Below are 53,778 nucleotides of genomic sequence, written 5' to 3'. Positions count from 1 at the left end.
GACCGGAAAGGTCGACTCGCCGGGATGCTCGAACACCATGTCGACATCGACGCCCTTGCCGGTGATGTCCCAGATCGCCTTGCCGAACTTGCGCGCTTCCTTGGTCCACGCGTCATATTCGGGCGTATTGACCGCTGGCATCTGGCCCCAGCACTTGAAGTCCTTGCGGTTGATCACGCCCTTGGCGCCGAGCGAGAGCACGAACTCCCGCTTGGTCTCGTCCGAGATGACGCCGATCGCGTTGGCGCCCGACACGGCGCAGAGCTGGATCGCAAAGGAGCCCAATCCGCCGCTCGCGCCCCACACCAGCACATTGTGTCCCGGGCGCAGGATGTGCGGCCGGTGGCCGAAGAACATCCGATAGGTCGTCGCCAGGGTGAGCGTGTAGCAGGCGCTCTCCTCCCAGGTCAGATGGCGCGGCCGTTCCATCAGCTGGCGGTCCTGCACGCGGGCGAATTGCGCGAAGGAGCCGTCGGGCGTCTCATAGCCCCAGATGCGCTGGCTGGGCGAGAACATCGGATCGCCGCCATTGCATTCCTCGTCGTCGCCGTCGTCCTGGTTGCAGTGCACCACGATCTCGTCGCCGACCTTCCAGCGCGTGACCTTGGAGCCCACGGCCCACACGATGCCCGACGCGTCGGAGCCCGCGATGTGATAGGGATTTTTGTGCCCGTCGATCGGCGAGATCGGCGTGCCGAGCCCGGCCCAGACGCCGTTGTAGTTCACGCCCGCCGCCATCACGAGGATCAGCACGTCGTGGGAATCGAGCTCCCAGGTCGGTACGACCTCGATCTGGAAGGATTTCTCGGGTTCGCCATGGCGCTCCTTGCGGATCGTCCAGGCATACATCTTGGCCGGCACATGACCGAGCGGCGGGATTTCGCCGATCTCGTAGAGATCCTTGTAGACTTCCAGCGAGGGCCGCGTCTCGGCCGGTGACAACGCCATCCTACTCTCCCCTGCAGCGCTCACGGCTTACCCCAGCCGCGGCGGGTTTTTTGCACCGCACCATTTAGCCGAAACAATGCCGTTGTGAAAGGCGGACATGCAGCAATTTTGTTACAAAACTTGTTAACGGCAACGCAATGCGGCGTCCATAATCTCCAACGCCCGAACAAGGCCTTGCGATGCTCCGCTTTCCCGTCGTTGCCGATATACGCCTCGCGCGCCTGCCGCTTGTCGTCGCCGTGGCGCTGGCCGCTGCCTACACCTTGATCCTTGCCGTGCTCTTCCTGCGCCATGCCTGGATCGTCGATTCGGCAGGCCATCCGTTCTTCGCCGATTTCGTCGCGATCTGGACCTCGGGCCATCTGGCGCTCCAGGGCACGGCCTTGTCGGCCTATGACGGCCACGCGCTGCACAATGCCGAGCTCGCCACCATCGGCCATGACGCGCCCGGCTATCTCGGCTGGCCCTATCCGCCGATCTACTTCTTCGTCGCGGCCGCCGCGGCATCGCTGGACTTCACCGCCGCCTTCCTGCTGATCGGGCTGGCGACGTTGGCGGCGCATGCGCTGGTTGTCGCGGCGATCGCCCGCGACCGCAGCGCCGCTCTGTTCGCCTGTGCCGCGCCTTGGGCGTTCGCCGCGCTGTACGCCGGACAGAACGGGTTCCTGACCGCGGCGCTGCTTGGCGGGGCGCTGCTGGCCATCCCGCGGCGGCCCATCCTCGCCGGCCTCGCCCTGGGCCTTCTCACCTTCAAGCCGCAATATGGCCTGCTGTTTCCTCTTGCGCTGCTGGCCGATGGACGGTGGCGCGTCATCCTGTCGGCCCTGGCCGCGACCCTTGCGCTGTGGCTGCTCGCCGGCGCGGTGTTCGGCTTCGCGACCTTCGGCGCGTTTTTCCATAGGCTGTCGGAGACCGGCCAGACGCTGGTCGTGGAAGGGGCGGTCGGCTGGCACAAGCTGCAAAGCGTCTATGGCGCGACGCGCTGGCTCGGCGGCTCCACGGCGGTGGCCGGCCTGCTGCAGGCCGCGGCGACGCTCGCGGCGCTTGCCGGCAGCGCCGTGCTCTGGCGCAGCCGGCGGGTCTTCGCGCTGAAAGCCGCGGGCCTCGCCGCGGCGGCGCCGCTCGCGACGCCTTACGTCTTCCTCTACGACTTTCCCGTGCTGGCGGTCGCCGTCGCCTTCCTCTATCGCGAACGCCCCTTCGACCGGATCGAGTTCGCCGCGCTCGCCGCCGCGCTTGCCTGTTCGGTGGCCGCCGCCGCATACGCGATTCCGTCGGGCGCGGTGGCGGTACCGATCGTCCTGGCGCTGGTCGGGCGCCGCGCCGTCAGCCGAAGCGCGATGGCCGTCTCGCCGCGCCGTCTTTTGCCGGACGCTTTGCTTTCTTGACGATTTCCTTGAGCTTGACGGCTTGAAGCAGCGACAGGGACGCACCCGGGCCGCCCTTTTCGGGGTCCCGGAAGGCCCTTCCGTATTTCTCGACCCGCGTCTCGACCGAGCCGAGGAATTCGCCTTCCCAATCGGACAGCGCCACGCCCGCCGTCTCCGCCGCCCGCCGTGCCTTCTTCAGGGCGCGCAGCGCCGCGCGCTTCGCGGCGGCCTTGCGGTCGTCATGCGTCGGCGGCTTGGACCTCATGCTGCGCCCACGCTTGCTGCCCCGCCCGAACTCGTCTGCACTATAAGTCGCACCGCGGGGACATTCGATGGAAATCAACGGCGTCGCGCACACCTTCATCACCACGGGCGACTTCGCGAAGGCGCGCGCGTTCTACGGACAGCTCCTGCCCTTCCTGGGACTGTCGATCGTCATCGACACGCCCGACACCTTCTATTGCGTCGGCGGCCGTACCGGCTTCGGCATCCGCGCGCCTGCCGCCGAACATGCCGGCCAGCGCTTCAAACAGGGCGCCGTGGGCCTGCACCACCATTGCTGGCGCGCCCGCGAACGCGCCGATATCGACGCGGCGCACGCCTTCCTCGAAAGCATCGGCGCGACCATCGTGCACCCGCCGCAGCAGGACGATTTCGTGCCCGGATATTACTCCCTGCTGTTCGAGGATCCCGATGGCACGCGGCTGGAGATCAATCACGTGCCCGGCCGCGGCCTGCTTGCGCCCGGCGGCGCGCCTGTGGACGGGGCGCAAGGCAACCAAGAGGCTTAAGTCGCCCGCCCATTGCCGAAGGTCTTGACCAGCAATCCCTTGTCCTCCAGCGCCGTCACCGCGTCCAGGTCGTGCCCCGGCACGATGTGCAGCTTCGGCTCCGCCGCCTTCAGCGCGTTGAGCGCCGCGAGCTGCGCCAACACCGCATCGCGATCCTCCTTCAGCACCAGCGTGGTCGCGCGCGCCCGCTCCCGCCGCGTATCGATATTGCGCATCGTCCAGGCGACGTCGCCGGTGAAGAGATATTCCTGCCCGTTCGCGAGCTTCACATAGACCATCTGGCTGCCCGGCGTGTGGCCCGGCGCCTTGATCAGCACCACGCCCGGCGCCACCGCGAGATAGCGCGCATATGAGACCGGCTTGTAGGTCGCGAAGCCTTCCTTGCGATAGCTCGGATTGTAGTCGTCGAGATGCGCGACCTGCTCCGTCGTCAGCTTGGCATGCGCCAGCTCCAGCTCCATCCAGGGCGAGGCGAGCAGGCCGCCGATATGGTCGTTGTGCTCATGCGTGACCACGATCACGGCGGCGTATTTCAGCGCCGAGCGCACCCGGCGATAGGCATCCTCATCGATCGTCGCGCCCAGCTCCTGCGCTCCGCGCGGGCTGAGGCCGGTGTCGACGATGACGATATGCGGGCCGTAATCGACCTTGTAGGCGAACACCGCCATCGGCAGCGGGGCCCAGCCATCGCCCGCCAGCACGAGGTTGCGGCGGAAGGCGAAGGTCGCGACATGCTCGTCGTGGATCGCCAGCGCCTTCGGCCCCGGCAGCGAATCGGCCAGCCGCCGCACCTCCTTGATGTCGAGCGCGAAGGTCCCGGACGGCGTGCCGCTCTCCAGGACGAGCCAGTAATACGCACCGCCGCCGAGCACGAGTAAGACCACGAGCGCGATCAGCGCCCGCCTGAGCCATGCGTTCATGAACGTCCCCTGACCGGCGCTTTCTATGATGGCGCAGCGTGGCATTTTTCGCCGGCTTCGATCAATCGCGCCGCCTCAATGCTTTCTGTGCGGATCCTTCTCGCCGGCCTTGACCGCGGTAGCGATGCTGTCGACCGCGACCGGGCAAGTGAAGAAGGCCGAGCGGGCGCAGTTGGGATTGTAGGCATCGTTGAAATCGATGGTCGCGGTCTTCGGCGGGAAGGCGCCGAAATGGTCGATATCGACATAGCGGCCCGCGCCGTAGGCGACGCTGCCGGTCAGGTCGTCCATGAAGAAGGCCGAGAGATCGGTGATCTTCGCCGGATCGTTCTCGCCTGCATAGAAGGGCAGGGTGAAGGTCTTGCCGTTCAGCACGAAGGTCGCGTCGCCGGCATGGAAGAACTGCTTGTCGGTGCCGCGCGAGGTGCGGAAGACGCGCGGCGGCAGCTTCGGATCGGGCTTGAAGGTTGCGGTCACGCGATAGGCGGGATCATAGGGGAAGTACTCGACCCCTTTGAAGTTCACCGCATCGGCGCGCGTCTGGTTGTAGAGCATGACGCGGACGCCCGTCACGCCGGCGCTCACCTGCGTGCTGAAGCCCTGGATGTCGATGCCGTTGTCGATGGCGACGCCTTTGGCGAGGGTGGGTCCGTCGATGGCCTGGCCATGCATCGCCCCGCGGACCTGGTGGTTCTGCACGGTCACGGTCAGGATGCCGTCCTGAACCTTGCCCGGGACCCATTTGTAGCTCGCCGGCCGGCCCTTGCTGCCGGTCAGCGTCGCGCTCTGCCCCTCGCCGAGATAGGCCGCATCCTGGATCTTGAGGATGGCATGCGGGACCTTGGCCCAGTCGCGGTTCGCCTCCACGATCGAAGCCCGCCACGCCGTCTCCACCGGCGACGGTGCCGGCGCGGCGGCGAGCAGGAGGGTCGCCGCAAGGGCGGTACACAAGGTCGGAACGCGCATGCGAGTCTCCGTTCTCATCTGCCATGTCCGCGAAGGCGGGCATCCAGAGCCATACGCTGCAGCATCCGCCTGACGCGGCAATTTTGCGGTGCAGCAAAGTTTCTTATAGGCTCGTCCACCGGCAATTTTACACCGATCGACCCATGACCCGCGACAAGCCCTGGATTTTCCGCACCTATGCCGGCCATTCGAGCGCCAAGGCGTCGAACGCACTCTATCGCGGCAATCTGGCGAAGGGCCAGACCGGCCTCTCGGTCGCCTTCGATCTGCCGACCCAGACGGGCTACGATTCCGACGACGAACTCGCCAAGGGCGAGGTCGGCAAGGTCGGCGTGCCGGTCTCCCATATCGGCGACATGCGCGCGCTGTTCGACGGCATCCCGCTCGACAAGATGAACACCTCGATGACGATCAACGCGCCGGCCGCCTGGCTGCTCGCGCTCTACGTCGCGGTGGCGGACGAGCAGGGGGCGCCGCGCTCCAGCCTCACCGGCACGACGCAGAACGACATCATCAAGGAATATCTCGCGCGCGGGACCTACATCTTCCCGCCCAAGCCCGCGATGCGGCTGACCACGGACACCATCGCCTTCACGACGGCCGAATTGCCGAAATGGAATCCGATCAACCTCTGCTCCTATCACCTCCAGGAAGCCGGCGCCGACGCGGTGGAGGAGGCGGCGTTCGCCCTCGCCACCGCGGTCTCCACCCTCGATGCCTGCAAGGCGCGCGGCGCGATCCCGCCGGCGGAATTCCCCAAGGCCGTCGGGCGCATGAGCTTCTTCGTCAATTCCGGCGTGAAGTTCATCACCGAGATCTGCAAGCTGCGCGCGATGGGCGAATTGTGGGACGAGATCACCCGCGACCGCTACGGCGTCGAAGATCCCAAGCTGCGGCTCTTCCGCTATGGGGTGCAGGTCAATTCGCTCGGCCTCACCGAGCAGCAGCCGGAGAACAACGTCTATCGCGTGTTGTTCGGCATGCTGGGCGTGACGCTCAGCAAGAATGCGCGGGCCCGCGCCGTGCAGCTGCCCGCCTGGAACGAGGCGCTCGGCCTGCCGCGCCCCTGGGACCAGCAGTGGTCGTTGCGGCTGCAGCAGATCGGCGCCTTCGAGACCGACATGCTCGACTATGGCGACATCTTCGACGGCTCCAAGGTGATCGGCGAGAAGGTGGCGCAGCTGAAAGTGCAGATCCGCGAGGAGATGGAACGCATCGCCGCGCTCGGCGGCACCGCCACCCAGGACGCGCTGGAATACATGAAGGAGCGGCTGGTCGCCTCCAACGCCGCGCGGGTCGAGGCGATCGAGCGCGGCGACGAGATCCGCGTCGGCGTCAACGCCTATCGGGAAACCGAGGTCTCGCCGCTCACCTCCGGCAACGGCCATTTCATGACGGTCGACGAAGCGGCGGAAGGCGAACAGATCGCGCAGCTCAAGGCGTGGCGCGCCGCGCGCGACAACACGAAAGTCGCTGCCGCGCTCGCCGCGCTGGAACGCGCGGCGCGGGAAGACGACGTGAACGTGATGCCGGTCTCGATCGACTGCGCCAAGGCCGGCGTCACCACGGGCGAATGGGCTCGCGCGCTGCGCAAGGTGTTCGGCGAATATCGCGCCCCCACCGGCGTCGCCGCGACCGCGCCGGCCCGCAACGACGCGCGCATCATGCAGATCCGCGAAGAGGTCGATGCCGCCTCCAGGACGCTGGGCCGCCGCCTGACCTTTCTGGTCGCCAAGCCCGGCCTCGACGGCCATTCCAACGGCGCCGAGCAGATCGCGATCCGCGCCCGCGACGCCGGCATGGACGTGATCTATCACGGCATCCGCCACTCGCCCGACGACATCGTCGCCGAGGCGAAGGCGTCGCGGCCGCACCTGATCGGCCTGTCGGTGCTGTCGGGCAGCCATGTCAGCCTCGCCCGCGACGTGGTGACGAAGCTCAGGGCGGCGGGTCTCGGCGACATCAAGGTGGTGGCCGGCGGCATCATCCCGGCGGAAGACGAAGCGACCCTCAAGGCCTCGGGCATCGACGCGGTGTTCAGCCCCAAGGACTACGACCTCAACCAGATCATGCACGGGCTCGTCGAGCTGGCGGTGCGGTAGACTTCCCGGCTTGTCATCCCGGCCAAGCGCTGCGTCAGCAGCGCGCAGAGCCGGGACCCATCGCGACAGCTTCTCGATGGGTCCCGGATCGGACGCTGCGCGTCCGTCCGGGATGACACGAGAGTTAGCGCGCCGCGCTCCGTCCCAAATGGGGTCGTTGGTCGCCCGTCCGGCTTCGATCTCCGTCCCGCCGGTTGCGCCTACGGAACTCGCTACCGGCGCCGCCGCTCCGCCAAAGCTCTCGATATTCTGTCTCAATTGTCCGACCTCTCTCCAACGGCCGCCTGTCCCGACTGCGGCAGCTTGCCGTATTCCCGCCCCCTTTGATCGTTAACAGGCTCTTTACCTTGAAGCCGCGCGCCCGCGCGAACCGTACCGCCTGAGGGGGGACATCATGGTCGCCTATATCCAGAAGACGCAGGATCCCATCGCGGTGCCCGCCCGGCGCCAGGCGCTCAGCCATGAGCTTTTCCACGGCCTGACGCCCGAAGAATTCACCAAGGAAGCGCGCTCGCTGGCCGATGCCGAGGCGATGACGCCGTCCGTCCGCGCCCGCCTCGAAGCCCAGCTGCTCGAGCGCCTCAAGACCCCCGTCGACACGCCGAGCTGGGGCCCCGACTGGGTCAAGCGCGGCGAGCGCGTCGCCGCCGCCAACCAGGGCCGCAAGCCGCAGCGCTTCGCGCTGTTCGGCGCCAGGAAGGACGGCGAAGACGCGGCAGGCGACGAGGTCGATCCCGATCCCCTGAGCGCCGCGGAGCGTGACGAATCCACCATCATCATGCGCAACATGGAGAAGAGCCGGCAGGTCGCGCATTACCGGCCGCTCTATTTCATCGCGGTGCTGCTGGCGCTGGGCATCGCGCTGCTTGCGATGTTCGTCGACTATCACATCATCCGCGAGGTCTGGACCCGCGCCCTCGCCAATGAGTTCATGGAGGTGCCCGCCGCGCTGCAAAGCTCGGTGATCTTCAAGAGCCTGCAGGTGATCTTCGCGGTCCTGATCGTCCACGTCTTCCTGCGCATCACCGGCGTCTACGGCCGCAACACGATGATCGTGGCGGCGTTCGTGCTGGCCCTGGTGATGGTCGGCGGCCTCGGCTATCTCGTCGCCTACAACAACATGGCGGGCGCCACTTCCGCGACGCTCGACCAGCCGCGCGACGACGGCGCGAGCGCCTCGGGCGGCGGCAATTCGATCGACGCGCTGTTCACCCCGGCCAAGTCCTCCGACGCGCCGGCCGCTGCGGCGCCGGCCAATGCGGGCGAGGGCGTCTCGCTCGGCTTGCCCAAGCTTTCGACCGCCTCGCTGGCCAATGCGGATTCCTGGTTCTGGCTCGCCTTCGCCAGCGTGATCTTCTTCATCGTCACCACGGTGGCGGCGCTCTACATGCTCACGGTCGAGAACAATGTGCGCAACCTGCACATCGCGAGCGACTACAAGCATCGCCAGCGCCAGTTCGCGCAGCTCCATCTGCTGCAGCTCGCCGACAAGCGCACCGTCTCCATGCCGGCGCCCGCCGAAGCATGAAGCTCCTGCTCGCGGCGACCACGGCGTTCGGCCTGCTCGGCGGCGGCGTTCTCGCCACCCTGGCGTCGCGCGACGCCGATTTCGTCCAGGCTTCGCTGACCGACGAGGTGGCGATCCCGGCGCAGCGCCTCGTCATCGGCCTCGACATCTCCAAGTCCAATCCGCTGGTCGACGACCAGGCCTTCGCGGCCAAGGTGGCGGCACGCGTCGCCAACCTGGTGCGCGGCCTCGGCATGGCGTCCGAGGTGCATGTGCGCACCTTCGGCTCCTATGACGCCTCGTCGAACAATTTCTACTACGACGCGCGCATCTCGGCGCGGAACCGGCCCGAGCATGTCGCGGCCGAGATCCAGAAGCTGATCGCCGGCACGCCCTTCCTCGTGCGCAGCGGCAAGTGGCGGTCGCAGGAGAACACCAACATCCTCGCCTTCCTCGACAATGTCTCGCAGAGCATCGGCTGCGCCGGCCTGCCGACCACGGTGATCCTGGCGTCGGACGGGATCGAGGATTCGGAATATGTCCGGCTGCAGCGCGCCGGCGCGCATCTGCCCGCGCCGGACGGGCGGCCGTTCCGCGGCTGCGCCGCGATGGAGATCCTCGGCATCGGCCAGGGCACCGACAGCCCGATCGTGACGACCCGCCTGCGCAGCGAGTGGACACGCTGGGCCGCACAGGCCGGGTTCAGCCGCTTCGTCGGCCTGAACGACTGGTAGTTAGTTTTCCGCCGCGGTTCGATGGCCCCGCGGTCTCGCGTCAGAATCTCATCCCGACCGACCCCGGCAGCCTTCCAAACCGGCGCCAGAAGACTCGGACAAGTTCGCCCCGTGCCCCTTGAAATAGATAACTCTATAGCATAGAGTTATCTGGTCAGATCAAAGAGGAGGCCTCTTCAACCATGTCCCTGACCCCCGACGAAGCCGCAACCGCGCTGCGCGACATTGAAACCACCGCGCGCCGCAGTGCCTCGGCCTATTCCTATCGTTCGACCTCGCCCTTCCTGATCCTCTGGGGCCTCGCCTGGGCCGTAGGCTATGGCACCACGGAGCTGGCGCCGCAGCTGGCCAACCCCGTCTGGCTCGGCGTGACCGTCGTCGGCTGCCTCGCCAGCACCATCATCGGCATGCGCATGAAGGGTGGCGGCGCTGCGGCGCGAAAGTTCGACTGGCGCATCTTCACCGTCTGGGTCGCCTCGCTCGTCTTCCTGAGCGCGATCTTCACGATCGTCGGTCCCGTCTCTGGTGCGCAGATCGGCGCCGTGATCCCGCTGGTCATCGCCTGGGCCTATGTCGCGCTCGGCGCCTGGGCCGGTCCGCGCATTATGGTCATCGGCGTCGTGCTGGGCGCGCTCACACTGGCCGGTTATTTCGAATGGCCGCAGCATTTCGCGGGCTGGATGGCGGTGGTCGGCGGCGGCACGCTGGTCGGCACCGGCTTCTGGCTGCGGAGGGCGTGATGGAACAGCCCGATCCCACCATCCACCAGCCGGTGCGGCTCAAGATCATGGCGGCGCTCAAAGCGCTCTCGGACAACGAGCCGCTGGAGTTCGTCCGCCTCAAGGAGATCGCCGGCGCCACCGAGGGCAATCTCGGCGCCCACATCACCAGCCTGGAGACGGCCGGCTATGTGACCGTCGCCAAGGACTTCGCCGGCAAGCGTCCGCGCACCCGCGTCACCCTGACCCGCGCCGGCCGTCACGCCTTTGAGAACTATGTCGCCTATCTGCGCAGCATCCTCGATACCGGGAGCCCTACAACACGCTGAAGGGTTGATCTCACCTCCAACCCGTTTGAATCACGACTGTCATCCCGGCTCTCCCCCGGCTCAAGGCCGGGGTCGGCCGGGATGACAGTTTGCGCAAGACGGATCGCAACGTGTTCTAGAAACCCAAACGGGCTCTGACCGTTTCCGCCGTCGTTCCATCTTCCCGCAAACTTCGTAGCGTCACCGCATGATCGCGTTTCGAGAATTTGCGCCCCTGCGCATCCAGGATCAGCCGGTGATGCGCATAGGCCGGTGCCGGCAATCCCAAAAGTGCTTGCAGCAATCGCTGCACATGCGTCGCGGGCAACAGGTCTTCGCCGCGCGTCACCAGCGTCACGCCCTGCTGCGCGTCGTCCACCACCACCGCGAGATGATAGGCCGCCGGCATCGCCTTGCGCGCCAGCACGATGTCGCCGAACAGAAGCGGCTGCACCGCGACCGCCGCGCCATGCTCTTCGAAGCTCAGCGGTCCCGCCAGCGCCGCCGCCCTTGCCGCATCGAGCCGCAGCGCATGGGGCGTGCCCGCCGCGATCCGCGCCGCGCGCGCGTCGGGCGAAAGATGCCGACAAGTGCCCGGATAGATCGGTCCGTCGGGGCCATGCGGCGCCTCGACGGCGCGCGCGATCTCGTCGGCGATCGCCTTGCGCGTGCAGAAACAGGGATAAGTCAGCCCCTTCGCATCCAGCACCGCCAGTGCCGCCGCATAGGCCGCGCCACGCGCCGACTGCCGCGGCACCGGCTCGTCCCAGCGCAGCCCCAGCCAGCGCAGATCCTCGAAGATCGCGTCCACGAATTCCGCGCGGCAGCGTGCGGTGTCGAGGTCGTCGATCCGCAGCAGGAAGCGCTCCCCCGACGCCCGCGCCGTCAGCGCGGCGAACGCATGGCCAAGATGCAGCAACCCGGTCGGACTCGGCGCGAAGCGCGTGACGATCATGAGGTCGAAGATGATATCCACCCTGCCGGACCGCAAGGCGCGCATGCCGTCGCGGAGGTTCGCCGAAGCTTCGCGATCGCGGGCCGCGAAATCCGGGACCTCGCCCATGGCCTGCGCCCGCTTCCCGCGCCGCCGCCGCCGGGCTAGAACGCTGCATGGCTCTCGGTTCGCTCTCCGGTCCCCGCCTGCCGCCCACGCGCGGTGCCGCGACGCATCTCGTCGTGCTCTGTCACGGCTACGGCGCCGACGGCAACGACCTGATCGGTCTGGCGCCGCATTGGCAGCGCCTGCTGCCCACCGCGTCCTTCGTCGCGCCCAACGCGCCCGAGCGCTGCGCCGGCGCGCCCACCGGCTATCAATGGTTCCCCATCACGCGGCTCGATCCGGGCGAGATGCAGCGCGGCGTCGAATCCGCCGCCGGCCAGCTCGATGCCTTCCTGGATGCGGAACTGGCGCGGCTGGAATTGCCGCCCGAGCGCCTCGCGCTGGTCGGCTTCAGCCAGGGCACGATGATGGCGCTGCAGGTCGGCCTGCGCCGTCCGGTGAAGCCCGCGGCGATCGTCGGCTATTCCGGCATGCTGGCGCGCGGCACCGAGATGGAGGCGCTGCCGCCCGACACCCCGCCCATCCTTTTGGCGCATGGCGACGCCGATCAGATGATCCCGCCCGAAGCGATGCTGGCCTCCGCCATGATGCTGGGCCGCGCCGGTGCCGCGGTGCAGTGGCATATCGCGCCGGGGCTCGGCCACGGCATCGACCAGAAGGGCCTCGAGATGGGCGGCGCCTTCCTGACCCAGGCGTTCCGCGGCCTGCTGCGCCGTCCCGCGCCGGAGATCGCCTGCGCGCTTTGAGCGCGAAGAGTCACCTTTCTGTCACGCCGAATCGCTTAAGCTCACCCGCGGTGAACTTGGCAGGGCGCGGGCTTTGCCCTTAAGGTTCGCGCCGATCAGAGGAGTGACTGCCAAAGGGACTTATCCGTGTTAGCCGCGCGCATTCCCGACAATTGTCCGGCGCTGGTGCTGAACGCCGATCACCGGCCGCTGAGCTATTTCCCGCTGTCGCTGTGGTCCTGGCAGGACGCGATCAAGGCGGTCTTCCTCGAACGCGTGAACATCCTCGAGGAATATGACCGCGTCGTGCGCTCGCCCAGCTTCGAGATGAAGCTGCCTTCGGTCGTCTCCCTCAAGACTTATATCCGGCCGGCGCGCAATCCCGCCTTCACGCGCTTCAACCTGTTCCTGCGCGACCGCTTCGAGTGCCAGTATTGCGGCGACCCGGAGGACCTCACCTTCGACCACGTCATCCCGCGCAGCCGCGGCGGCCGCACGACCTGGGAGAATGTCGTGACCGCCTGCGCGCCGTGCAACCTGCTCAAGGGCGGCCGCCTGCCGGCGCAGATCGGCATGCATCCGCGCCAGCGCCCGCATCGCCCGACGATCAACGAGCTGCGCGCCAATGGCCGCAAATTCCCGCCCAACTATCTGCACGACAGCTGGGCGGACTATCTCTACTGGGACAGCGAGCTGGAGCCTTAAGCCCCGTTGTCATCCCCGGCGAGCGCGTCGCGCGAGGGAAGGGGATCCAGGCGGCGATGCGCGCGCGGTCTGAAAGGAAAATCGAGAACACCTGTCGAGGCTTCCCAGGTGTCGACGCCTGGGTCCCCTTCCCTTCGCAGCGCTTCGCGCTGCTCAGCCGGGGATGACAATTAGCGTTTCTCCCGCCACATCGCCAGCAGCGGCGGCGCGCCGGCCGGCGCGATGTTGCGGCGGGCGACGAAGCCCGCGCGCTCGTAGAGCCTGGTGTTCTTGGGATTGGAGTTCTCCAGATAGGCGGGCACGCCCAGCGTGTCGGCGCGCGTCACCGTCGCTTCCAGCAGCGTGCCGCCCAGTCCCAGTCCCTGCAGCCGCGGCGCCACCGCGAGGAAGGCGAGATAGAAATGCTTCTCCGCCGGATGGTTCTTCTCCATCGCATCCGCCATCGCCGAACCGCGCAGCAGCCGCGGGAAGCCGCACAGCCGCACGAACAGCGGCATCAGCTTGAGCTGCTCGAACAACCCGCCCGGGCTTGCCTCGGCGCCGGGCGGCAGCCAGGCCGCGGCGACGCTCGCATCGGGGCTCATCCACACCTCGCCATGGGGAATCGCGCGGATGCGCAGCAGCCAGAGGAAGAACTGCTCGAGTGCCTGGGCCCGCCGCGGTCCGGGCCGCGCGATCCAGTCCATCACCGGATCGGTGGTGAAGGCGGCGGCGAACAAGCGCGCCACGACCGGCGCATCGTCGATGGTGGCGCGGCGCGGCTTGGCGGCCGCCGCCAGCAGCGCGTTGCGGTCTTCGCTCATATCTTCTCGGACAGTTTGATGGCGACGCGGCAGCCCGCCTTGATGGTCTCGCTCAGCAGCCGGTAGGCCGGCGCCTCTTCCGCGCCGTGCGCCAGCGCCGCATCGCGATGCGCGATCTCCTCGGCGCGGAAATCCTCGACGGTGGCTTTCAGCGCGGGATCGCTGTCGCCCAGCCGCGCCACCTGCGCCGCATAATGCTGGTCGATCACCTCTTCCACCGCCGCGGTGCAGGCCATCGCGGCCTTCTCGCCCAGCAGCGCCGTCGCCGCGCCCAGCGCGAAGCCCGCGACGCGCCACACCGGCTCCAGCGCGGTGGGCCGCACGCGCCGTTCGTTGACCAGCGCATCGAAGGTCTTCAGATGCCGCTGCTCCTGCTCGGCCATGTGGCGGATCGCGTCGGCGGCGGGCGAGTTGCTGCGGCCGAGCACGGCAAGCTGGCCTTCATAGATGCGCACCGCGCCGTACTCGCCCGCGTGATCGACGCGGATCATGGACGCGATGTCATCCGCGCTCTGCGTGCCGGGCGCGACGGGACGGGCTTTGCGGCTCATGGCTTGCGGACCAGCTGCACCGCGCCGAACAGCGCGGCGGCGAGCGAGATCAGCGCATTATACCCTGCCAGCGAGATTCCGAAGAGGGTCCAGGCCGGATGATCGCAATGCGGCACCGGCGCATTGATGTCGAGCGGCCCGCCATTGAAGTGAAAGCCGGTCGTGCAGGCCGTCGGTCCCGGCCAGAACTGCCATTCGACGCCCGCATGATAGACGCCGAGCCCGCCGGAGACCGCGACGCCGAGCACCGCCAGCGCGGCGATGGCAAGCGCGCTGCGCGGCGGCAGCAGGCCGGCACGGATCAGCAGCGCGCCGCCCAGCCCGACCACCGCCGCCGCGATATGCGGCCAGCGCTGCCAATGGCACATCTCGCAAGGCGGATAGTTCAGCGCATATTGGAAGAACAGCGCGCCCAGGATGAGCGTCAGACCGACCGCGCCTTCGAACCATGCGACCCGTAGACTGTTCATCTTGCGAATATCCGGCTCTCGTCGTCGAAGGCTTTGAACTCCAGCGCATTGCCGCTGGGGTCGCGGATGAAGAACGTCGCCTGCTCGCCGGGCAGGCCTTCGAAGCGTATGTCAGGCGCAATCGTGAAGGGAACCTTTTCGCGCGACAGTTTGTCCGCCAAGGCGCGCCATTGTGTCATCGCGAGAATGACGCCGAAGTGCCGCACCGGCACTTGCTCGCCGTCGACTTCATTATGCGCTTTGTCGTTCGGCGTTTCCGCGCTTAAATGCGCGACGATTTGGTGGCCGAAGAAATCGAAGTCCACCCAGTCGTCGCTCGCGCGTCCTTCGGGACAACCGAGCAGGCTTCCATAGAAGGCGCGCGCTTCCGAAAGGGAGCGGACCGGAAAAGCCAGATGGAAGCGTGGGCGAGAGGTCACGGGCGATCTCGATGAGTCGAAATATTGCGGAGCACAGGGAAGCGTATGCGTAGTCCCATGGCAACCCGTCGCGCGCGGCGCGAATTGTTGCGCATCGATGGCCGGCCGGTCGAGGTCACGATGCGGCTCAATCCGCGGGCGCGGCGCCTGATCGTCAAGGTGCATCCCTCGACCGGCGAGGTCTCGGTGGTGGCGCCGTCGCAGCGCGCGCTCGATCGTGCGCTGGATTTCGCGCGCGGCGAGGCGCCGTGGATCGCGCGCCAGCTCGCCCGCGTGCCGCAGCCGATCGCGCTCAAGCCCGGCGCGCACATCCCGTTCCGCGGCCGCGAGCATCTCATCGTCCGGCACGAGGGCGGCCGCGGCCTCGCGATGCACGATGCGGAGGCGTATGTGATCCGGATCGGCGGCGACGACGCGCATGCGCCGCGCCGGGTGCAGGATTTCCTCAAGCGCGAGGCGCGCAAGCTCTTGGAGGAGCGCTCGCGCGACTATGCCGCGCGGATCGACAGCCGGGTCCGCGCTGTGACGGTGCGCGACACGGCAAGCCGCTGGGGCTCTTGCTCGGCGAACAAGACCATCTCCTATTGCTGGCGCCTGATCCTCGCGCCGGATTTCGTGCTCGACTATGTGGTGGCGCATGAGGTGGCGCATCTGCGCGAGATGAATCACGGCCCGCGCTTCTGGCGCCTGGTCCGCACGCTGGTGGCCGACATCGAGACGCCGCAGCTCTGGCTGCGCAAGAACGGCACCGCCCTGCACCGCTACGGGGTGAAGTGACATTCACTTCCCCCTTTCCTCCCCCGTAAACACGGGGAGGAAAAGGCGGCGCTATGTCCCGCCCTTGCTGAAGATGTTGTTGATCAGGTCCTCGATCGTGTCCGGCTTCTTGGCCTCCGGCGGCGGCGGGGCTTCGGCGGGCTCGGTGCCGTCCGGTGTCGTCGCCGGCTGTGCCGCCGCGACCGCGACGCCGCCCGCCAGCGGCTTCACCGGCACGCCGGCCTCGGCCGCCGTCATGAAGCCGTGGAAGATCTTCGCCGGCAGCGTGCCGCCCGTCGCATGCACCATCGGCGCGTTGTCGTCATTGCCGATCCACACGCCGCAAACGAGATCGGCGGTGAAGCCGACGAACCATGCGTCGTGGAAATCCTGCGTCGTGCCGGTCTTGCCGCCGGTCGGCCGTCCGTCCAGCCGCGCCGCCCGGCCGGTGCCGGTCAGCACGGTCTCGGTCATCAGGCGCGTCATCTGCGCCGCGTTCTGCGTCGCGATGACGGTCTCGCCGCCCTCCGGCTTGTGTTGGTAGAGCACCTTGCCGCTGCGCGTCTTGATCCGCAGGATCGCGAAGGGCGGGGCGCTGCGCCCGCCATTGGCGAAGGGCACATAGGCGCCGGTCAGCTCCAGCGGCGTCACGCCGGAGGTGCCCAGCGCGAGCGAGGCGACCTCGTCGAGCGGCGAGGCGATGCCCAGGCGGTGCGCGGTGCGCGCCACGGTCGGGGCGCCGATCTCGGCGGTGAGCTGGGCCGCGATCACATTGGAGGATTTCGCGAAGGCCCGCACCAGCGGCATCGCGCCCTCGAACTTGCCTTCATAGTCGCCGGGCTTCCAGCCATGGATGTCGACCGGCCCGTCAGTCATCACGTCGTCGGGCGTGTGGCCGTGCTCGAAGGCGGCGAGATAGACGAACGGCTTGAAGGCCGAGCCCGGCTGACGCACCGCCTCGGTGGCGCGGTTGTAGGAGCTTTCCTCATAGGAGCGTCCGCCGACCATGGCGCGCACCGCGCCGTCCGGCGTCATCGCCACCAGCACCGCCTGGCTCGCATGCAGCGCCGCGCCCTGCGCGCCGAGCCCCTGCGCCACGGCGCGCTCGGCCTGGCCCTGTGCATCGAGGTCGAACGTGGTCTCCACGATCAGCGAATCGCCGGCATCGCCGACATAGCCCGACAGGTTGCCGAGCACCCAGTCGACGAAATAGCCCGAGCCCGGCGTGCCCGAGCCGCGCACGATGCGGGGCCGCGTCGCCTGCGCGTCGGCCCGCGTCTTGTCGTCGATGAAGCCGCAATCCTCCATCGCCCGCAGCACGATCGCGGCGCGCGTCAGCGCGGCGTCGGTGTCGGCCAGGGGATTGTATTTCGCCGGCGCCTTCACGCTGCCGGCCAGGATCGCGGCCTCGGTCAGGGTGAGCTTCACCGCATGCTTGCCGAAGAAGCGCTGCGACGCCGCCTCGATGCCATAGACGCCGGCGCCGAAATAGACCCGGTTCAGGTAGAGCGTGAGGATCTGGTCCTTCGAATAGCGCGACTCCAGATAGAGCGCGAGCATCGCCTCCTGGATCTTGCGCTCGAAGGTGCGGTTGGGATCCAGGAACAGGTTCTTGGCGAGCTGCTGGGTCAGGGTCGAGCCGCCCTGCCGGACATGCCCGGCCTCGACATTCTCATAGGCCGCACGCATCAGGCCGACGGGATCGACCCCGACATGGCTGCGGAAACGGCGGTCCTCGATCGCGATGAAGGCGTTCGCGACATAGGGCGGCAGGCTGGAGACGTCGATCCGGTCGCCCTGGGTCAGGCCGCGCCGCGCGATCAGCCGGCCCTGGAGATCCAGGATGGTCACGTCATGCGACGCGCCTTTGGTCATCAGCCTGGTCGTGTCCGGCAGGTCGGACAGGAAATGCGACCAGAACACCGCCCCGGCGATCACCCCCCAGGCGAGCAGCAGCATGACGGCATAGGGCCAGGCGCGGCGCTTGCGGGGGCGGGGCGGCGGCGGGGCCGCGACGAAATCGCGGGGCGGCCCGTCGCCGGGGCCGCGCGGGCCCCGGCCGGATTCGCGGAATCGCGGCTCATCTCTGGGTTTTCTGGCCATCGGGTCGCCTCGGACAGCCTCGTTCTAGGCGCCAAGTGTTAACGGGCTTTAAACATACGCTTCGCGCCGGGCGCCGCTATCCGGAGGAATCCTCAGAGAAATGTCGGCGCCGCATTGCATCGGCGATAAGGGATCACTAACTCAGCCGCGGCCTAGGGGTTCATCGTCCTTGACGAACAGCAGCAAAGACCAGAGCGGCAGCGATCTGGCCACCCGCCTCGGCTTGGGCGCGGTGAAGGGCCGCTTCACGCGCCGGCAGTGGTTCTATATCGGCGGCGGCGCCGTGATCGTCCTGGCGATCCTCCTGCGCCTTGTGTTCGGCGGCGGCTCGGGCACCAGCTATGTCACCCAGGCGGTGACCCGCGCCGATCTCGCCATCACCGTCAGCGCCACCGGCACGCTGCAGCCGCGCAACCAGGTCGATGTCGGCGCCGAGGTCTCGGGCAAGATCGACGCACTCTATGTCGATTTCAACGATCATGTGAAGAAGGGTCAGAAGCTCGCGCGGATCGACACGCTGGCCTTCGATGCCGCGCTCGCCCAGTCGCGCGCCACCTTGGCCCAGGCCCAGGCCACGCTGATCCAGGCGGGGCAGACCCAGCGCCGCACCGCCGCGCTGTTCCGCTCCAACGCCGCCTCGCGGCAGGAGATGGACACCGCCAATGCCGATCTGGCGCGCGCCAATGCCGGCCTGCGGCTCGCCGCGGCGACGGTGAACTCGAACGAAACGACGCTGTCCAAGGCGACGATCTATTCGCCGATCGACGGCGTGGTGCTCGACCGCAAGGTCTCGGCCGGCCAGACCGTGGTCGCGGCGATGACCATCCCGGTGCTGTACACGCTGGCTTCCGACCTGTCGCAGATGGAGCTCGACGTCGATATCGACGAGGCCGATGTCGGCGTGCTGCGGACCGGCGCCAAGGCCTCCTTCACCGTCGACGCCTATCCGGCGCAGCGCTTCGCAGCCAGGCTGATCTCGATCCACAACGCGCCGCAGACCGTGCAGGGCGTCGTGACCTATCGCGGCGTGCTGCTGGTTTCCAATCCGGGCGGCCTGCTCAAGCCCGGCATGACCGCGACGGCGCAGATCGACGCCGCCCATGTCCGGCATGCCTTGCTGATCCCCAACGCCGCGCTGCGCTTCGTGCCGCCCGAGGATGTGAAGGCCAAGGCGCCGCCCGCGCCGACGCCGCAGAACGGCGCAAGCGTCGGCCGCGTCTGGGTGCTGGACGGTGGCAAGCTCTCGCCGCGCGACGTCAAGCTCGGGCCGAGCGACGGCCGCTTCACCGTGGCGCTGAGCGGCGACCTCAAGGAGGGCGATCTCGCGGCCATCGACACGGCCGGCGCCAAACCCGCGGCCAAGTCCTTCCCTTGAGCCCCGCGCCGCTCATCGAACTGAAGCGCGTCGCCCGCGTCTACGGCACCGGCGAGGCGCAGGTCGCGGCCCTGGCCGGCATCGATCTCGCCATCCGCGACGGCGAGTTCGTCGCCGTGATGGGGCCGTCGGGCTCGGGCAAGTCGACCTGCATGAACATCCTGGGCTGCCTCGACGCGCCAACCGCCGGCCACTATCTCTTCCGCGGCACCGATGTGAGCGCGCTGAGCCGCGACCAGCGTGCTCTTCTGCGCCGCCATTATCTCGGCTTCGTCTTTCAGGGCTTCAACCTGCTCAAGCGCACCACCGCGCTCGAGAACATCGAGCTGCCGCTGATCTATCGCGGCATGGCCAGGGCGGAGCGCCGCAAGCTCGGCCTCGCCGTGCTCGACCAGGTCGGCCTCAAGGGCCGCGAGCATCATACGGCCGCCGAGCTTTCGGGCGGCCAGCAGCAGCGCGTGGCGATCGCGCGGGCGCTGGTCGCCAGCCCCTCCGTCGTCTTCGCCGACGAGCCGACCGGCAATCTCGACAGTGCCAAGAGCCACGAGATCATGCGGCTGCTCAAATCGTTGAACGAAGCGGGCCTCACCATCGTGCTGGTCACCCATGAGGAGGACGTCGCCGCCTATGCGAACCGCCAGGTGCGCTTCCATGACGGGCTGATCGCCGCCGACAGCGGGTGCGCGCGATGCTCCTGAACGCCTTCCTGCTGGCGCTGCGCGAGATCCGCAACAACCTGCTGCGCGCCGGCCTCACCACGCTCGGCATCGTGATCGGCGTCGGCGCGGTGATCCTGATGGTCACGCTGGGCGCCGGCGCCAACCGGCGCGTGACCTCCGACATCAACACCATCGGCAACAACCTGCTGATCCTGGTCCCGGGCCAGCGCAACGGCCCGCCCACCGCGACCACGCCCTTCGACATGACGACGGTCGACGCCGTGCAGCGCGACGTGCCGGGCCTCGCCGAAGTCGTGCCCGAGCTGGCGGTGCAGGGCGTCGCGGTGAACGGCAACCGCAACCATTCGACCCAGGTCGACGGCACGACCAACGCCTATCTGCGCAGCCGCAACTGGAACGTCACCTATGGCCGCGACTTCTCGCCGGCCGAGATCCTCGCGGGCAAGTCGGTCTGCCTCCTGGGCGAGACGGTGCGCCGCGACCTGTTCGGCGAGCAGGTCCCGGTCGGTGAGCGCATCCGCATCAACAAGGTGACCTGCGAGGTCATCGGCCTGCTCGAGCCCAAGGGCACCTCGTCCTTCGGCCAGGACATGGACGAGCTGGTGCTGATGCCGCTCAAGGCGGTGCAGCGCAAGCTCGCCGGCAACACCGACGTCAACGTGATCCGCATCTCGGTCGCCAGCGCCGCCGAGATGGGACACGCGAAGGACGCCATCCAGCGCCTGATGCGCGAGCGCCGCCACATCCTGCCGGGCCAGAGCGACGATTTCGAAGTCGAGGACATGCAGGAGATCACCCAGGTGGTGCAGGGTGTGACCGGCGTGCTCACCGCCTTCCTCTCCGCCGTGGCGGCGATCAGCCTCCTGGTCGGCGGCATCGGCATCATGAACATCATGCTGGTCTCGGTGACCGAGCGGACGCGCGAGATCGGCATCCGCCTCGCGATCGGCGCCCGCGAGCGCGACGTGCTGCTGCAATTCCTCATCGAGTCGGTCGTGATGTCGGCCTCGGGCGGCATGGTCGGCGTCGCGCTCGGCCTCGCCGGCTCGGCGGCGCTGGCGAGCGCGTTCGGCCTGCCCTTCATCTTCCAGCCCGGCATCGTGGTGATCGCGGTCGGCTTCGCGGCCCTGGTCGGCGTCGCCTTCGGCTTCTTCCCCGCCCGGCGCGCCGCCCGCCTCGACCCCATCGAAGCCCTGCGCCACGAATAGCGCCGGTGCTATCCCGCCAGCGTCAGCACCACCGGGCCGCGCCTGGTCGCGACCAGCGTATGTTCGTATTGCACCGTCGCATGCCCGCCATCGGCAAACAGCGTCCAGGGATCGCTGCCTTCCTCGGCCCAGCTTGAACCGGTCGAGAGGAAAGGCTCGATGGTGAAGACCAGGCCTTCGGGGATCCGGCGCCGGTCGCCCGGCTCGTACCAGGTCGGGATATGCCCCGGCGCCTCGTGCAGGGCGCCGCCCACGCCATGGCTCGCAAGGTTGCGGATCAGGGTGTAGCGGTTCTTGTCGGCGAAGGCCTGCACGGCGCGGCCGATCTCGTTCAGCTTGCCGCCGGCCTTCACCGCGCGGATGCCGCTCCACATCGCGCGCTTGCCGTCGCGGCACAGCTTTTCGATCCTGGCCTGGACCGGCGGGATCGCGAAGCTGCCGCCGGTATCGGCGTAATAGCCGTCGATGTCGGCCGATACATCGATGTTGACGAGGTCGCCGGCCTTGAGCACCTGCGCGCCGGGAATGCCATGCGCGATGGCGGGCAGCACCGAGATGCAGGTCGCGCCGGGAAATTTGTAGGTCGATTCCGGCGCGGGGCGCGCACCGTCGCGTTCGAGCAGCGCGCGGCCCAGCGCGTCGAGCTCGCCGGTCGTCATGCCCGGCTCCATCGCCGCCGCCATCGCCTTCATCGTGGCCGCGACGACCTGGCCGGCGCGCTTGAGTTTCTCGAGCTGTTCTTCGCGTTCGATGGTCATGAGAGATGCCTTGCCGCTGCGCGGCCCATGGTGTCAGCATCCGCGGCCATGAGCGAGAGCCCCCTCGACCGCCCGCGCAAATTCCTCGTCGTCGTCGACAAGACGCCCGAGGCCCGCATCGCCGTGCGTTTCGCGGCGCGGCGGGCGCAGCACACGGGCGGCCGCGTCACCCTGCTCTGCGTCGCCCAGCCCGCCGATTTCCAGCAATGGCGCGGGGTCGAAGAGATCATGCGCGACGAGGCGCATCAGGAAGCCGAAGGCCTGATCTACGCCGCCGCCAAGACGGTGAACGAGCTGGCCGGCATCATCCCGGAACTCGTCATTGCCGAGGGCCGACCGACCGACGCGCTGCTCGAGCTCATCAAGGCGGACAAGGACATCTCGATCCTGGTCCTCGCCTCCGGCACCGCCAAGGAGGGGCCCGGCCCGCTGGTCTCGCTGTTCGCCAGCGGCGTCCAGGCGATCCCCGTCACCATCGTGCCGGGCAATTTCACCGACGAGAAGATCGACCAGCTCGCCTGAGGGCGCGGGAACGGCTTGAAGGTGGTTTGCGGCTCTGGTATACAACTTATGATTGTTACACAGGTTGTCACAACCTATGAAACTGCCCGCCGGGAAACTCCTGCTCGCAGCCGCGGCGATAACAATTATATTGCCGAAACTATCACAAGCATCTGATTATGTTACATATTTTCCCGGTCCGGTGGCCGCGCATGTCGACCGGGTGATCGACGGCGACACCTTCGAAGCCTCCGCCTTCATCTGGCTGGACCAGCAGGTCACGGTCCGCGTCCGGATCGTCGGCATCGACGCGCCGGAGCTGCGCGCCCGTTGCGACTCCGAACGCAGCCGGGCCGAAGCCGCCCGCGCCTATCTGAGCCGGCGGATCGAAGGCGGCGAGGTCCGGCTCACCGCGGTGCGCCACGACAAATACGGCGGACGGGTCGACGCCCAGGTCAGCGATGCCGCCGGCGACATCGCCGCCGCGATGATCCGCGCCCGCCTCGCCCGCAGCTATGACGGCGGCCATCGCGACGGCTGGTGCTGAACCAAGCAATCGTCATCGCCCGGCCTGTCCGGCCTCTTGCACCCCTGCATGTCCCGGCGGATACAGGACACTCCGCCGCCAAGGGACATCGCATGAACGGCAAGCTTCTCGTCGCCTTCGCGCTTGCCGCGGTGCTGGCCGCGCTGCTCAGCGGCCTCTATGTGTTGTGGCGCGGCGGCGCGGTGGCGGCGACCTGGTCCAACCGGCTGATGCGGCTGCGCGTGCTGCTGCAATTCATCGCCGTCGTCATCATCATGACCGTGCTGTATTTCAGCCATCGCTAGCGAGCGCCGGAACAATCTGTCCGCATGGCGGGGCGGCGAGAAATCCTCTTGCGGGCACGGGGCCAAAGTGCTGTTAAAGCCCCGCCATGACCGACAGAACCCTGTACGACAAGATCTGGGACGCCCATCTGGTGCACGAAGCGCCGGGCGAATCCGCCGTGCTCTATATCGACCGCCATCTCGTCCATGAGGTGACGAGCCCGCAGGCCTTCGAAGGCCTGCGCCTTGCGGGGCGCAAGCTGCGCCGGCCCGACCTCACACTTGCGGTCGCCGACCACAACGTGCCCACCAAGGACCGCGCCCTCGGCATCACCGATCCGGAATCGCGCGAGCAGATCGCGACGCTGGAGCGCAACGCCAAGGATTTCGGCGTCGAATATCTCGCGATGGACGACATCCGCCAGGGCATCGTCCACATCGTCGGGCCGGAGCAGGGCTGGACCCTGCCGGGCACCACCATCGTCTGCGGCGACAGCCACACCTCGACCCATGGCGCCTTCGGTTCGGTCGCCTTCGGCATCGGCACCTCCGATGTCGAGCATGTGATGGCGACGCAGACGCTGCTCATGCCCAAGTCGAAGAACATGCGCGTCACGGTGAACGGCACGCTGCCGCTCGGCGTCACCGCCAAGGACATCGCGCTCGCGATCATCGCCAGGATCGGCACCGCCGGCGGCACCGGCTATGTCATCGAATATGCCGGCGACGCGGTGCGGGCGCTCTCGATGGAAGGCCGCATGACCCTGTGCAACATGACCATCGAGGCGGGCGCCCGCGCCGGCCTGATCGCGCCGGACGAGACGACCTTCAAATACATCGCCGGCAAGCCGCGCGCGCCGAAAGCGGCGCAGTTCGAGCACGCGGTGATGTACTGGAAGACGCTGAAGTCCGATCCCGGCGCGCAGTTCGATGCCGAGATCGCGCTCGACGCCAGGGACATCGTGCCGATGGTCACCTGGGGCACCTCGCCGGAGCAGGCGCTGCCGGTCACCGCGGCCGTGCCCGATCCCGCCGCGATTCCCGACGAGGCGCAGCGCGCCGGCGTCGAGCGCGCCCTCGACTATATGGGCCTGACGCCCGGCGTCGCGCTCAAGGATGTGCGGGTCGACCGCGTCTTCATCGGTTCGTGCACCAATGGCCGGATCGAGGATCTGCGCGCCGCCGCCGCCATCGCCAAGGGCAAGAAGGTGGCCGCGCATGTCGGCGCCATGGTCGTGCCCGGCTCGGGCCTGGTGAAGGCGCAGGCCGAGGAAGAAGGCCTCGACGAGATCTTCCTCGAAGCCGGCTTCGAATGGCGCGAGCCCGGCTGCTCGATGTGCCTGGCGATGAACGCCGACAAGCTGGAGCCCGGCGAGCGCTGCGCCTCGACCTCCAACCGCAATTTCGAAGGCCGCCAGGGCCGCGGCGGCCGCACGCATCTGATGAGCCCGGCAATGGCCGCCGCCGCCGCGATCGCGGGACATCTTGCGGATGTGCGGGAGTTTCAGTAGCGCACCCGCCGCAAGCCCACTTGTCATCCCCGGCCGAGCAGCGCGAAGCGCTGCGAGGGGAAGGGGACCCAGGCGGGAAATACCGTGACGGTTTTTCCCGCCTGGGTCCCCTTCCCTTCGCGTTGCTGCGCAACACTCAGCCGGGGATGACAAGTGGGCAAGCAATATCGTCATGGCCGGGCTTGTCCCGGCCACCCATGAACACCCATGCAGCAGGGAGATCTTGGGTGGCCGCCACGAAGGCGGCCATGACGACTGGTTTGATCGGTTCAAACCAAATCGACTCTAGAAAAAACTCACCGGATCGACATCCACCGTCACGCGCACCTTGTTCGACAGCTTGAGCGCGCCCAGCCAGGCCCGCAGATAGGCCTGCACGTCGATCGTGCGCTCCGCCTGCACCAGCAGGCGCTCGCGGGTCTGGCCGCGCAGCAGGTGATAGAAGGCCGGCGTCGGGCCCCACACCTTCACGCCGCGCGCCGCGGGTGCCGCCTGCGCCAGCAGCTTGCCCGCCTCGACGACCGCCAGCGCGTCATGGCTCGACAGGATGATCGCCGCCAGCCGGCCGAAGGGCGGGGCGCTCGCGCGCTCGCGGAAGACGCGCTCCTGCTCGTAGAACGCATCGCGGTCGCCCGAGGCGAGCGCCGCCATCACCGCATCGGCCGGATTGCGCGTCTGCAGCAGCACCAGCCCCGGCTTGTCCGCCCGTCCCGCGCGCCCCGACACTTGGTGCAGGAGCTGGAAGGTCCGCTCGCGCGCCCGCACATCGCCTTCGGATCCGCCGAGATCGGCATCGATCACGCCGACCAGCGTCAGCTGCGGAAAGTGGTGCCCCTTGGCGACGATCTGCGTCCCGATCAGCACGTCGATCTCGCGCTTCGCCATGGCGCGGATCGCCGCCTGGGTCTCGCGCGGTCCATGCATCGTGTCGGACGAGGCGATGGCAAGCCGCGCCTGCGGGAACAGCGCCGCGAATTCCTCCGCGACGCGCTCGACGCCCGGGCCGCACGCGATCAGCGCGCCCTCCGCGGCGCATTGCGGACATTTGGGCGGTGTCACCGTCTCATAGCCGCATTGATGGCAAGCCAGCCGCTTGCGATAGCGATGCTCGACCAGCCAGGACGAGCAGTCGCGGCAGGTCAGCTTGTGGCCGCAGCTCGCGCACAGCGTCAGTGGCGCATAGCCGCGCCGGTTGAGGAACAGCATCGCCTGCTCCCCGGCTTCGAGCACATGCGCGACCGCATCGCGCAAGGGCTGCGACAGCCAGGATCCCGCCGCGACCTTTTCCTGCCGCAGGTCGACCAGGCGCGTCGTCGGCATGGTCGCGCCGCCATGCCGCGCGTCCAGCCGGCGATGCGCATAGCGCCCGCTGGTCGCGTTGACATAGGTCTCCAGCGACGGCGTCGCGCTCGCCAGCACCACCGGGCAATGCTCGAAGCGCGCCCGCACCACCGCCATGTCGCGCGCGTGATAGACCGCGCCATCCTCCTGCTTGTAGGCCTGCTCATGCTCTTCATCGACGACGATGAGGCCGAGCGCCTGGAAAGGCAGGAAGAGGGAGGAGCGCGCCCCCACCACGACCCGTGCCTCGCCGTTCATCACCGCGCGATAGGTCCGCGTCCGCTCCTTCTGCGACAGGTCGGAGTGCCACTCCGCCGGGCGGCAGCCGAAGCGGGCCGCGAAGCGCTCGAGGAATTGCACGGTCAGCGCGATCTCGGGCAGCAGGATCAGCACCTGTTTGCTCTGCCGCAGCGCCTCGGCGACCGCTTCGAAATAGACCTCCGTCTTGCCCGAACCCGTGACGCCGTCGAGCAGGCTGACAGCGAAGCGCTGCGCCGCAACATCGTGCGCCAGGGCCTTGGCCGCGTCCTGCTGTGCCGGATTGAGCCGCGGGACTTCGAAGTCCGGGTCGGCGGCGGGGAAGGGCGGAAATTCGGGAAGCTGCGTCGCCGCCAGCGCGCCGGCCTCGATCAATCCGCGCACCACCGCCGGCGAGACGCTGGCCTCCTCCGCCAGTCCCGGCACGCTGCGCGCCAGCCCGTCCCCGGCCACATCCAGCACCCGTGCTCGCGCCGGCGTCAGCCGCGCCGGCGTGATGCCGCCGCGGACATAGGCGATGCGCATGGCTTGCGGTGCGAAGGCGCGTCCGTTGCGCAGCACCATGGCGAGGATGCTGCCCGGCGGCGACAGCGTGTATTGCGCCACCCAGTCGACGAAATCGCACAGCCGCGCCGGCAGGGCCGGATACCCTTCCAGCGGCAAGGCCTCTTTCAGCCGGTTGTCGCCGACGCTTCCTTCTGCCGCGCCCCAAACCACGCCCAGCGCAGCGCGTGGCCCCAGCGGCGCCGAAACCAGCAGGCCGCGCGAAGCGTTAGTTCCTTTTGGCAGCTTGTAGTCGTACGCACCGGACAACGGCAAAGGAAGCAGGACTCCGGCACGCGGCGCGGGTTGCAGCAACAAATCTCCGGCAGGTCTCAACGCCGCGTGTCTCATGCGGTACACTTGTTATGGTGATTCTGCCGGGTCAACACCAAAGTGGCACCATGAAACTCTTCCTCGACACTGCAGATCCCAAGGAAATCGCCAAATGGGCCGAAACCGGCCTTGTGGATGGCGTGACCACCAATCCCTCCCTCGCGGCCAAGACCGGCCTCAACTATCTCGACGCGCTCAAGGACATCTGCGCCACGGTGCCCGGCCCGGTGAGCGCCGAAGTGCTCGCGACCGAGACGAAGGAGATGATCGCCGAAGCCAAGATCTTCGGGAAGATCGCCAAGAACATCACCATCAAGGTGCCGCTGACCTGGGACGGCCTCGCCGCCTGCCGCGCGCTGCGTGCCGAAGGCATCATGGTCAACGTCACGCTGTGCTTCTCGCCGGTCCAGGCGATGATGGCGGCCAAGGCGGGCGCGACCTTCATCTCGCCCTTCATCGGCCGGCTCGACGACGCGGGCCAGGACGGCATGGAGCTGATCCGCGAGATTCGCACGATCTACGACAATTACGGTTTCGACACGCAGATCCTCGCGGCCTCGATCCGCGGCATCCCGCATGTCCGCGAAGCCGCGCTGTCGGGCTCCGACGTGGCGACGCTGCCGGTCGACGTCTTCAAATCGCTGCTCAACCATCCGCTGACCGACAAGGGGCTCGCGGCCTTCCTGGCCGATGCCAAGAAAGCCGGCGTCAGAATCAGGGACGAATGAACGAACAGGCACAATCCGCACTTCCGGGGCAAGCGGCGGCCGACGCGGTCAAGGCGTTCATCCGGATGAACCGTGCCCAGCTCGCCGCCGATGGCGAGCTGCTCGCGCTGTTGCTGCCCGAACGCAGCGACCTCGGCGAGGTGCGCGACTTCCAGCGTTTCGTGATCGACAAGCTCAGTGCCGAGAACGCGGCCCTGAAGGCGGAACGCGACAGCCTGCTCGGGCATCACGAATCCTCCGTCCGCATGGGCGCCGGGGTGCGCCGCTTCGTGCTCGACCTGATCGACGCGCGCAGCTTCGCCGAGGCGATCGCGGTGGTGATCGCCGCCGCGCCGTCCTTCGGCGCCGACCGCGCCGCGATCTGCGTCGAGGGCGACGGCATGGGCACGCTGCGCACCGAAGGCGTCCGCCTCATCGCGCCGGGCACGACGGAGCTGGTGCTGGGCCAGGGCGGCACCGGCGCGATCCTCTCGGGCGGCGGCGAATTGCTGCTCGGCGCCGGCGGCGGCGAGTTCGGCAGCCTCGCGGCCTTCCGCGTCCGCATCGGCCGCAACGCCCCCGCGGCGTTGTTCGTGCTCGGTGCGCTGGCCGGCGGCGCCTTCGAGGACGAGGCCATCGCAACCGACCTGCGCTTCGCGGCGCGGGCCCTCGAACGCGCGATCCGGGCATGGCTCGATCTGCCCAGGACCTGAGCCAGGCCTGGCTGTCGTCGCTGGCGCATGAGCGGCGGGCCAGCCCGCACACGCTGCGCGCCTATGGCGACGACATCGAACGTTTCCTCACCTTCCTCGGCGGGCATCTCGGCGGCAGCGTCGACACGCGGGCGCTCGCCGGCCTGGTGCCCGCCGACATCCGCGCCTTCATCACGGTGCGCCGCGCCGAAGGGCTGGGCGCGAAGGGCGTGCAGCGTGCGCTGGCCGCGGTGCGCGGCTTCTTCCGCTACCTGGCGCGCGAGAACATCCTGGAAAGCGCCGCGGCGCGCGCCGTCCGCACCCCGCGCATCCGCCGCGGCCTGCCGCGGCCGTTGAGCGAGCGCGACGCCGCGCGCGCGATCGCCGTTGCGGGCGAACACGGCATCGCCTGGATCGCGGCGCGCGACACCGCCCTGCTGACGCTGCTCTATGGCACCGGCCTGCGCATCTCCGAAGCGCTGAGCCTGCGGCGCGGCGACGTCCCGCTCGCCGCGTCGCTGACCATCCTGGGCAAGGGCCGCAAGGAGCGCGTGGTGCCGGTGCTCGACGCGGTGCGCGAGGCCGTTGCCGCCTATGCCGCGCAAATCCCGTTCACCGGCGCCAAGGACGCGCCGCTTTTCCTGTCGCGCCGCGGCCTGCCGATGCGGCCGCGCGAGGCGCAGCGCCTGATGCAGACCCTGCGCGGCGCGCTCGGCTTGAGCGAACACGCGACGCCGCATGCCCTGCGCCATTCCTTCGCGACGCATCTTCTGGCCAATGGCGGCGATCTGCGCGCGGTGCAGGAGCTCCTCGGCCACGCCTCCCTCTCGACGACTCAGACCTACACCGAGATCGACACGCGCAAGCTCATGGAAGTCTACGAAAAAGCCCATCCGCGCGGGTGAGCGTCGAACGCTCCATTTTGTCATGGCCCGCGAAAGCGAGGGCTTTTCGGAAGTTGGGATTACTGATTCATTGTCTGTGTTGATCGGACGGTGGATTGGGCGATGGCGGAACGTCGTATCGGGCAGCTGAGCTTCGCGGATGGGGCGGTTGTTGCGGCTGGCGGCAGCAGCGGGGCGCTGGACCGAGTGTTTGCGCTTTTGGACTGGGCACCGGTGGAAGTCTTGCTGGCGCCGTTGCGCGGTGGTCCGATGGGGGCACCGGGCTATCCGGCCCTGATGCTGTTCAAGGCGCTGATATTGCAGCGTTGGTACGCGCTGTCGGACCCGGCCCTGGAGGAAGGCCTGAAGGACCGGCTATCGTTCCGGCGCTTTGCGGGCCTTGCGCTGAGCGATCCGATCCCCGACCACGTTACGCTGTGGCGGTTCCGCGAGAGCCTGGCGGGCGGGCTGGAGGAGGCGCTGTTCGCCGAGATTGGCCGGCAGATCGAGGCCGGCGGCTTCGTGCTCAAGCAAGGCACGCTGATCGACGCCTCGCTGATCCCCGCCGCGGTCAACCGGCCGCCCAGGCCGCAGGGCGATGGTCCGCGTGACGATGCGGGCAGAGCGGCGAGCAAGCTGGTGGGCAGCGAGCACGACCCCGACGCGGCCTGGACAAAGAAGGACGGCCAATACCACTTCGGCTACAAGCTGCACGCCGCGATGGACAAGACCAGCCGCTTTATCCGCCGCCTCCTCTTCACACCGGCCAACATCAACGAGAGCGCGGTTGCCGACCAATTGATCTGCGGCGACGAGCAGGCCGTCTACGCCGACAAGGCTTATGACAGCCACGGCCGCGCGGTCCGGCTGGGCGCGATGGGCATCACCAATCACATCATGCGGCGCGGCCATCCCAAACGCCCACTGACGCAAGACGAGCATGCCCGCAACAGCCGCCTCGCCAAGGTCCGTGGCGCCATCGAGCCGCTGTTCGCGCTGTTCAAGAACGTCCACGGCCTCAAGCGTGCACGATACCGAGGCCTGGCACGCAACGCCTGCGCCTTCCACCTCGCAGCCATCGCCATAAACCTCAAGCGCTGGGCCGCGGTCGCGTAGTCCGATCCGACCAAGCCGGGCCATCCACCCGGAGCGCAATCCCTGCAAAAGGCTCAAAGCTCAAATGCGAGCCCCAAACCCCCAACTTCCGAAAAGCCCTCGCGAAAGCGGGCCATCCAGATGACGTCCACGCTCTTTCTCAAAACCGTGCTTGGTCCAACGGGATGGCCCGCTGTTGCGGGCCATGACACATTGTGGACTGGCCCGCCCAATGATTCACGCGGATCCTTAAGCGCCGAACGTCACGAACCGCCGCGCCGCCAGGGCCTTGAGCACCGCCCAGATGCGCCGCTGGGCTTCGGCGTCGCCGCGCGCTTCGGCGTCGATCTGCAATTCGGTGAGCAGCCGGCGCAGCGGGTAATTGTTCTCGTTCAGCGCCGAGATGCGCAGCGAGGCATCCTTCGCCGCCGCCGCCGCTTCGAGCCGCGCGCGCAAGCCCGCGTCCTGCACCGAGGCGGCGAGCGCGCCGAACAGCGCGCGCAGGTCGGTGTTCTCGGCGAAGCGGATATCGGCACCGCGCTCGTATTCCTGCGCCGAAAGATTCAACATCAGGCCGAGCAGCCCGACCGTGCCGGCCGCGAAGGCCGCGCCGTGCTCGCCGAAGCCGCTCGCAAGCTTCTGCTGGGTCAGTCCGAGGATGGTTCCGACTTCCGGGCTCATGCGTCCGCTCCCAGCCGGTCGGCCAGCACCTTGTTGTGGAAGGCGAGGCAGTACCAGCCCGAAAAGGCGTTGATCGGATCGGTGTTGCGACCCTGCGCATATTCGCGTGCCGCCGACATCCAGATCGCCGCACCTTTGAGGCTGGCGAAGATCTCCCACCAGTAGAGCGCCGCGGGTTCGGCCTTCAGGCCGCTGGTCTTCTCCCACAGTGCGATGGCCTCGGCGCGCGGCAGCATGCCGCCCGGAGTCTCGGGATTGCCGCCCGACCACAAGGGATCGATCGCCCAGCCGAGATCCTCGAGCGGGTCGCCCAGATGCGCCATCTCCCAGTCGAGGATGGCGCGGATCGTGCCGCTCTCGTCATAGAGGAAATTGCCGGTGCGGTAATCGCCATGCACCACCGCGATCTTCTGCGCCGGCGGCGGCGGGTTGCGCTTCAGCCAGCGCAAAGCGGCGCGCACGATGGGCTGCGGCTCGCACTCGTCCTCGTCGATCACCTTCTCCCAGCGCGCCACCTCGTGCATCGCGACGTCGTGGATGTCGGTCTCGCCTTCGAAATCGCCGAGGCCGACATCGCGCGGATCGACCGACGCGATCCTGCCCAGCACCGAATAGAACTGCCGCCCGATGCTTTCGCGCTGCGCCCCGAACGGGTCGGGCGCCATGATCGAGCCGGTCTGGCAGTTCTCGATCTCCTCCATGATGAAGAAGGGCCGTTCCAGCGGCGCGGGATCGAGCTCGAGCGCCACCGGCGCCGGCACCGGCAGGCCGAGCGCGTGGAACGCCTCATAGGCGCGGTATTCGGTGGTGCGCTCGGTCTCGATCAGGCTGGCCGGCGGATCGCGCCGCAGGATCAGGCCGCGGTCCTGCCCGCCATGGCGCGCGCGGAAGCGATAGGTCTCGCGCGATGCGCCCCCCGGGATGCGCGACAAATCGGCGACGACCAGGTCGGGCGCCGCCAGCTTGCCGCGCAGATAGGCCTGCAATCTGCCGCTGAGCTCGTTCATGGCGCGGGATCGAAGATGCCGGTCAGGCCATGCGGCGCAAAGGCGCCGACGACGAGCTGCTCGAGCACGCCGGTGCCGGTGCTGCGCCCGCCGTCCGGTCCGGTGAGCGTCGCGTCGCAGATCGCCTGGATGTGCTGGAACTGCGGCTCGTTTTCGTCAACCGCGTCCGTGCGATAGGAATCATAGGCGACCGCCAGTTCGCCGCGATAGCGGCCATGGCCCCATTCGGGATGGCCGTAGCCGACGCCCGACATGTAGAAATTGAACTTCGGCGTCAGTTCGGCACGCCATTCGCCGCCCCTGGCGTCGCGCGCCGTGATCACCGCCCGCCGCGCGTGCCGCGTGCCGGGCTTGTAATCGATGGTCGACCAGCAGGCCGCCATATGCTCCGGCGCCGCATCGCCCAGTCCGCCGATCACCGAGGCGGTGTTCCACGCTCGACCCTCCGCATCGGCATTGTTGTGATAGAGCATGAAGCGCTCGGGGAAATTCAGCGGCGCCCACAGCCAGTAGAATTGCGGCAGCCGCGGCGGCGCCACGCCCTGCGGATCGCCCAGCCCGATCGGCCGCACGCCCCAGGAGCGGTCGCGCGTCCCCACGATGCGCGCCGGCGTCAGCGCGATGCGCCGGCCCGCGACCTCGATCCAGCCCTCATAACTGCCGTTCTGCGTCAGACGCGTATAGTCCAGCATGGTGCGCGGCCCCTGGCGGTAGGTGAAGCGCGGCTCCTCCACCGGCAGGGCGCGGGCGTGGAAGGTGATGTCGGCGGTCACGCCATGCGGATTGGCGGCGGCGCGGATGCGCAAGGTCTTGAGCGGCGCGACCACCTCGACCGAGAGCGGCCCGACCGTCGTGTCCATCCGCTCGCTGTTGAGCAGGCGCGAGGCGCGCAGATTGTGCTGCACCCCGTCCGCGATCACGGTCAGCGAGGCGTCCATCACGTTCAGATGCGGATAGACGCCCAGCGCCGCGGCGAAGAACACGCTGCCGTCCGCCGCATAGCCGTTGAAGAAATAGCGGTCGTAGAAATTGCGGTCCGTGCCGGATGTGGCGATGGGCTCCGGCAGCTGGTGCACCGGATAGTCGTCGGCTTTGGTGAGCATGGGCGTTTCGCTGTTATGTTTTGGCCAGCATGGCGGCCCGCGCGCGCCCCGGCAACGCAAAAAGCGGGACTTTCCCTTAAGGAAATCCTGTGTTGCAGTCTTGGGGCGGGGTTGTTATCTAGCGCCCTCTTTCGAGCGCCCTTGGCCGGGCGCTGGACGGAAGGCCGCTTTAGCTCAGCCGGTAGAGCACATCATTCGTAATGATGGGGTCGCGTGTTCGAGTCACGCAAGCGGCACCAGCCTTCGCTCGCGAAGCGAGAGAAGGCTGTCGCGCCGTAGGGCGAGGGCGGAGCGGTTGCCGCGAGCTGCGGCTCGGCAAGCCGGCCTTCGCGAAACCGGGCCGCTTGCCCTATGTTGCCGGACCGATGTCGCCTATGGTCGCTCATGGCTCGTGAGACCGCGTACATCGTTCAAGCCTTCGTCGCCGGCCGGGGCTCGGCGCTGAAGGCCGAGAAGGCGGTCCCGTGCAAATCGGGCGAGGCGGCGCGCCGGATGGCCGAGCGCATGGCGGAGTCCAAGCTCGGCGTCGTCGCATTCTCCACCACAGGAGACGCCGAAACCGGCGACTACGACGAGCAGCCCACCATCCTCTTCAAGGCGGGCCGTCTTTCGGCCCAGTTCGACGAATAGGCCGTCGCCGGGACCGGAACCTTCATTCGGACCGCGCGTTGTCCGTAACGCCCTCACTCGTGGCAGCAGGGCTCTGGCAGCATCTCTGGCAGGAATCGCGGCAGCACCCGCGCAAGCTTTGCCATACGGATGCGTTCATGGCCGTCATACTCATCGTCGAAGACGAAGTGTTCACGCGCGAGATCGCCGAGATGATGATCCGCGACTGGGGCCACGAAACCCTGTCGGCCGGCGACATGGACGAGGCGCTCCACCATTTGCGCTCCGCACAGCATATCGATGCGATGTTCACGGATATTTATCTCCGATCGGCGATACTCGGGGGGTGCGATCTCGCGCGGGAGGCAATCAAGCTGCGTCCGGCGCTTCGCGTCCTCTACACGACGGGCAATTTCGTGACCGACAAGATGAAGGCGCTGTTCGTCGAAGGCATGGAGTGCCTGAGCAAGCCCTACACCGAGCAGCAGCTCCAGGGATCGTTCGTCAATCTGCTCGCAGCGTAATTTCCGATCGCAACAGCGTCGAGGGACCATGCCCGTATCCGATATCGCCGCGAGTGACATCGTGGAGACCGTGCCGAGCGCGCTTCTGGTGCTCGACCGCAACCTCAACATCACTTCGGCCAATCGCGCCTTCTACCAGACCTTCCGCACCAGCGCCGACGAGACCGAGGGCTGCCTCATCTACGACCTCGGCAACCGGCAATGGGACATCCCCGCGCTGCGCACGCTCCTGGAGAGCGTGATCCCCCATCGCGCCTCGGTCGAGGGCTTCGAGGTCGAGCACGACTTTCCGACCATCGGCCAGCGCACGATGCTGGTGAATGCGCGCAAGATCTACCGGCCGGGCGAGCATGACGGGTTCATCCTCCTTGCCATCGAGGATGTCAGCGAGGAGCGCGCGGCCCGCAAGGAGAGCAACCGCAACTGGCAATTGACCCAAAGCATCGTCGATACGATCCGCGACCCGCTCGTCGTGCTCGAAACCGACATGACGATCGTCACGGCGAGCAAGGCCTTCCTCACCATGTTCGGCATCACCCAGGCCGAGGCGCATGGCCGGCGCATCTCCGAGCTGGGCCAGCATCAATGGGACGTGCCGGCGCTCCGCCATCTGATGGAAAAGGTGCTTCCCGAAAACAAGCCGATCGAGAACTTCGAGATCGAAGACGACTTCCCGGGTCTCGGCCTGCGCGTCTTCAACCTGAACGCCCGGAAGATCTCGCAGCCGGGCAATCACGCGCACCGGATGCTGCTGGTGTTCGAGGACATCACCGACCGCAAGCAGCGCGAGCGCGACGCCCAGATGCTCACCAACGAGATATCGCACCGCATCAAGAACAACCTGCAGATCGTCGTCGGCCTGATCTCCTACGAGGCCAAATGGACGCCGGCGCCGTGCTTGCCGGGCTATAAAGCCATGCAGGCGCGCATCGGCGCCATCGCGCAGCTCTACGACTTGATTTCGCAATCCAGCCGCGGCCGGACCGTCGCCGTCGATGCCTATTTGCGGGAGATCGCGAAGGCGATGTCGGCAAGCCTCGGGACGGAGTCGGGCATCGCGATCGCGGTGGAGGCCGAGCCGCTGGACATCGATCCGGATCGCGCGGTGCCTTTCGGCCTTCTGGTCAACGAATTGGCGACGAACGCCATCAAGCACGCCTTTCCCGGCGGGTCGGGCCGGGTCACGCTGACGGTGGAACGGATCGCCGACGAAATCGAACTGACCGTCGCCGATGACGGCATCGGCATGAAGGACAAGGTGGTCGCGAAAATCCCGGAGAAGCGCGGCGCCGACTATGTGGCGATCTTCGTTCGCCAGCTGCATGGGCGGCTCGCCGTGTCGGGTCCAGAGCGGGCCGGCACCGCGATCAAGATCCGCCTTCCGCTGCTCCTGGCCGGTGGCGCCGAGCCCCTGGCCGCTTAGCGGACCGGTCCGGTGGCGTCAGGCGAGCGGCACGACCTTCTCGCCATCGCATCCCGGCGCCGGCACGCCGCAGCGCAGCAGCACAGCCCGCAGGTCGCGGATCGGCGGGAACACCTCGTTGTTCCAGTCGCGGCCCTGCGCGTCATGCGCCTTCTGCTCCTGCTCCACGATGTCCTTGTCCTGGGCGAAGATGCCTTCGGTGAACCAGGTGATGAACGGCCAGGCGGCATGGATCAGGCCGGGGATCTTCGGCTTCTTCACCGAGAGATAGCCGAAGGTGCGGTTGGTGCGCTGCTCCGCGTCCAGCGGCGTATAGCCGAGCCAGACGTCGAGCACCGGCTCGCCGCCGTTCACCCACACTTTGAGGTTCTGGTAGGGATAGCCCGTGCGGATGGTCATCAGGTCGGCGTTCACGCCGGCTTCCGGCGCGCGCATCACGTTGAGGATCGCCGCCTCGCCGAGCGACTGGCTGCCGGCGGTGCGGGTGAAGGTGTAGTCGACCTCGCACCAATCCTCGCCCGAGCGCCGTCCCAGGCACGTCGCCTTGATCGTGCCCATCAGGCTGCGGTGCAGGAACTGGTGGTTCATGTCGAACAGGTTCTCGTGCATGAAGGTGTAGTGGCACGCGACCTCGCGGTTGAGCTGGCGCGTCTTGTAGAGCGCGTTCGCCTTCGAGCCGAGCGCTGCGGGCGCGCGTCCCTCCGCCAGGGCGGGGTCGCCGGGGAAGACGAAGATCAGGCCGTCGATCTCGCGCGCAGGATAGGCCCGCACGCCATTGGGCAGGCGCTCGCGTCCCAGATAGGGCACGTCGATGCATTTGCCGCCATTGTTGTAGGCCCAGCCATGATAGCCGCATTTGAGCGTGTCGCCCTCCACCACGCCGAGCGACAGCGGCACTTGGCGATGGGCGCAGCGGTCTTCGAGCGCGAAGACCTGGCCGCCCTTGCCGCGATAGAGCACGATGGGATTGCCGGCGAAGCGGCGGGCCAGCGTCTTGCCCTGCTTGAGCTCCTCCGACCACGCCAGCGGATACCAGAAATCGGGATGCGCGCCGGTGCGGCGCAGATCGGAGGAACGGGTAAGCCCGGCCGGCGCGATCGTCATGGACCAACCCCCTCGTCAAGCTCCCGGAGCGGGAGCGGCGTTCACGCTAAGCCAAATACCCGCCACGACCAAATGGGATTGTCGCGTCAGCCCGGGCCGGTCTCGCTGCCGCGAAGCCGCCGCGGTCCGTCGCGCACCGCCAGCATCGCGGTGACGCTCTGCACATAGTTGATCGTCTCGGCCGGCAGCGGCTTGCCGCGCTCGACATGGTCTTCGTAAGTTCCCGGCCCGCCATTATAAGCCGCGAACATCCCGGGATAGCCGTATCGGCCATGCAGCCATTTGAGATAGGCCGCGCCGGCATAAACATTGTCGTGCGGATCGGCCGGATCGGCGCCCAGCCCGTATTGCCGCCGCATCTCCTCATAGGTTGCCGGTTCGAGCTGCATGACGCCGACCGCGCCGGCCGGCGAGGTGATCGGCTGGTCGCCGGCCTGCACGGTGCGTCCGCCGCTCTCCTGGCGCATCACCGCGCGGATCCACGCCGCCGAGACGCCGAAGCGTTGCGCCGCGTCGCCGATCAATCCGTCCCAGCGCCGCATCAGGGCCTGCGGGCTCATCGCGGCCTCCCGCTCGAAGGTCGCATCCGGGTTCGGCGTGTCGCGGCCGGGCCCCATCATCTCGGTGAACACGCTGACGATCATGCGCGGCGCATCGGCGCGCAGGAAGCGCGGCGAGATCAGGAACGCGACCATCGGGATGAAGGCCAGCACCATCGCCAGGTGCAGGATCGCGGAAAAGGATTCGCGGCCGGCCGCGATGCGGGCCGGCCTCAACGCGGGCCTCCATGATTCGATTGCAAGCATGCGCGCGCATGGCGAGAGATCATGATCACCTGTCTCTATTGGATGGTCGATACACCGGCAGAGCCGGCGCCATCCCGTGGGCAAAAGCCCCTCGGGACGCGCGCGGCGTCACCGCGCGCAGCGCCACATGGGGCAATCGCGCGAAGCGTTCAAGCGTGAAAAGCTTTGGTTCCGCATGTTCCGTTCGGAACCGCCGGAACCGCGATCACATTTCGTGTCAGCGGCGGAACTTCACGTCGATGCCGCGCGCCTTCAGGCTCGTCTCGAGCGCATCGAGATCGATCACGCCCGCGGGCCGCGCCTTCGACGGCGCGTAGTCGAGATAGGGCGCGCGATCACGCCGCCACACGCCGAGCAGGCGGCGCAGCTCCGGCAAAGGCTCGGCGTGATCGTCGACCCGGATGCTGAGATCGGGAAAATCCTCCGTCGTCGTCAGCACCATCGCCGCCGATTGGCGTCCGCGCCGATCGCCGCCCGCGGCCTCGCCGCGCTCCAGCGCGGCCAGCATGCGTTCGGGCAGGGCGAGCGACGGATCGGCCTTGAAGCCGTCGAGCGTCGCCTGCGCCACGCGCGCATTGCTCAGCATGTTGCCCGCGACGCTGACGAAATCCTCGCCGACGCTGCCGGCCCATTCGACGCAATGCCGTCCGGTCCAGGCTGCGACGCGGCCTTGGCGGTCGACCGCGTGCAGCTGCCGGACGTCCCGCCCCTCGTCGCCCGCGATCGCGGCGTCGATCGCGAGCTTCGGCGAAAGTCCGCGCGCCATTCCGTCCAGCACCACCGGACCCAGATAGCGGTTGGTGATCGATTGGGTGCCCACGGCGCCGACGCCGGCGCGCACGAACGGCACGAAGGCACCGGCGGCGAACGCCTTGGTGGCGACCGCCGCGCCGAACGCGCCGCTGGCCTTGTGATAGGCGACGATGGACCAGGTCATGGACGCACTCCGCGGGACGGCGCAGAAATCTAGAGCAAGTTGCTATCCGTCTTACGCAAAATGTCATCCCGGCCGACCCCGGCCTTGAGCCGGGGGAGAGCCGGGACCCATCGAGCCGCTTGCGCAATGGGTCCGTCCGTACGCTGTCGCTACGGACCGGCGCGATGCCGACGCATCGCTTGGCCGGGATGACAGGCGTGATTCAAACCGATCACAACAGACTCTGGCCGCAGAAGAATCGCCGACCTATTGCGACAATCGTCGCCCGGACGGCCCCGCGAAGGGGAGATCCGCCAAACTGCAAAAGGGTCAGATCCACATGCTCTCGCCGAGGAACGGCAAGCCCAGCCGCGCGATCACGCGCTGCGAGGACAGGTTGTCCCGGTGGGTCGCATAGAACAGCACAGGGTGGCGCGGCAGCAGCGTGCTCCATGCCGCGGTGACCGCGGCCGCATAGCCGCGCCCGCGATGGGCTTTCAGCGTGTAGACGCCGACCTCCGCCGCCAGCAATCCCGTCCGCGCGGCGAAGGCGATCGCCGCGATCTCGTCGCCGGCCATCGCGACGCACCAGGGCTCCCAGAAATGGCTGAGGTCGGTGAAGCCGGCCGCGATCCAGTCCGGCGCAAGACCGTCGCGCTCGAGCCGTGTCCATAGGGCGTCGCCCTCTGCCGTGCCCTGGCACACGACCTTCACCGTGCTCGGCGCTTGCACCCCGCGCCGCAGGCGATGGATCGGTCCGTAATTGTGCGTCGTCAGCGGCGCGTCGGAACCGACGATCTCGCGATAGCGCTCGGCGAAGCGCGGCGTCGCGCCCGGCGCGGCCAGCGGCGGCTCCTGCGCGATCAAGTCCTCGACGGCGCGCGCGGCGGCCGCATCGACATCGTCGCGCAGATAGCCGACCCAGCCCTCCTCGCAGCCCGCCATGTACAGACGCGGCGGCGGCGAGCGCTCCGGATCGTTGGCATATTCCATCCGCCGGCCGGCGGACAGCTTGAAGAGCGTCGCCGCCTGGAGTGCGAGCAGGGCGCGCGTCACATGGCCCCGTCCGCGAATGCCTTGATCAGGTGATGTGCGATCGCCACCGCCGGCGGCACCGAGATGTCGTCGAACCGCTCGCCCGCGATCAGGCGCTTCGCCTTGTCGCGGTCCAGCCACATCGCAGCGGCGATCTCCTCGCCGTCGGGCTTGAAGTCGCGGCTCTCGGCTTCCGCCAGGCAGCCGATCATCAGCGACGAGGGAAAGGGCCAGGGCTGCGTCGCGTGATAATGCACCTTGCCGACCTTGAGGTTCACTTCCTCCAGCAATTCGCGGCGCACCGCTTCCTCGATGGTCTCGCCCGGCTCCATGAAGCCCGCGAGGGCCGAATAGAAATTGCCCGGGAAGCGCTTGTTGCGCCCGACAAGGCAGGCGCCGTCATGCACCGCCAGCATGATCACCACCGGATCGGTGCGCGGGAAATGCTCGGCCTTGCAGTGCGGGCACAGCCGCCGCCATCCGCCATCGGCCGGCGCGGTCGCGGTGCCGCAATTGGCGCAGAAACCGTGCCGGTTGTGCCAGTCGATCATCGCCTTGGCCTCGCCCATGATCGCCGCGTCCTTCAGCGGCAGGGTCGCGGCCGCCGCGCGCGCGTCGCGGAAATGCCCCAGTCCGGCCAGCGGCCCTTCGCTCGCCGGATCGCGCGCCGCGGAGATGTCGAGACCGAACATCGCGCTGTCGCCTTCCAGCCCGAGGAAGACGCAAGGCGCATCCGGCGCGGCCAGCGAATCCGCCAGTCCCGGCTTCAGCAGTCCGAGTTCGACCGGCGCCGGCGCCTTCTCGGGGCCGATGATGAAAGGCTGCAGCCGCCATATCGGCAGGATGAGGGATGTCGCGTCGCGCCGCCGCGCGGCGAGCCATTCCGCGTCGGTACGTTTGACGCTCGCCCGGTCGAGCGGATTGCCGGCGAAAGGAATCATATGTCACCCGATATCTTTGCCTGCATCGTAAGGGCGGACTTTGGAAAGCGCACGACTCGCATTTTCCGCGGGCCGGCCTTATATCCCCGTCCGGAAGTCGGCTGGACGAGCCGCTCGCTAACCCGGTCAGATCGGGAACGAAGCAGCCGTACCGAATCCGGCTTGGGTCAGCCGGCTTCCACTGCGTGCACGGCGAAAACAAGTAGATGTAGTTCCGCAGTTGCGAAGCACTATATCTGGTATCTCAAAATAACACATTCGAAATGTAAAGCGGCCTTGACTCCGCCGTTCTGCCCGCCTATGTAAAGTACGCTTTACATTTGGAGCTTCACCATGGACATCGAACACCGCGCCGTCCTGCGCTACGCCGCCGAGATGACCGGCACCGTCCTGCTGCTCTTGGGCACCAAGGCAGCCGGCAGCGGCCTTCATCTCGCGCCCGGCTCCGCCGCCTTCGACGTCCTGGCGCTCGCCCCGCTGGTTCCGATCTGGCTGATGCTCCTGGTCACGCTCCGCTATTACCGCCGCATCGATGAGTTGCAGCGCCTGCGCTTCCTCCAGTCCGCGTCGCTGACCGGCGGGATCATGGCCTGCCTCGTCTGGTCCTATCCGCAGGTCGCCAAGGTCGCGACCCTGCCGCCGCTCGGCGACGTCTGGCATTTCTATTTCTCGGTGATCTTCCTGGTCGTGACGGCGGCCGTCGGCTGGCCGCGCCGCGCGAGGTTGCGGGCATGAACAACCGGCTGAAGGCGTTGCGCGCCGAGGCCGGCATGACCCAGGCCGACCTCGCGGCGCGGCTCATGGTTTCGCGCCAGACCGTGATTGCGATCGAGACCGGCCGCTACGATCCGTCGCTGCCCCTGGCCTTCGCCATCGCGAGGGTCTTCGCGCGGCGGATCGAGGATATCTTCGTGGACGGTCCGTGAGCGATACTTGCCCGGCCGCGGCGCCCGCTTGCTATACTCCGGCGCGATGAGCGACGAATTTTCCCTGGGCCTCGATCCCGCCCCGGCCAAGCCCGCCGGCGGCGCGGCCTACCGCGTGCTGGCGCGCAAATACCGTCCGTCCGACTTCTCAGGTCTCGTCGGCCAGGAGGCGCTGGTCAGGACGCTGTCCAATGCCTTCGCGACCGGCCGCATCGCGCATGCCTTCATGCTGACCGGCGTCCGCGGCGTCGGCAAGACCACGACGGCGCGCATCATCGCGCGCGCCCTCAACTGCATCGGCCCCGACGGCACGCGCACCGCGCCGACGATCCAGCCCTGCGGCGTCTGCGAGCCCTGCGTCGCCATCGCCGAGTCGCGCCATGTCGACGTGCAGGAGATGGACGCAGCCTCGAACAATGGCGTCGACGAGGTGCGCCAGATCATCGACAGCGTGCGCTACGCGCCGGCCAGCGCGCGCTACAAGGTCTATATCCTCGACGAAGTGCACATGCTGTCCAAGCCGGCCTTCAACGCGATCCTCAAGACGCTGGAAGAGCCGCCGCCGCATGTGAAGTTCATCTTCGCCACCACCGAGATCCGCAAGGTCCCGGTCACGATCCTGTCGCGCTGCCAGCGCTTCGACCTGCGGCGGATCGAGACCCAGGAGCTGGTCGGCCTGCTCTCCGGCATCGCGGAGAAGGAGGGCGTCGCCATCGCCCGCGATGCGCTCGCCCTGGTCGCCCGCGCCGCCGAAGGCTCGGCGCGCGACTCGCTCTCGCTGCTCGACCAGGCCATCGCCCATGGCGAGGGCGGGGAGATCGCTGCCGATGCGGTGCGCGACATGCTGGGCCTCGCCGATCGCGGCCGGGTGCTCGACCTGTTCGAGAAGCTGATGGGCGGCAAGGTCGCCGAGGCGCTGGCCGACCTGAACAATCTCTACGATCACGGCGCCGATCCCCTGGCAGTGATGCAGGACTTGCTGGAGATCGTGCATTTCCTCACCCGCGTGAAGGTCGCGCCCGGCGCCGAAGGTTTCTTCGATGGCGGCTCGGGTGAAGCCCGGCGCGCCGCCGAGATGGCGGGCAAGCTCACCGTCCCGTCGCTCACCCGCGCCTGGCAGGTGCTGCTCAAGGGCCTCCTCGAAGTGCGCGACGCGACGCGGCCCGTCGCCGCCTGCGAGATGGCGCTGATCCGCCTGGCCTATGCCGCCGACCTTCCGCCCACCGACAAGCTGGTGCGCGATCTGCTGGACGGCGAGAGCAAGCCGCCGCCGCGCCCAGCGGCGCCCGCGCTGGAGAGCCGGGGCGACGCGGCGCCGCGCGCGCTGTCGCCCTCTGCGGTCCAAGCGGCCCGGCAGGCGCCCGAACCCACGCTGTCGGCGGCGCCCGCCGTGCAGCTTCGCTCCTTCCAGGACATCATCGCCCTGCTGGAGCCGACCTCGAGCCTGAAGGTCAACCTCGAGCACAATGTGCATCTGGTCCGCATGGAACAGGGCCGTCTCGAGATCCGACCGACGCCGAAGGCGCCGACGACCCTGGCGGGCGATCTTTCGCAGAAGCTGTTCGCGCTGACCGGCATCCGCTGGTCGATCTCGGTCTCGCGCGAGGCCGGCGAGCCCACGCTCGCCGAGCAGAAGCGCGACGCCAAGGCCGCCAAGATCGAGAGCGTGACGCAGGAGCCGCTGGTGCGCGCCGTGCTCGACCGCTTCCCCGGCGCCGAGATCAAGGAAGTGCGCCGCATCGCCGACGACGACATCGCCGCGCCGATGCCGGAAGACGAGTCCTGATGGCCAGCCTCTCCGCCGGGCCCGAGATCGAGCGCCTGATCCAGCTTCTCGCCAAACTGCCGGGCCTCGGACCGCGCTCGGCGCGGCGTGCCGCGCTGACGCTGCTCAAGAAGCGCGACATGCTGCTGGAGCCGCTGGCGCTCGCCATGCGCGATGCGGCCGCCGCCATCAAGACCTGCGAGACCTGCGGCAATCTCGACACCACCAGCCCCTGCGCGCTGTGCCGCGATCCGCGCCGCGACGATCATGTGCTGTGCATCGTGGAGGACGTCGCCGATCTCTGGGCGCTGGAGCGCGCCGGTGTCTTCCGCGGCCGCTATCACGTGCTGGGCGGCGCCCTCTCCGCGCTCGACGGCGTGACGCCCGACCGACTCAATGTCGCCAGCCTGATCGGCCGGGTGCGCAATGGCGTCGACGAGGTCATCCTCGCGATGAACGCGACCGTCGAGGGCCAGACCACCGCGCACTACCTGATGGATCTCCTCAGCCCCACCGGCACCAGCGTCACGCGCCTCGCCCACGGCGTCCCTGTCGGCGGCGAGCTGGATTATCTGGACGAAGGCACGCTGAGCGCGGCGTTCAAGGCGCGGCGGTCGCTGTAAATCTCAAAAAATTCGTCATGGCCGGGCTCGTCCCGGCCACCCATGAACACCCAACTCTCAAGTGGGGTGAGCTGCTTGCAAAAGGTTTCACGCGGAGCCGCTGAGGAGCGCGGACCTCCGCGCCTCCGCGTGCAACATCGAGATCATGGGTGGCCGGGACGAGCCCGGCCATGACGGTGTTTTTTGGTTCAAACCGAAACAACTCTAAACCACAGCGCCGCTAACTCTCCGGCAATTGCGCCGGCGCGATCTCCCCCGGTCCCAGCTCCACATTGCGGATCCGGTCGGCCCGGCCCGTCACCTTTCCTGCCGAGACCAGGATGTCCTTGATGTCGCCGTCGGCCTGGTTGAAGTGGCGCTGCAGCTTCTCGACCCGCTCGCCCAAGAGCCGCACGTCGTTCAGCATCACGCCGACCTCCTTCTGGATCAGGCTCGCCTGCTCGCGCATCCGCGCGTCTTTCATCACCGTCTGGATCGTGTTGATCGCCAGCATCAGGATGTTCGGCGACACCACGACCACCTGCGCCCGGTGCGCCTTCTGGATCACGTCGCTGAACCCGTCATGCAGCTCCGCATAAATCGATTCCGACGGCACGAACATGAGCGCCGGCGTCTGCACCTCGCCTTGGATCAGATATTTCGACGCAATGTCGGTGACGTGCTTGCCGACATCGCTGCGCACCCGCGCCAGCGCCAGCTTGCGCTCCTCGTCGCTCACCGCCGCGCGGAGCAGCGTGAAGCACTCCAGCGGAAACTTGGAGTCGATCACCAGCAGCGCGTTGTTGCCGGGGATGCGGATGATGCAGTCGGGCCGGTTGCGGTTCGAAAGCGTGAACTGGAACTCGTAGAGGTTGGTCGGCAGCCCGTCGCGCACGATCTCCTCCATCTGCGTCTGGGCGAAGGCGCCGCGCGACTGCTTGTTGGACAGGACCTGTTGCAGGCTCGTCACCTGTCCCGAAAGCGCCGAGATGTTCTTCTGCGCTTCGTCGATCACGGTCAGCCTTTCGCCGATCCCCGAGATCGTCGCCGCCGTCTTGGTGGCGCTGTCGGTCAGCGTCTCGCCCAGCCGCTTGTCCAGCGCCTCGATCCGCTCCGACAAGGTCCGCTGCAGCGCCGCCTGGCTCTCGATGGTCTGGTGGAACCGTCCCAGGATATCGCCTTGGCCCTGCAGCACCGTGTCGATCCGTGCATCGGGCCGCGGCGGCTCGACGGGCATCGGCTCCGGTCGCCGCCCGCGCAGCGCGAAAGCCACGATTCCCGCCGCCGCGACGATCGCGATTCCCAGAACGATCAGCCCCAATTCCATGCGTTTTCCGCGTTTCCCTTGACCAAAAGCGGCCCGACGATTATCTCCCCGCCATGGCCATCCGCCCCATCCTTACCGCGCCCGACCCGCGCCTCAAAGCCGTCTCGCAGACCGTGGACACGGTCGATGCGGCGACGCGCAGGCTGATCGACGACATGGTCGATTCCATGTACGCCGCCGACGGCATCGGCCTCGCCGCGGTGCAGATCGGCGTGGCGCAGCGCGTCATCGTGATGGACCTGGACCAGCGCGAGGGCAAGAAGAACCCGCGCCATTTCATCAATCCGGTGATCACGTGGGCGTCCGACGAGGTCGCGAGCTTCGAGGAAGGCTGCCTCTCCGTCCCCGAGATCTGGGAAGACGTCGAGCGCGCCGCCCGCATCAAGGCGACTTACACCGACCGCGACGGCACCCATCACGAGCTCGAAGCCGACGGGTTGCTGGCCACCTGCCTGCAGCATGAGATGGACCATCTCGAAGGCATCCTCTTCATCGACCACATCTCCAAGCTCAAGCGCTCCATGGCGCTGCGCAAGCTGCAAAAGGCAAAGCGCATGAAAGAGACCGGCTAAAGAAAGGCTGTCATCCCGGAAGCCGCGTAGCGGCTATCCGGGACCCATCGGGACGCGGCACAATGGGTCCGTCGACACGCTGACGCTATCGACCTGCGCGATGCTTGCGCATCGCTGGGCCGGGATGACAGGTATTGGAATGGCTCTCCGCCTCGCCTTCATGGGCACGCCCGATTTCGCGGTCCCCACCCTCGCCGAGCTGATCGGCCAGGGCCACGCCATCGCCGCGGTCTATTCCCAACCACCGCGCCCCAAGGGCCGCGGCTTCGGCACCGAGCCTTCGCCGGTCCACGCCCTCGCGCTGGCGCACGGCATCGAGGTCCGCACCCCTGTCTCGCTCAAATCGCCCGAGGAGCAGGCAGCGTTCGCCGCCCTCGATCTCGACGCCGCCATCGTCGTCGCCTACGGCCTACTCTTACCTAAGCCCATCCTCGACGCGCCGCGTCTCGGCTGCTTCAACCTGCACGGCTCGCTCCTGCCGCGCTGGCGCGGCGCCGCCCCGATCCAGCGCGCGATCATGGCCGGCGACACCGAGACCGGCGTGATGTCGATGCGGATGGAGGAAGGCCTCGACACCGGCCCGGTCCTGATGGCCGAGCGCACGCCCATCGGCCGCAAGACCTATGGCGAACTGCACGACGAGCTCGCCCGCCTCGGCGCCGACCTGATGGCCCGCACCGTCGGCGCGCTGGAGCGCGGCAGTGCGGTGGAAACGCCACAGCCGGCAGACGGCGCGACCTACGCCAAGAAAATCCTCAAGGACGAAGCCCGTATCGACTGGCACAAGCCGGCGCACGAGATCGACGGCCTGATCCGCGGCCTTTCTCCCATTCCCGGCGCCTGGAGCGAAGTCAAAGGCGAGCGCGTCAAGATCCTCAACTGCGAACTGGCCACCGGTACCGGAGCACCCGGCAGTTTGCTCGACGACACCCTCACCATCGCCTGCGGCGAAGGCGCCCTGCGCCTCACCCGCCTGCAGCGTCCCGGCAAATCCGCGATGGACGCCAAAGACCTCCTGCGCGGCTTCCCGTTAGGTCGTGGTACGCTGCTGACATGATCCGCTCAACCCATCACCTTCCCCTTGTGGGGAGGTCGAAAAATCGCGCAGCGATTTTTCGGGTGGGGGGTCGCTCGTGACGCGCTACAGACTTCTCCTCGAATACAGCGGCGCCTCGCTCGTCGGCTGGCAGCGGCAGGAGCACGGCGCCTCGGTCCAGGGCATCCTCGAAGACGCGCTCCGCAAGATCACCGGCGAGACGGTCACCGTCCACGGCGCCGGCCGCACCGATGCCGGCGTCCACGCGCTCGGCCAGGTCGCGCATGTCGATCTCGAAAAAAATCTCACCGGCGACAAGCTGCGCGACGCGCTGAACCATTTCGTCCGCCCCAACGTCGCCGTGCTCGAAGCCGCCGTCGCGCCGCCGGATTTCCACGCCCGCTTCTCCGCCACCGCGCGGCATTATCTTTTCCGCATCCTCACCCGTCGCCCGCCGCCGGTGCTGGAGGCCGGCAAGGTCTGGCACGTCGTCCACGCCCTCGACGCCGACGCGATGCACCACGCCGCCCAGGCGCTTCTGGGCACCCACGACTTCACGACCTTCCGCGCCGCCGAATGCCAGGCCAAATCGCCGGTCAAGACGCTGGACCGCCTCGACGTCCGCCGCGCCGCCGACGAGATCCACGTCGAAGCCTCCGCGCGATCCTTCCTGCATCACCAGGTGCGCTCCATCGTCGGCTCGCTGAAGCTGGTCGGCGAAGGCAAATGGCGGCCGCGCGACCTCGCGCAGGCGCTGGCCGCCAAAGACCGCGCCCGCTGCGGCCCGGTGGCGCCGCCGGATGGGCTGTATCTGGTGCGGGTGGATTACCCCTGACTGTCATCCCGGGTCTCGCTGCGCTCGCCCGGGATGACAATCAGGGCTGAAGATCGATCAGCTCCACCGCCCCCGGATCGATCGCCTGCCCAAGGAAAATCTCCCCCGCCCGCGCAAACCGGTCCGGCGCATCGGTGGCGAGGAAGCTGAGCGTCCGCGCCCCACCCGCACGCGCGAGGCCCGCCTCGTCCAGCATCGCCGCCACCGCGTCGGCCGCCGTCACCGCGCTGTCGACCAAACTGATATCCGGCCCCGCGACCTTCGCGATGGCCGCTTTCAGCACCGGATAATGCGTGCAGCCCAGCAGCAGCGCCTTGGGCCGCGGCATCGACTCCAAGACCGGCGCCAGGTAGCGCGCGACGATGGCGTCGACGATAGGCCCCTCGACCAGCCCTTCCTCCGCCAGCGGCACGAACAACGGACAGGCCTGCTGCACGATCGGAATGTCCGACCCCAAAGCCCTTATTGCCGCGCGATAGGCGCCGCCACGCACCGTCGTCTCGGTCGCGATCACCGCCACCGGTCCCTCCGGCGCCGCCGCCAGCGCGGCCTTCGCGCCGGGCGCGATCACCCCGATCACCGGCAGCGGCGCCAAAGACTCCGCCACCGCCTCCGCCGACACGCTCGCCGTGTTGCAGGCGATCACCACCGCCTTGACGCCGCGCGCCTGCAGCGCCCGCGCCGCCTGGATCGCATAGCGCCGCACCGTCTCGGCGCTCTTGGTGCCGTAAGGCAGCCGCGCCGTGTCGCCCAGATAGAGGAAGCTCTCGCCCGGCAGCCGCGCGATCAGCGCCCGCAGCACGGTCAGCCCGCCCATGCCGGAATCGAACACGCCGATGGGGCGCGGATCGCTCATGCCGGCGGGTCGGCGAAATAGGCGGCCAGCAGCCGCTCATAGAGCACGGTCAGCTTCTCGATCTGCGCCACCGGCACGCACTCGTCCGCCTTGTGCATGGTGCCGCCGGGCAGGCCCAGCTCGACGACCGGGCAGTGATCCTTGATATAGCGCGCGTCGGAGGTGCCGCCGGTGGTCGACAATTCGGGTTCGCGCCCCGTCGCCTCCGTCGCCACCCGGCTCAGCAGCGCGGTGAACGGGCCCGGTGCGGTGAGGAACGGCTCGCCGCCGACATGCGCGCTCACATCGATCTCCACGCCGCGGGCGCCGGCGACCGCTGCGGCTTCGGCCTCGATATGCGCGATCAACGCGGCGCTTGTGTGGCGGTCGTTGAAGCGGATGTTGAATCCCGCGCGGACATCGGCGGGAATCACATTGGTCGCGGGATTTCCGACATCGATGGTGGTGAAGGCCAGCGTCGACGGATCGAAATGATCGGTCCCGCCGTCCAGCCTCCAATCCGACAGCCGCGTCACCAGTTCCGCCAGCGCCGGGATCGGATTGTTCGCCCTCTGCGGATACGCCACATGACCCTGCGTGCCCGTGACGCGCAGCTTGCAGTTCATCGTGCCGCGCCGCCCGATCTTGATGACGTCGCCGGTCTCGGCGGTCGCGGTCGGCTCGCCGACGACGCAGTGGCTGAGGCGCTCGCCGTTCTCCTTCAGCCACACCAGCATCTTCTTCGTGCCGTTGACGTTGGTCGGCCCCTCTTCGTCGCCGGTGATCAGCAGGCTGATCGAGCCATAGGGTTTGCCGCTCGCGAGGAACCGTTCGGCCGCCGCCGCGAAGCATGCCACCGCCGATTTCATGTCCACCGCGCCGCGGCCATAGAGCGTGCCGTCCACGATCGCCGCGCCGAACGGATCGTGCCGCCACAGCCTGGCATCGCCCGGCGGCACCACGTCGGTGTGCCCCGCAAAGCAGAAATTCGGCCCTTGCGTCCCGATCCGCGCATAGAGGTTCTCGACCGCCGGCACGCCTTCGTCCTCGAAGCGCAGCCTGTGACACGCAAAGCCCAGCGGCTTCAGCACGTCCTCCAGCACGCCGAGCGCCCCGCCATCCTCCGGCGTCACCGACGGACAGCGGATCAGGGCCTGCGCCAAAGTGACGGGATCGGGGGCGACCGGATCGGTCATCTCAGTCTCTCAGAAGTTCGTTGATCGAGGTCTTGGACCGTGTGCGCGCGTCCACCGTCTTGATGATCACGCCGCAATAGAGCGCCGGCTTGCCCGGCCCGCCGCCCAGCGATCCCGGCACCACGACGGAGTAGGGCGGCACGCGCCCGGTGACGATCTCGCCCGAATGGCGGTCGACGATCTTGGTCGTCGCGGTCAGGAATGTGCCCATCGCGAGCACCGAGCCCTCGCCCACGATCACGCCCTCGGCCACTTCGGAGCGTGCCCCGATGAAGCAATTGTCCTCGATGATGGTCGGCGCCGCCTGCAAAGGCTCCAGCACGCCGCCCAGCCCAGCGCCGCCCGAGATATGGCAATGCGATCCGACCTGCGCGCAGGACCCGACCGTCGCCCAGGTGTCGATCATCGTGCCCTCGCCGACATAGGCCCCGACATTCACGAAGCTCGGCATCAGGATCACGTTCTTCGCGATGAAGGCGGAGCGGCGCACGATGGCGCCCGGCACGGCGCGGAAGCCCGCCGCCTGGAAGCGGCCTGCGTCCCAGCCCTCGAACTTCGAATCCACCTTGTCCCACCAGCGCGCGTCGCCCGGCGCGCCGTCGATCAGCGTCATCGCATTCAGCCGGAAGGACAGCAACACCGCTTTCTTCAGCCATTGATGCACGGCCCATTCGCCGCCCACCTTCTCGGCCACGCGCCGCGTGCCGGCATCGAGATCGGCCAGCACCGTCTCCACCGCCTCGCGCACCGCGCCCTTGGTGCCGATGTTCAGTCCGTCGCGGGCCTCCCAGGCCTCGTCGATGGTGCGGGCCAGATCGTCACTCATGGGTTCAAATCCTGATCGTGTTCAGAAAGGCGGCGAGATTATCGGTCTGGTGGTCGATGTGAAGCTCGGGATTTTCAATGCGCCAATGCGCCTGGCCGAGCCCGTTGTTGAACCACACCGTCCGCATCCCCAGCGCTCGTGCCGGCACCAGGTTGCGCGGGCTGTCGTCGAACAGCGCAGCCCCGGCCGGCGCGAACGCCCCCAGTTTGAACAGCGCCGCATAGGCGCCCGGCTGCGGCTTGGGCACGAAATCCATCGCCTTGGCGTCGACGATGCCGGCGAACAGGTCGTCCATCCCCAACCGCTCCAGCACGGCGCGGGCATAGCGGCCGCAATTGTTGGTGAAGACGAAGCGCCGTCCCGGCAGCCGTGCCAGGCCTTCGCGCAAGGCGGCGTCGGGCTTGAGGTCCAGGACCTCCAGGTCGTTGACCGCGTCGTGATAGGCGTCGGGATCGATCCGCTCATGCATCACGAGGCCGGCCAGCGTGCTGCCGTAATCCTTCAGGTAGCGCTTCTGGATCGCCCAGGCCTCGTCGCGGGGCAGGCCGAAATGGCGCTGGACATAGCGGCAGATGCGCTCCTCCATCGCCGCCTGGCCCGCCGCGTCGAAGGTGTAGAGCGTGTGGTCGAGGTCGAAGACCCACGCGTCGATGCCGGCGAAATCGGGCCCGCCACCACGCAGTTTCGGGGTCTGTGCCGCTTCGCTCATGGCCGCGGACCATGGGCGAAGCGCCCGCTCCAGGCAAGCGCGTAAAGCTTTCTCAACCACATCTCTTAAGGCGCGATAAACCGCCGGCGCCCACACTGGCGCCAGGGAAGGACCGCCCGATGGGACAGGACATGCGCAGGCCGCAAAGGCCCGGCATGACGCGCGACAGCGCCTTGGCGTTGCTGGAGGCGCGCAGCCAGGCGGCGCATGGCGAGCTGGCCGGCCGCACCGATGCGGGCCGCGACGTGCTGGAATACCTGGCGGCGAACGGCGCGCCCGCCACGCGCCGTGCGGTGGCCGCGAACAGTGCCGCGCCGGCCCGCGCCAACCGCCACCTCGCGGACGACGAGGACGAAGACGTCCGCGCCGAGCTCGCGCGGAAGATCGCGCGGCTGATGCCGAGCCTCTCGCCGGCCGAGAACGCCCATGTCCATGCACTCACCGTCGAGACGCTGGAGCGCCTGGCGCGCGACCAGGTGGTCCGGGTCCGTGCGATCCTCGCGGAAGAGATCAAGGAACTCGACTGCGTCCCCAGGATGATCGTGCTGACCCTGGCGCGCGATCTGAGCGAACTCGTCGCCGCGCCGATCCTGGAATACTCGCCGCTGCTGTCGGATGCCGATCTGATGGAGATCATCGCCACCGCGCGCGCCGAAGAGGTGTTGTGCGCCATCGCGCGGCGCAAGCCGTTGACGGTCGACGTCTCCCAGGCGATCGTCGGCTCGCTCGACATCCCGGCGATCGCCGCCCTTCTCGCCAATCCGGATGCCGCGATCCGCGAGAAGACCCTGGACGACATCGCGGCACAGGCCGAGCGGATCCAGGACTGGCAGATGCCGCTCGTCCTGCGCAGCGACCTGTCCCGGCGCGCGATCCGGCGCATCGCGTCCTTCGTCGGTTCCAGCCTGATCGAGCAGCTCTCCGCGCGCTACGGTCTCGACGACGAGATCGGGCAGCAACTCAACAAGGCATTGCGGATCCGCCTGCAGGAAGACCGCAAGCCGGAAGACGGGCAAGCCGACGCCGCGCATCGCGACGTCGCCGCGGCCAGGGCCGCCGGCCGGCTCGACGACGCCTTCGTCGAGGCTGCCGCCAATGCGGGCCAGCGCGAGACGGTCACACTGGCCCTCGCGACGCTCGCCCGGGTGCCCGAGGCCACGGCGCGCAAGATCGTCGCCTCGCGGTCGGCCAAGCCGGTGACCGCGCTGGTCTGGCATGCCGGGCTCAGCATGCGCGTCGCCTTCAAGATCCAGAGCTTCGTGATGAAGCTCGGTGCCGGCGAGCTCCTCCCCGCCCGCGCCGGCGTGCATTTCCCGATGACGGAAGACGAGATGCGCTGGCATTTGGAATATTTCGGCGTGAAGGTGTGAAGCGTTCGGTGCTTCGCGTGGAGCACCAACACCAAAAACATCGTCATGGCCGGGCTCGTCCCGGCCACCCACGAACACCCAACCATCAAGTTGAGCGCACTTCATCCAAAAAGGGGTTCACGCGCAGTCGCGGAGAACGCGGAGTTCATTTTCTCCGCGGCTTCGCGCCTCGCCGTGCAACATCGAGATCATGGGTCGCCCGCATGAAGCGGGCGATGACGGGAGATTTCATTCCAAACCAAGACAGCTCTGAAATTAAGCGGGAAGAACCTACCGCCGCTTCGGCCCCGGCCGCACCAGCCCGTTCTCCCCGACATGCGCCGCATAGCCGTTCAGCCCGTTCACCCGCGTCTCGAGGAACCCTGTGTCCGCCAGCCCGCGCTCCTTGCAGCGCGTGCGGCTCTGGATGTCGAACTCGATATCGGCGGTGCAGAACTTCGCCGGCCCCGTCACCAGCGCCGGCCCGTTGATCCGCGTCACGAACAGGAACACCGAATCCACGCCGCGCAAATCGTCCATCACCTTGGCGCAGCTTCCCGCGGCGATCTTCCACCAGCCATGGCTGATCCAGTCGTTGCGCGCGCGCTGGCCCAGCGCGGCCGCGACGGACTTGGCCGTGTCGTTGCAGATCGCATAGCCGGCCGGTGTCGCGGTCTTCAGGGCCTCGGTCTCCAGCGCGTCGAACACGTCGCCTACGCTCGCGGCCGGCGCCATGCGCAACTTCTTGCGGAAATCCGCCAGGGCCCCGTCGGCCGCCTTGTCCGGCCTGGCGTCCAGCGCGCCGATCCGGTAGCCCGCGTCGCGCAGCAGCCGCTTCAATCCCGCCATCTGCGCCTGCGGCAAGGTCGCCAGCGCCGGCGACTCGCTGAACGTCGCGGTCCAGGATTTCAGGTGATGGGTGTCCACCGTTGCGAAGGGCAGCTGGAAGAAATCGTCGGACTGGCAAACCGGCGCGTTCGCCGCGTCGCGATTGGTGA

Annotated in this window: 58 protein-coding genes, 1 tRNA gene and 1 other RNA gene (2 of these 60 running past the window's edge); 34 read left to right on the top strand and 26 right to left on the bottom strand. The window is 68.0% G+C overall.

The genetic code is table 11. The features are described 5' to 3' along the window. Positions 1–948 carry the 5' portion of a crotonyl-CoA carboxylase/reductase gene (ccrA, locus tag WDM91_15260; protein ID MEI9995952.1) on the bottom strand. It extends 342 nt beyond the left edge of the window, so the window shows 948 of its 1,290 coding nt (coding positions 1–948); its start codon is at positions 946–948; its stop codon lies beyond the left edge, outside the window. A 179-nt stretch (positions 949–1,127) separates the two neighbouring features. Between ccrA and WDM91_15255 the strand changes: the two genes are divergently transcribed. Further along, the gene (locus WDM91_15255) at positions 1,128–2,336 is read left to right on the top strand and encodes a glycosyltransferase 87 family protein (protein ID MEI9995951.1); all 1,209 of its coding nucleotides are present in this window, start codon (positions 1,128–1,130) and stop codon (positions 2,334–2,336) included. Here the strand turns inward: WDM91_15255 and WDM91_15250 are convergent. After that, positions 2,275–2,583: a hypothetical protein gene (locus WDM91_15250; protein MEI9995950.1), complete on the bottom strand. Its 309-nt coding sequence runs from the start codon at positions 2,581–2,583 to the stop codon at positions 2,275–2,277. The two genes, WDM91_15255 and WDM91_15250, sit on opposite strands and share 62 nt — an antisense overlap. A 67-nt stretch (positions 2,584–2,650) precedes the next feature. Here WDM91_15250 and WDM91_15245 point away from each other — a divergent pair, with 67 nt between their 5' ends. After that, positions 2,651–3,109: a VOC family protein gene (locus tag WDM91_15245; protein ID MEI9995949.1), complete on the top strand. Its 459-nt coding sequence runs from the start codon at positions 2,651–2,653 to the stop codon at positions 3,107–3,109. On the opposite strand, the gene WDM91_15240 is transcribed toward WDM91_15245, so the two are convergent. Both WDM91_15240 and WDM91_15235 read right to left on the bottom strand, forming a co-directional pair. After that, positions 3,106–4,029 (bottom strand): MBL fold metallo-hydrolase, encoded by a 924-nt coding sequence (locus WDM91_15240; protein ID MEI9995948.1) that lies wholly within the window; start codon positions 4,027–4,029, stop codon positions 3,106–3,108. The two genes, WDM91_15245 and WDM91_15240, sit on opposite strands and share 4 nt — an antisense overlap. A gap of 75 nt (positions 4,030–4,104) precedes the next feature. Beyond that, positions 4,105–4,995 (bottom strand): DUF1684 domain-containing protein, encoded by an 891-nt coding sequence (locus WDM91_15235; GenBank protein MEI9995947.1) that lies wholly within the window; start codon positions 4,993–4,995, stop codon positions 4,105–4,107. 143 nt (positions 4,996–5,138) lie between these two features. Here WDM91_15235 and WDM91_15230 point away from each other — a divergent pair, with 143 nt between their 5' ends. The 5 genes from WDM91_15230 (at position 5,139) to WDM91_15210 (ending at position 10,386) form a co-directional block, all read left to right on the top strand. Continuing rightward, positions 5,139–7,097, top strand: a complete 1,959-nt coding sequence (locus tag WDM91_15230; GenBank protein ID MEI9995946.1) for a protein meaA — start codon at positions 5,139–5,141, stop codon at positions 7,095–7,097. Between the two features lie 394 nt (positions 7,098–7,491). Beyond that, complete coding sequence (locus tag WDM91_15225; protein ID MEI9995945.1) at positions 7,492–8,625, top strand: hypothetical protein; 1,134 nt, start codon at positions 7,492–7,494, stop codon at positions 8,623–8,625. After that, entirely contained in the window at positions 8,622–9,338 is a 717-nt protein-coding gene (locus WDM91_15220; protein MEI9995944.1) for a hypothetical protein, read from the top strand. Before WDM91_15225 ends, WDM91_15220 begins: the two co-directional genes overlap by 4 nt. 182 nt (positions 9,339–9,520) lie before the next feature. Next, positions 9,521–10,078 (top strand): hypothetical protein, encoded by a 558-nt coding sequence (locus tag WDM91_15215; protein MEI9995943.1) that lies wholly within the window; start codon positions 9,521–9,523, stop codon positions 10,076–10,078. After that, the gene (locus tag WDM91_15210) at positions 10,078–10,386 is read left to right on the top strand and encodes a transcriptional regulator (protein ID MEI9995942.1); all 309 of its coding nucleotides are present in this window, start codon (positions 10,078–10,080) and stop codon (positions 10,384–10,386) included. Before WDM91_15215 ends, WDM91_15210 begins: the two co-directional genes overlap by 1 nt. A 115-nt stretch (positions 10,387–10,501) precedes the next feature. Here WDM91_15210 and gluQRS read toward each other — a convergent pair whose 3' ends face one another. Continuing rightward, a complete protein-coding gene (gene gluQRS / locus WDM91_15205; GenBank protein ID MEI9995941.1) occupies positions 10,502–11,428 on the bottom strand; it encodes a tRNA glutamyl-Q(34) synthetase GluQRS in 927 nt (308 codons plus the stop codon). Between the two features lie 47 nt (positions 11,429–11,475). Between gluQRS and WDM91_15200 the strand changes: the two genes are divergently transcribed. Together WDM91_15200 and WDM91_15195 are read left to right on the top strand one after the other, a co-directional pair. Beyond that, a complete protein-coding gene (locus tag WDM91_15200; GenBank protein ID MEI9995940.1) occupies positions 11,476–12,171 on the top strand; it encodes an alpha/beta fold hydrolase in 696 nt (231 codons plus the stop codon). Positions 12,172–12,297: 126 nt separating this feature from the next. Then, positions 12,298–12,855 carry an HNH endonuclease gene (locus tag WDM91_15195; protein ID MEI9995939.1) on the top strand — a complete coding sequence of 186 codons (558 nt, stop codon included), beginning with the start codon at positions 12,298–12,300 and terminating at the stop codon, positions 12,853–12,855. 170 nt (positions 12,856–13,025) lie between these two features. Here WDM91_15195 and WDM91_15190 read toward each other — a convergent pair whose 3' ends face one another. The 4 genes from WDM91_15190 to WDM91_15175 are packed head-to-tail and all read right to left on the bottom strand — an operon-like array spanning position 13,026 to position 15,263. Continuing rightward, positions 13,026–13,658, bottom strand: coding sequence for a GNAT family N-acetyltransferase (locus tag WDM91_15190; GenBank protein ID MEI9995938.1), 633 nt, complete (start codon positions 13,656–13,658; stop codon positions 13,026–13,028). Continuing rightward, complete coding sequence (locus WDM91_15185) at positions 13,655–14,209, bottom strand: demethoxyubiquinone hydroxylase family protein (protein MEI9995937.1); 555 nt, start codon at positions 14,207–14,209, stop codon at positions 13,655–13,657. Before WDM91_15185 ends, WDM91_15190 begins: the two co-directional genes overlap by 4 nt. Continuing rightward, on the bottom strand, positions 14,206–14,679 hold the full coding sequence (locus tag WDM91_15180; protein MEI9995936.1) for a disulfide bond formation protein B: 474 nt from the start codon (positions 14,677–14,679) through the stop codon (positions 14,206–14,208). Before WDM91_15180 ends, WDM91_15185 begins: the two co-directional genes overlap by 4 nt. Then, positions 14,676–15,263, bottom strand: a complete 588-nt coding sequence (locus WDM91_15175) for a VOC family protein (GenBank protein ID MEI9995935.1) — start codon at positions 15,261–15,263, stop codon at positions 14,676–14,678. The genes WDM91_15180 and WDM91_15175 overlap by 4 nt, the downstream gene beginning before the upstream one ends. On the opposite strand from WDM91_15175, the gene WDM91_15170 reads away from it, so the two are divergent. Further along, entirely contained in the window at positions 15,156–15,875 is a 720-nt protein-coding gene (locus tag WDM91_15170; GenBank protein MEI9995934.1) for a SprT family zinc-dependent metalloprotease, read from the top strand. The genes WDM91_15175 and WDM91_15170 overlap by 108 nt on opposite strands. 51 nt (positions 15,876–15,926) lie before the next feature. Here WDM91_15170 and WDM91_15165 read toward each other — a convergent pair whose 3' ends face one another. Continuing rightward, positions 15,927–17,957 carry a PBP1A family penicillin-binding protein gene (locus tag WDM91_15165; protein MEI9995933.1) on the bottom strand — a complete coding sequence of 677 codons (2,031 nt, stop codon included), beginning with the start codon at positions 17,955–17,957 and terminating at the stop codon, positions 15,927–15,929. A gap of 169 nt (positions 17,958–18,126) precedes the next feature. On the opposite strand from WDM91_15165, the gene WDM91_15160 reads away from it, so the two are divergent. The 3 genes from WDM91_15160 to WDM91_15150 are packed head-to-tail and all read left to right on the top strand — an operon-like array spanning position 18,127 to position 21,220. Next, entirely contained in the window at positions 18,127–19,332 is a 1,206-nt protein-coding gene (locus tag WDM91_15160) for an efflux RND transporter periplasmic adaptor subunit (GenBank protein ID MEI9995932.1), read from the top strand. Beyond that, positions 19,329–20,030, top strand: a complete 702-nt coding sequence (locus WDM91_15155) for an ABC transporter ATP-binding protein (GenBank protein ID MEI9995931.1) — start codon at positions 19,329–19,331, stop codon at positions 20,028–20,030. The genes WDM91_15160 and WDM91_15155 overlap by 4 nt, the downstream gene beginning before the upstream one ends. Then, positions 20,021–21,220, top strand: coding sequence for an ABC transporter permease (locus WDM91_15150; GenBank protein ID MEI9995930.1), 1,200 nt, complete (start codon positions 20,021–20,023; stop codon positions 21,218–21,220). The genes WDM91_15155 and WDM91_15150 overlap by 10 nt, the downstream gene beginning before the upstream one ends. Positions 21,221–21,228: 8 nt before the next feature. Here WDM91_15150 and map read toward each other — a convergent pair whose 3' ends face one another. Then, entirely contained in the window at positions 21,229–21,978 is a 750-nt protein-coding gene (map, locus tag WDM91_15145) for a type I methionyl aminopeptidase (protein MEI9995929.1), read from the bottom strand. A gap of 48 nt (positions 21,979–22,026) precedes the next feature. On the opposite strand from map, the gene WDM91_15140 reads away from it, so the two are divergent. The 4 genes from WDM91_15140 to leuC all read left to right on the top strand — a co-directional run bounded on the left by WDM91_15140 (position 22,027) and on the right by leuC (position 24,800). Next, positions 22,027–22,500, top strand: a complete 474-nt coding sequence (locus WDM91_15140; GenBank protein MEI9995928.1) for a universal stress protein — start codon at positions 22,027–22,029, stop codon at positions 22,498–22,500. A 181-nt stretch (positions 22,501–22,681) separates the two neighbouring features. Beyond that, positions 22,682–23,026: a thermonuclease family protein gene (locus WDM91_15135; protein MEI9995927.1), complete on the top strand. Its 345-nt coding sequence runs from the start codon at positions 22,682–22,684 to the stop codon at positions 23,024–23,026. Positions 23,027–23,118: 92 nt separating this feature from the next. Continuing rightward, complete coding sequence (locus WDM91_15130) at positions 23,119–23,310, top strand: twin transmembrane helix small protein (protein MEI9995926.1); 192 nt, start codon at positions 23,119–23,121, stop codon at positions 23,308–23,310. 86 nt (positions 23,311–23,396) lie between these two features. Next, positions 23,397–24,800 carry a 3-isopropylmalate dehydratase large subunit gene (gene leuC / locus WDM91_15125; protein MEI9995925.1) on the top strand — a complete coding sequence of 468 codons (1,404 nt, stop codon included), beginning with the start codon at positions 23,397–23,399 and terminating at the stop codon, positions 24,798–24,800. A gap of 285 nt (positions 24,801–25,085) precedes the next feature. Here the strand turns inward: leuC and WDM91_15120 are convergent, their stop codons facing one another. After that, positions 25,086–27,257, bottom strand: a complete 2,172-nt coding sequence (locus WDM91_15120) for a primosomal protein N' (protein MEI9995924.1) — start codon at positions 27,255–27,257, stop codon at positions 25,086–25,088. 86 nt (positions 27,258–27,343) lie between these two features. Here WDM91_15120 and fsa point away from each other — a divergent pair, with 86 nt between their 5' ends. From fsa to WDM91_15100, 4 genes are all read left to right on the top strand, one after another. Beyond that, positions 27,344–28,003: a fructose-6-phosphate aldolase gene (gene fsa / locus WDM91_15115; protein ID MEI9995923.1), complete on the top strand. Its 660-nt coding sequence runs from the start codon at positions 27,344–27,346 to the stop codon at positions 28,001–28,003. Then, positions 28,000–28,695, top strand: coding sequence for a hypothetical protein (locus WDM91_15110; protein MEI9995922.1), 696 nt, complete (start codon positions 28,000–28,002; stop codon positions 28,693–28,695). Before fsa ends, WDM91_15110 begins: the two co-directional genes overlap by 4 nt. Then, the gene (locus WDM91_15105; protein MEI9995921.1) at positions 28,671–29,579 is read left to right on the top strand and encodes a tyrosine recombinase XerC; all 909 of its coding nucleotides are present in this window, start codon (positions 28,671–28,673) and stop codon (positions 29,577–29,579) included. Before WDM91_15110 ends, WDM91_15105 begins: the two co-directional genes overlap by 25 nt. Before the next feature lie 102 nt (positions 29,580–29,681). Further along, on the top strand, positions 29,682–30,674 hold the full coding sequence (locus tag WDM91_15100) for an IS5 family transposase (protein MEI9995920.1): 993 nt from the start codon (positions 29,682–29,684) through the stop codon (positions 30,672–30,674). Positions 30,675–30,902: 228 nt separating this feature from the next. On the opposite strand, the gene WDM91_15095 is transcribed toward WDM91_15100, so the two are convergent. From WDM91_15095 to WDM91_15085, 3 genes are read right to left on the bottom strand one after another with little or no spacing between them, the layout of a single operon-like run. Then, on the bottom strand, positions 30,903–31,334 hold the full coding sequence (locus WDM91_15095) for a hypothetical protein (protein ID MEI9995919.1): 432 nt from the start codon (positions 31,332–31,334) through the stop codon (positions 30,903–30,905). Further along, positions 31,331–32,341 carry a phosphotransferase family protein gene (locus tag WDM91_15090; protein MEI9995918.1) on the bottom strand — a complete coding sequence of 337 codons (1,011 nt, stop codon included), beginning with the start codon at positions 32,339–32,341 and terminating at the stop codon, positions 31,331–31,333. The genes WDM91_15095 and WDM91_15090 overlap by 4 nt, the downstream gene beginning before the upstream one ends. After that, positions 32,338–33,444: a hypothetical protein gene (locus WDM91_15085; protein MEI9995917.1), complete on the bottom strand. Its 1,107-nt coding sequence runs from the start codon at positions 33,442–33,444 to the stop codon at positions 32,338–32,340. Before WDM91_15085 ends, WDM91_15090 begins: the two co-directional genes overlap by 4 nt. Before the next feature lie 163 nt (positions 33,445–33,607). Here WDM91_15085 and WDM91_15080 point away from each other — a divergent pair. From WDM91_15080 to WDM91_15065, 4 genes are all read left to right on the top strand, one after another. Next, positions 33,608–33,683: transfer RNA gene (locus WDM91_15080), tRNA-Thr, on the top strand. Positions 33,684–33,828: 145 nt separating this feature from the next. Next, positions 33,829–34,074: a hypothetical protein gene (locus WDM91_15075; protein ID MEI9995916.1), complete on the top strand. Its 246-nt coding sequence runs from the start codon at positions 33,829–33,831 to the stop codon at positions 34,072–34,074. A 137-nt stretch (positions 34,075–34,211) separates the two neighbouring features. Beyond that, the gene (locus WDM91_15070) at positions 34,212–34,577 is read left to right on the top strand and encodes a response regulator (protein ID MEI9995915.1); all 366 of its coding nucleotides are present in this window, start codon (positions 34,212–34,214) and stop codon (positions 34,575–34,577) included. Positions 34,578–34,605: 28 nt separating this feature from the next. Then, the gene (locus tag WDM91_15065; GenBank protein MEI9995914.1) at positions 34,606–36,000 is read left to right on the top strand and encodes a PAS domain-containing protein; all 1,395 of its coding nucleotides are present in this window, start codon (positions 34,606–34,608) and stop codon (positions 35,998–36,000) included. 18 nt (positions 36,001–36,018) lie between these two features. Here the strand turns inward: WDM91_15065 and WDM91_15060 are convergent, their stop codons facing one another. The 5 genes from WDM91_15060 to nudC all read right to left on the bottom strand — a co-directional run bounded on the left by WDM91_15060 (position 36,019) and on the right by nudC (position 40,802). Beyond that, positions 36,019–37,104, bottom strand: a complete 1,086-nt coding sequence (locus WDM91_15060; protein MEI9995913.1) for an aromatic ring-hydroxylating dioxygenase subunit alpha — start codon at positions 37,102–37,104, stop codon at positions 36,019–36,021. An 86-nt stretch (positions 37,105–37,190) separates the two neighbouring features. After that, a complete protein-coding gene (locus tag WDM91_15055) occupies positions 37,191–37,880 on the bottom strand; it encodes a lytic transglycosylase domain-containing protein (GenBank protein MEI9995912.1) in 690 nt (229 codons plus the stop codon). Between the two features lie 247 nt (positions 37,881–38,127). Continuing rightward, entirely contained in the window at positions 38,128–38,847 is a 720-nt protein-coding gene (locus WDM91_15050) for a DUF1028 domain-containing protein (GenBank protein ID MEI9995911.1), read from the bottom strand. Positions 38,848–39,156: 309 nt separating this feature from the next. Then, positions 39,157–39,882: a GNAT family N-acetyltransferase gene (locus WDM91_15045; GenBank protein MEI9995910.1), complete on the bottom strand. Its 726-nt coding sequence runs from the start codon at positions 39,880–39,882 to the stop codon at positions 39,157–39,159. Continuing rightward, positions 39,879–40,802 carry an NAD(+) diphosphatase gene (nudC, locus tag WDM91_15040; GenBank protein MEI9995909.1) on the bottom strand — a complete coding sequence of 308 codons (924 nt, stop codon included), beginning with the start codon at positions 40,800–40,802 and terminating at the stop codon, positions 39,879–39,881. The genes WDM91_15045 and nudC overlap by 4 nt, the downstream gene beginning before the upstream one ends. 90 nt (positions 40,803–40,892) lie before the next feature. Between nudC and ffs the strand changes: the two genes are divergently transcribed. From ffs to recR, 5 genes are all read left to right on the top strand, one after another. Beyond that, positions 40,893–40,987, top strand: an RNA gene (ffs, locus tag WDM91_15035) — signal recognition particle sRNA small type. Positions 40,988–41,135: 148 nt separating this feature from the next. Further along, the gene (locus WDM91_15030) at positions 41,136–41,537 is read left to right on the top strand and encodes a hypothetical protein (GenBank protein MEI9995908.1); all 402 of its coding nucleotides are present in this window, start codon (positions 41,136–41,138) and stop codon (positions 41,535–41,537) included. Beyond that, entirely contained in the window at positions 41,534–41,728 is a 195-nt protein-coding gene (locus WDM91_15025; GenBank protein MEI9995907.1) for a helix-turn-helix transcriptional regulator, read from the top strand. Before WDM91_15030 ends, WDM91_15025 begins: the two co-directional genes overlap by 4 nt. Positions 41,729–41,774: 46 nt before the next feature. Beyond that, positions 41,775–43,514, top strand: coding sequence for a DNA polymerase III subunit gamma/tau (locus WDM91_15020; protein MEI9995906.1), 1,740 nt, complete (start codon positions 41,775–41,777; stop codon positions 43,512–43,514). Then, positions 43,514–44,116, top strand: a complete 603-nt coding sequence (gene recR, locus WDM91_15015) for a recombination mediator RecR (GenBank protein MEI9995905.1) — start codon at positions 43,514–43,516, stop codon at positions 44,114–44,116. Before WDM91_15020 ends, recR begins: the two co-directional genes overlap by 1 nt. Before the next feature lie 220 nt (positions 44,117–44,336). Here the strand turns inward: recR and rmuC are convergent, their stop codons facing one another. Beyond that, positions 44,337–45,422, bottom strand: a complete 1,086-nt coding sequence (rmuC, locus tag WDM91_15010) for a DNA recombination protein RmuC (protein ID MEI9995904.1) — start codon at positions 45,420–45,422, stop codon at positions 44,337–44,339. A 53-nt stretch (positions 45,423–45,475) separates the two neighbouring features. Between rmuC and def the strand changes: the two genes are divergently transcribed. The 3 genes from def (at position 45,476) to truA (ending at position 47,865) form a co-directional block, all read left to right on the top strand. After that, a complete protein-coding gene (gene def / locus WDM91_15005; GenBank protein MEI9995903.1) occupies positions 45,476–45,994 on the top strand; it encodes a peptide deformylase in 519 nt (172 codons plus the stop codon). A gap of 139 nt (positions 45,995–46,133) precedes the next feature. Beyond that, positions 46,134–47,051, top strand: coding sequence for a methionyl-tRNA formyltransferase (fmt, locus tag WDM91_15000; protein MEI9995902.1), 918 nt, complete (start codon positions 46,134–46,136; stop codon positions 47,049–47,051). Between the two features lie 76 nt (positions 47,052–47,127). Continuing rightward, on the top strand, positions 47,128–47,865 hold the full coding sequence (truA, locus tag WDM91_14995; protein MEI9995901.1) for a tRNA pseudouridine(38-40) synthase TruA: 738 nt from the start codon (positions 47,128–47,130) through the stop codon (positions 47,863–47,865). Positions 47,866–47,905: 40 nt separating this feature from the next. On the opposite strand, the gene murI is transcribed toward truA, so the two are convergent. Genes murI through WDM91_14975 form a run of 4 tightly spaced genes read right to left on the bottom strand, consistent with a single transcriptional unit; the run spans position 47,906 to position 51,431 of the window. Beyond that, positions 47,906–48,721 (bottom strand): glutamate racemase, encoded by an 816-nt coding sequence (gene murI / locus WDM91_14990; GenBank protein ID MEI9995900.1) that lies wholly within the window; start codon positions 48,719–48,721, stop codon positions 47,906–47,908. Beyond that, complete coding sequence (dapE, locus tag WDM91_14985) at positions 48,718–49,896, bottom strand: succinyl-diaminopimelate desuccinylase (GenBank protein MEI9995899.1); 1,179 nt, start codon at positions 49,894–49,896, stop codon at positions 48,718–48,720. The genes murI and dapE overlap by 4 nt, the downstream gene beginning before the upstream one ends. Before the next feature lies 1 nt (position 49,897). Continuing rightward, complete coding sequence (gene dapD / locus WDM91_14980) at positions 49,898–50,722, bottom strand: 2,3,4,5-tetrahydropyridine-2,6-dicarboxylate N-succinyltransferase (protein MEI9995898.1); 825 nt, start codon at positions 50,720–50,722, stop codon at positions 49,898–49,900. Between the two features lie 4 nt (positions 50,723–50,726). Next, the gene (locus tag WDM91_14975) at positions 50,727–51,431 is read right to left on the bottom strand and encodes a pyrimidine 5'-nucleotidase (GenBank protein MEI9995897.1); all 705 of its coding nucleotides are present in this window, start codon (positions 51,429–51,431) and stop codon (positions 50,727–50,729) included. Between the two features lie 155 nt (positions 51,432–51,586). Here WDM91_14975 and WDM91_14970 point away from each other — a divergent pair, with 155 nt between their 5' ends. Continuing rightward, positions 51,587–52,801 carry a DUF2336 domain-containing protein gene (locus tag WDM91_14970; GenBank protein MEI9995896.1) on the top strand — a complete coding sequence of 405 codons (1,215 nt, stop codon included), beginning with the start codon at positions 51,587–51,589 and terminating at the stop codon, positions 52,799–52,801. Between the two features lie 270 nt (positions 52,802–53,071). Here WDM91_14970 and WDM91_14965 read toward each other — a convergent pair whose 3' ends face one another. Continuing rightward, on the bottom strand, positions 53,072–53,778 hold the 3' portion of the coding sequence (locus tag WDM91_14965; protein MEI9995895.1) for a DUF1036 domain-containing protein. Its footprint extends 316 nt past the window's final position; the window shows 707 of its 1,023 coding nt (coding positions 317–1,023); its start codon lies beyond the right edge, outside the window; it ends in the stop codon at positions 53,072–53,074.

The sequence above is a fragment of the Rhizomicrobium sp. genome (assembly GCA_037200385.1).
GTDB lineage: Bacteria > Pseudomonadota > Alphaproteobacteria > Micropepsales > Micropepsaceae > Rhizomicrobium.
This window is presented reverse-complemented; position numbering and strand designations above follow the sequence as displayed.

Excerpts from the sequence above, each read along its gene's own strand:
- WDM91_15255 (MEI9995951.1), top strand. The coding sequence starts at position 1,128 with ATGCTCCGCTTTCCCGTCGTTGCCGATATACGCCTCGCGCGCCTGCCG.
- WDM91_15250 (MEI9995950.1), bottom strand. The coding sequence starts at position 2,583 with ATGAGGTCCAAGCCGCCGACGCATGACGACCGCAAGGCCGCCGCGAAG.
- WDM91_15245 (MEI9995949.1), top strand. The coding sequence starts at position 2,651 with ATGGAAATCAACGGCGTCGCGCACACCTTCATCACCACGGGCGACTTC.
- WDM91_15240 (MEI9995948.1), bottom strand. The coding sequence starts at position 4,029 with ATGAACGCATGGCTCAGGCGGGCGCTGATCGCGCTCGTGGTCTTACTC.
- WDM91_15235 (MEI9995947.1), bottom strand. The coding sequence starts at position 4,995 with ATGCGCGTTCCGACCTTGTGTACCGCCCTTGCGGCGACCCTCCTGCTC.
- WDM91_15230 (MEI9995946.1), top strand. The coding sequence starts at position 5,139 with ATGACCCGCGACAAGCCCTGGATTTTCCGCACCTATGCCGGCCATTCG.
- WDM91_15225 (MEI9995945.1), top strand. The coding sequence starts at position 7,492 with ATGGTCGCCTATATCCAGAAGACGCAGGATCCCATCGCGGTGCCCGCC.
- WDM91_15220 (MEI9995944.1), top strand. The coding sequence starts at position 8,622 with ATGAAGCTCCTGCTCGCGGCGACCACGGCGTTCGGCCTGCTCGGCGGC.
- WDM91_15215 (MEI9995943.1), top strand. The coding sequence starts at position 9,521 with ATGTCCCTGACCCCCGACGAAGCCGCAACCGCGCTGCGCGACATTGAA.
- WDM91_15210 (MEI9995942.1), top strand. The coding sequence starts at position 10,078 with ATGGAACAGCCCGATCCCACCATCCACCAGCCGGTGCGGCTCAAGATC.
- gluQRS (MEI9995941.1), bottom strand. The coding sequence starts at position 11,428 with ATGGGCGAGGTCCCGGATTTCGCGGCCCGCGATCGCGAAGCTTCGGCG.
- WDM91_15200 (MEI9995940.1), top strand. The coding sequence starts at position 11,476 with ATGGCTCTCGGTTCGCTCTCCGGTCCCCGCCTGCCGCCCACGCGCGGT.
- WDM91_15190 (MEI9995938.1), bottom strand. The coding sequence starts at position 13,658 with ATGAGCGAAGACCGCAACGCGCTGCTGGCGGCGGCCGCCAAGCCGCGC.
- WDM91_15185 (MEI9995937.1), bottom strand. The coding sequence starts at position 14,209 with ATGAGCCGCAAAGCCCGTCCCGTCGCGCCCGGCACGCAGAGCGCGGAT.
- WDM91_15180 (MEI9995936.1), bottom strand. The coding sequence starts at position 14,679 with ATGAACAGTCTACGGGTCGCATGGTTCGAAGGCGCGGTCGGTCTGACG.
- WDM91_15170 (MEI9995934.1), top strand. The coding sequence starts at position 15,156 with ATGGCAACCCGTCGCGCGCGGCGCGAATTGTTGCGCATCGATGGCCGG.
- WDM91_15175 (MEI9995935.1), bottom strand. The coding sequence starts at position 15,263 with ATGCACCTTGACGATCAGGCGCCGCGCCCGCGGATTGAGCCGCATCGT.
- WDM91_15165 (MEI9995933.1), bottom strand. The coding sequence starts at position 17,957 with ATGGCCAGAAAACCCAGAGATGAGCCGCGATTCCGCGAATCCGGCCGG.
- WDM91_15150 (MEI9995930.1), top strand. The coding sequence starts at position 20,021 with ATGCTCCTGAACGCCTTCCTGCTGGCGCTGCGCGAGATCCGCAACAAC.
- map (MEI9995929.1), bottom strand. The coding sequence starts at position 21,978 with ATGACCATCGAACGCGAAGAACAGCTCGAGAAACTCAAGCGCGCCGGC.
- WDM91_15140 (MEI9995928.1), top strand. The coding sequence starts at position 22,027 with ATGAGCGAGAGCCCCCTCGACCGCCCGCGCAAATTCCTCGTCGTCGTC.
- WDM91_15130 (MEI9995926.1), top strand. The coding sequence starts at position 23,119 with ATGAACGGCAAGCTTCTCGTCGCCTTCGCGCTTGCCGCGGTGCTGGCC.
- leuC (MEI9995925.1), top strand. The coding sequence starts at position 23,397 with ATGACCGACAGAACCCTGTACGACAAGATCTGGGACGCCCATCTGGTG.
- fsa (MEI9995923.1), top strand. The coding sequence starts at position 27,344 with ATGAAACTCTTCCTCGACACTGCAGATCCCAAGGAAATCGCCAAATGG.
- WDM91_15110 (MEI9995922.1), top strand. The coding sequence starts at position 28,000 with ATGAACGAACAGGCACAATCCGCACTTCCGGGGCAAGCGGCGGCCGAC.
- WDM91_15105 (MEI9995921.1), top strand. The coding sequence starts at position 28,671 with ATGGCTCGATCTGCCCAGGACCTGAGCCAGGCCTGGCTGTCGTCGCTG.
- WDM91_15100 (MEI9995920.1), top strand. The coding sequence starts at position 29,682 with ATGGCGGAACGTCGTATCGGGCAGCTGAGCTTCGCGGATGGGGCGGTT.
- WDM91_15095 (MEI9995919.1), bottom strand. The coding sequence starts at position 31,334 with ATGAGCCCGGAAGTCGGAACCATCCTCGGACTGACCCAGCAGAAGCTT.
- WDM91_15090 (MEI9995918.1), bottom strand. The coding sequence starts at position 32,341 with ATGAACGAGCTCAGCGGCAGATTGCAGGCCTATCTGCGCGGCAAGCTG.
- WDM91_15085 (MEI9995917.1), bottom strand. The coding sequence starts at position 33,444 with ATGCTCACCAAAGCCGACGACTATCCGGTGCACCAGCTGCCGGAGCCC.
- WDM91_15075 (MEI9995916.1), top strand. The coding sequence starts at position 33,829 with ATGGCTCGTGAGACCGCGTACATCGTTCAAGCCTTCGTCGCCGGCCGG.
- WDM91_15070 (MEI9995915.1), top strand. The coding sequence starts at position 34,212 with ATGGCCGTCATACTCATCGTCGAAGACGAAGTGTTCACGCGCGAGATC.
- WDM91_15065 (MEI9995914.1), top strand. The coding sequence starts at position 34,606 with ATGCCCGTATCCGATATCGCCGCGAGTGACATCGTGGAGACCGTGCCG.
- WDM91_15060 (MEI9995913.1), bottom strand. The coding sequence starts at position 37,104 with ATGACGATCGCGCCGGCCGGGCTTACCCGTTCCTCCGATCTGCGCCGC.
- WDM91_15050 (MEI9995911.1), bottom strand. The coding sequence starts at position 38,847 with ATGACCTGGTCCATCGTCGCCTATCACAAGGCCAGCGGCGCGTTCGGC.
- nudC (MEI9995909.1), bottom strand. The coding sequence starts at position 40,802 with ATGATTCCTTTCGCCGGCAATCCGCTCGACCGGGCGAGCGTCAAACGT.
- WDM91_15030 (MEI9995908.1), top strand. The coding sequence starts at position 41,136 with ATGGACATCGAACACCGCGCCGTCCTGCGCTACGCCGCCGAGATGACC.
- WDM91_15025 (MEI9995907.1), top strand. The coding sequence starts at position 41,534 with ATGAACAACCGGCTGAAGGCGTTGCGCGCCGAGGCCGGCATGACCCAG.
- WDM91_15020 (MEI9995906.1), top strand. The coding sequence starts at position 41,775 with ATGAGCGACGAATTTTCCCTGGGCCTCGATCCCGCCCCGGCCAAGCCC.
- recR (MEI9995905.1), top strand. The coding sequence starts at position 43,514 with ATGGCCAGCCTCTCCGCCGGGCCCGAGATCGAGCGCCTGATCCAGCTT.
- rmuC (MEI9995904.1), bottom strand. The coding sequence starts at position 45,422 with ATGGAATTGGGGCTGATCGTTCTGGGAATCGCGATCGTCGCGGCGGCG.
- def (MEI9995903.1), top strand. The coding sequence starts at position 45,476 with ATGGCCATCCGCCCCATCCTTACCGCGCCCGACCCGCGCCTCAAAGCC.
- fmt (MEI9995902.1), top strand. The coding sequence starts at position 46,134 with ATGGCTCTCCGCCTCGCCTTCATGGGCACGCCCGATTTCGCGGTCCCC.
- murI (MEI9995900.1), bottom strand. The coding sequence starts at position 48,721 with ATGAGCGATCCGCGCCCCATCGGCGTGTTCGATTCCGGCATGGGCGGG.
- dapE (MEI9995899.1), bottom strand. The coding sequence starts at position 49,896 with ATGACCGATCCGGTCGCCCCCGATCCCGTCACTTTGGCGCAGGCCCTG.
- dapD (MEI9995898.1), bottom strand. The coding sequence starts at position 50,722 with ATGAGTGACGATCTGGCCCGCACCATCGACGAGGCCTGGGAGGCCCGC.
- WDM91_14975 (MEI9995897.1), bottom strand. The coding sequence starts at position 51,431 with ATGAGCGAAGCGGCACAGACCCCGAAACTGCGTGGTGGCGGGCCCGAT.
- WDM91_14970 (MEI9995896.1), top strand. The coding sequence starts at position 51,587 with ATGACGCGCGACAGCGCCTTGGCGTTGCTGGAGGCGCGCAGCCAGGCG.